Source organism: Xanthobacter autotrophicus, assembly GCF_005871085.1.
GTDB classification, from domain to species: domain Bacteria; phylum Pseudomonadota; class Alphaproteobacteria; order Rhizobiales; family Xanthobacteraceae; genus Xanthobacter; species Xanthobacter autotrophicus.
This window is the reverse complement of the sequence record NZ_VAUP01000031.1, coordinates 338,862-395,233: the sequence shown is the minus strand read 5'-3', so window position 1 is coordinate 395,233 and position 56,372 is coordinate 338,862. Positions and strand designations below refer to the sequence as shown.

49 protein-coding genes and 1 tRNA gene (2 of these 50 cut by a window edge) are annotated in these 56,372 nt (G+C 68.4%); 32 read left to right on the top strand and 18 right to left on the bottom strand.

Annotation, left to right across the window (positions count from 1 at the left end; genetic code table 11):
- Positions 1 to 472, bottom strand: partial view of a CDP-diacylglycerol--glycerol-3-phosphate 3-phosphatidyltransferase gene (gene pgsA, locus FBQ73_RS15760; protein WP_246089726.1) — the 5' portion only. 170 nt of this gene lie to the left of the window's left edge; 472 of the gene's 642 nt are visible here — the first part of the coding sequence; its start codon is at positions 470 to 472; its stop codon lies beyond the left edge, outside the window.
- Positions 473 to 701: 229 nt separating this feature from the next.
- On the bottom strand, positions 702 to 2,927 hold the full coding sequence (gene uvrC / locus FBQ73_RS15755; RefSeq protein WP_138400427.1) for an excinuclease ABC subunit UvrC: 2,226 nt from the start codon (positions 2,925 to 2,927) through the stop codon (positions 702 to 704).
- A gap of 277 nt (positions 2,928 to 3,204) precedes the next feature.
- On the opposite strand from uvrC, the gene FBQ73_RS15750 reads away from it, so the two are divergent.
- The 3 genes from FBQ73_RS15750 (at position 3,205) to FBQ73_RS15740 (ending at position 5,738) form a co-directional block, all read left to right on the top strand.
- The gene (locus tag FBQ73_RS15750) at positions 3,205 to 3,816 is read left to right on the top strand and encodes an outer membrane protein (protein WP_138400426.1); all 612 of its coding nucleotides are present in this window, start codon (positions 3,205 to 3,207) and stop codon (positions 3,814 to 3,816) included.
- A 243-nt stretch (positions 3,817 to 4,059) separates the two neighbouring features.
- On the top strand, positions 4,060 to 4,758 hold the full coding sequence (locus tag FBQ73_RS15745) for an outer membrane protein (RefSeq protein WP_138400425.1): 699 nt from the start codon (positions 4,060 to 4,062) through the stop codon (positions 4,756 to 4,758).
- Positions 4,759 to 5,039: 281 nt separating this feature from the next.
- Positions 5,040 to 5,738 carry an outer membrane protein gene (locus FBQ73_RS15740; protein WP_138400424.1) on the top strand — a complete coding sequence of 233 codons (699 nt, stop codon included), beginning with the start codon at positions 5,040 to 5,042 and terminating at the stop codon, positions 5,736 to 5,738.
- Between the two features lie 29 nt (positions 5,739 to 5,767).
- Here the strand turns inward: FBQ73_RS15740 and panD are convergent, their stop codons facing one another.
- A complete protein-coding gene (panD, locus tag FBQ73_RS15735; protein WP_138400423.1) occupies positions 5,768 to 6,220 on the bottom strand; it encodes an aspartate 1-decarboxylase in 453 nt (150 codons plus the stop codon).
- A gap of 306 nt (positions 6,221 to 6,526) precedes the next feature.
- Between panD and FBQ73_RS15730 the strand changes: the two genes are divergently transcribed.
- Positions 6,527 to 7,576, top strand: coding sequence for a Gfo/Idh/MocA family protein (locus FBQ73_RS15730; protein WP_138400422.1), 1,050 nt, complete (start codon positions 6,527 to 6,529; stop codon positions 7,574 to 7,576).
- Positions 7,577 to 7,770: 194 nt separating this feature from the next.
- The gene (locus FBQ73_RS15725; RefSeq protein ID WP_138400421.1) at positions 7,771 to 8,943 is read left to right on the top strand and encodes a DegT/DnrJ/EryC1/StrS family aminotransferase; all 1,173 of its coding nucleotides are present in this window, start codon (positions 7,771 to 7,773) and stop codon (positions 8,941 to 8,943) included.
- A gap of 100 nt (positions 8,944 to 9,043) precedes the next feature.
- Here the strand turns inward: FBQ73_RS15725 and FBQ73_RS15720 are convergent, their stop codons facing one another.
- Together FBQ73_RS15720 and FBQ73_RS15715 are read right to left on the bottom strand one after the other, a co-directional pair.
- Positions 9,044 to 10,150 carry a polyamine ABC transporter substrate-binding protein gene (locus tag FBQ73_RS15720; RefSeq protein ID WP_138400420.1) on the bottom strand — a complete coding sequence of 369 codons (1,107 nt, stop codon included), beginning with the start codon at positions 10,148 to 10,150 and terminating at the stop codon, positions 9,044 to 9,046.
- 113 nt (positions 10,151 to 10,263) lie between these two features.
- The gene (locus FBQ73_RS15715) at positions 10,264 to 11,664 is read right to left on the bottom strand and encodes a glutamine synthetase family protein (protein WP_138400419.1); all 1,401 of its coding nucleotides are present in this window, start codon (positions 11,662 to 11,664) and stop codon (positions 10,264 to 10,266) included.
- A gap of 249 nt (positions 11,665 to 11,913) precedes the next feature.
- On the opposite strand from FBQ73_RS15715, the gene FBQ73_RS15710 reads away from it, so the two are divergent.
- The 3 genes from FBQ73_RS15710 to FBQ73_RS15700 are packed head-to-tail and all read left to right on the top strand — an operon-like array spanning position 11,914 to position 15,052.
- Positions 11,914 to 13,488, top strand: a complete 1,575-nt coding sequence (locus FBQ73_RS15710; RefSeq protein WP_246089725.1) for a sensor histidine kinase — start codon at positions 11,914 to 11,916, stop codon at positions 13,486 to 13,488.
- Complete coding sequence (locus FBQ73_RS15705) at positions 13,485 to 13,922, top strand: response regulator (RefSeq protein WP_138400417.1); 438 nt, start codon at positions 13,485 to 13,487, stop codon at positions 13,920 to 13,922. Before FBQ73_RS15710 ends, FBQ73_RS15705 begins: the two co-directional genes overlap by 4 nt.
- Positions 13,922 to 15,052: a response regulator gene (locus FBQ73_RS15700; RefSeq protein ID WP_138400416.1), complete on the top strand. Its 1,131-nt coding sequence runs from the start codon at positions 13,922 to 13,924 to the stop codon at positions 15,050 to 15,052. The genes FBQ73_RS15705 and FBQ73_RS15700 overlap by 1 nt, the downstream gene beginning before the upstream one ends.
- 94 nt (positions 15,053 to 15,146) lie before the next feature.
- Here FBQ73_RS15700 and FBQ73_RS15695 read toward each other — a convergent pair whose 3' ends face one another.
- The 3 genes from FBQ73_RS15695 to FBQ73_RS15685 form a co-directional block, all read right to left on the bottom strand.
- The gene (locus FBQ73_RS15695; protein ID WP_138400415.1) at positions 15,147 to 15,500 is read right to left on the bottom strand and encodes a (2Fe-2S) ferredoxin domain-containing protein; all 354 of its coding nucleotides are present in this window, start codon (positions 15,498 to 15,500) and stop codon (positions 15,147 to 15,149) included.
- A gap of 454 nt (positions 15,501 to 15,954) precedes the next feature.
- The gene (locus tag FBQ73_RS15690; protein ID WP_138400414.1) at positions 15,955 to 16,992 is read right to left on the bottom strand and encodes a sulfate ABC transporter substrate-binding protein; all 1,038 of its coding nucleotides are present in this window, start codon (positions 16,990 to 16,992) and stop codon (positions 15,955 to 15,957) included.
- A 159-nt stretch (positions 16,993 to 17,151) separates the two neighbouring features.
- Positions 17,152 to 18,138 (bottom strand): aldo/keto reductase, encoded by a 987-nt coding sequence (locus FBQ73_RS15685; protein ID WP_138400413.1) that lies wholly within the window; start codon positions 18,136 to 18,138, stop codon positions 17,152 to 17,154.
- Between the two features lie 159 nt (positions 18,139 to 18,297).
- On the opposite strand from FBQ73_RS15685, the gene FBQ73_RS15680 reads away from it, so the two are divergent.
- The 4 genes from FBQ73_RS15680 (at position 18,298) to FBQ73_RS15665 (ending at position 22,932) form a co-directional block, all read left to right on the top strand.
- Positions 18,298 to 18,957 carry a TetR/AcrR family transcriptional regulator gene (locus FBQ73_RS15680; protein WP_170218921.1) on the top strand — a complete coding sequence of 220 codons (660 nt, stop codon included), beginning with the start codon at positions 18,298 to 18,300 and terminating at the stop codon, positions 18,955 to 18,957.
- A 121-nt stretch (positions 18,958 to 19,078) separates the two neighbouring features.
- Positions 19,079 to 19,501 carry a nucleoside-diphosphate kinase gene (ndk, locus tag FBQ73_RS15675; RefSeq protein WP_138400411.1) on the top strand — a complete coding sequence of 141 codons (423 nt, stop codon included), beginning with the start codon at positions 19,079 to 19,081 and terminating at the stop codon, positions 19,499 to 19,501.
- Between the two features lie 503 nt (positions 19,502 to 20,004).
- The gene (locus tag FBQ73_RS15670) at positions 20,005 to 20,745 is read left to right on the top strand and encodes a TerC family protein (RefSeq protein ID WP_138400482.1); all 741 of its coding nucleotides are present in this window, start codon (positions 20,005 to 20,007) and stop codon (positions 20,743 to 20,745) included.
- 66 nt (positions 20,746 to 20,811) lie between these two features.
- A complete protein-coding gene (locus FBQ73_RS15665; protein ID WP_138400410.1) occupies positions 20,812 to 22,932 on the top strand; it encodes a molybdopterin-containing oxidoreductase family protein in 2,121 nt (706 codons plus the stop codon).
- Between the two features lie 39 nt (positions 22,933 to 22,971).
- Here the strand turns inward: FBQ73_RS15665 and purN are convergent, their stop codons facing one another.
- The 3 genes from purN to FBQ73_RS15650 all read right to left on the bottom strand — a co-directional run bounded on the left by purN (position 22,972) and on the right by FBQ73_RS15650 (position 25,717).
- Complete coding sequence (gene purN / locus FBQ73_RS15660) at positions 22,972 to 23,640, bottom strand: phosphoribosylglycinamide formyltransferase (RefSeq protein WP_138400409.1); 669 nt, start codon at positions 23,638 to 23,640, stop codon at positions 22,972 to 22,974.
- The gene (gene purM, locus FBQ73_RS15655; protein WP_138400408.1) at positions 23,637 to 24,710 is read right to left on the bottom strand and encodes a phosphoribosylformylglycinamidine cyclo-ligase; all 1,074 of its coding nucleotides are present in this window, start codon (positions 24,708 to 24,710) and stop codon (positions 23,637 to 23,639) included. Before purM ends, purN begins: the two co-directional genes overlap by 4 nt.
- 110 nt (positions 24,711 to 24,820) lie before the next feature.
- Complete coding sequence (locus FBQ73_RS15650) at positions 24,821 to 25,717, bottom strand: hydrogen peroxide-inducible genes activator (protein WP_138400407.1); 897 nt, start codon at positions 25,715 to 25,717, stop codon at positions 24,821 to 24,823.
- A gap of 114 nt (positions 25,718 to 25,831) precedes the next feature.
- On the opposite strand from FBQ73_RS15650, the gene FBQ73_RS15645 reads away from it, so the two are divergent.
- On the top strand, positions 25,832 to 27,337 hold the full coding sequence (locus FBQ73_RS15645; protein WP_138400406.1) for a catalase: 1,506 nt from the start codon (positions 25,832 to 25,834) through the stop codon (positions 27,335 to 27,337).
- Between the two features lie 288 nt (positions 27,338 to 27,625).
- Here FBQ73_RS15645 and aqpZ read toward each other — a convergent pair whose 3' ends face one another.
- Entirely contained in the window at positions 27,626 to 28,315 is a 690-nt protein-coding gene (aqpZ, locus tag FBQ73_RS15640) for an aquaporin Z (protein WP_138400405.1), read from the bottom strand.
- A 537-nt stretch (positions 28,316 to 28,852) separates the two neighbouring features.
- Here aqpZ and FBQ73_RS15635 point away from each other — a divergent pair.
- The 3 genes from FBQ73_RS15635 (at position 28,853) to FBQ73_RS15630 (ending at position 32,452) form a co-directional block, all read left to right on the top strand.
- Positions 28,853 to 29,122: a hypothetical protein gene (locus FBQ73_RS15635; protein WP_138400404.1), complete on the top strand. Its 270-nt coding sequence runs from the start codon at positions 28,853 to 28,855 to the stop codon at positions 29,120 to 29,122.
- A gap of 144 nt (positions 29,123 to 29,266) precedes the next feature.
- Positions 29,267 to 31,780 (top strand): carbohydrate-binding family V/XII, encoded by a 2,514-nt coding sequence (locus tag FBQ73_RS22820; protein WP_170218902.1) that lies wholly within the window; start codon positions 29,267 to 29,269, stop codon positions 31,778 to 31,780.
- Between the two features lie 162 nt (positions 31,781 to 31,942).
- A complete protein-coding gene (locus FBQ73_RS15630) occupies positions 31,943 to 32,452 on the top strand; it encodes a DinB family protein (protein ID WP_138400403.1) in 510 nt (169 codons plus the stop codon).
- Positions 32,453 to 32,470: 18 nt separating this feature from the next.
- Here the strand turns inward: FBQ73_RS15630 and mdoH are convergent, their stop codons facing one another.
- The gene (gene mdoH / locus FBQ73_RS15625; RefSeq protein ID WP_281278816.1) at positions 32,471 to 34,342 is read right to left on the bottom strand and encodes a glucans biosynthesis glucosyltransferase MdoH; all 1,872 of its coding nucleotides are present in this window, start codon (positions 34,340 to 34,342) and stop codon (positions 32,471 to 32,473) included.
- A gap of 54 nt (positions 34,343 to 34,396) precedes the next feature.
- Between mdoH and FBQ73_RS15620 the strand changes: the two genes are divergently transcribed.
- Genes FBQ73_RS15620 through FBQ73_RS15605 form a run of 4 tightly spaced genes read left to right on the top strand, consistent with a single transcriptional unit; the run spans position 34,397 to position 37,789 of the window.
- A complete protein-coding gene (locus FBQ73_RS15620; protein ID WP_210236794.1) occupies positions 34,397 to 35,401 on the top strand; it encodes a zinc-dependent alcohol dehydrogenase in 1,005 nt (334 codons plus the stop codon).
- A gap of 55 nt (positions 35,402 to 35,456) precedes the next feature.
- A complete protein-coding gene (locus FBQ73_RS15615; protein ID WP_138400401.1) occupies positions 35,457 to 35,888 on the top strand; it encodes a 6-pyruvoyl trahydropterin synthase family protein in 432 nt (143 codons plus the stop codon).
- A gap of 6 nt (positions 35,889 to 35,894) precedes the next feature.
- Positions 35,895 to 36,938: a glycosyltransferase family 4 protein gene (locus FBQ73_RS15610; protein WP_138400400.1), complete on the top strand. Its 1,044-nt coding sequence runs from the start codon at positions 35,895 to 35,897 to the stop codon at positions 36,936 to 36,938.
- Complete coding sequence (locus FBQ73_RS15605; RefSeq protein WP_138400399.1) at positions 36,935 to 37,789, top strand: class I SAM-dependent methyltransferase; 855 nt, start codon at positions 36,935 to 36,937, stop codon at positions 37,787 to 37,789. Before FBQ73_RS15610 ends, FBQ73_RS15605 begins: the two co-directional genes overlap by 4 nt.
- A 31-nt stretch (positions 37,790 to 37,820) precedes the next feature.
- Here FBQ73_RS15605 and ftsY read toward each other — a convergent pair whose 3' ends face one another.
- From ftsY to dapF, 3 genes are read right to left on the bottom strand one after another with little or no spacing between them, the layout of a single operon-like run.
- Positions 37,821 to 39,218, bottom strand: coding sequence for a signal recognition particle-docking protein FtsY (ftsY, locus tag FBQ73_RS15600; RefSeq protein WP_138400398.1), 1,398 nt, complete (start codon positions 39,216 to 39,218; stop codon positions 37,821 to 37,823).
- 28 nt (positions 39,219 to 39,246) lie between these two features.
- Positions 39,247 to 40,545: a tRNA (N(6)-L-threonylcarbamoyladenosine(37)-C(2))-methylthiotransferase MtaB gene (gene mtaB / locus FBQ73_RS15595; protein ID WP_138400397.1), complete on the bottom strand. Its 1,299-nt coding sequence runs from the start codon at positions 40,543 to 40,545 to the stop codon at positions 39,247 to 39,249.
- The gene (gene dapF / locus FBQ73_RS15590) at positions 40,545 to 41,402 is read right to left on the bottom strand and encodes a diaminopimelate epimerase (RefSeq protein WP_138400396.1); all 858 of its coding nucleotides are present in this window, start codon (positions 41,400 to 41,402) and stop codon (positions 40,545 to 40,547) included. The genes mtaB and dapF overlap by 1 nt, the downstream gene beginning before the upstream one ends.
- Positions 41,403 to 41,793: 391 nt before the next feature.
- Here dapF and FBQ73_RS15585 point away from each other — a divergent pair, with 391 nt between their 5' ends.
- From FBQ73_RS15585 to FBQ73_RS15570, 4 genes are all read left to right on the top strand, one after another.
- On the top strand, positions 41,794 to 42,402 hold the full coding sequence (locus FBQ73_RS15585; protein WP_170218920.1) for a GyrI-like domain-containing protein: 609 nt from the start codon (positions 41,794 to 41,796) through the stop codon (positions 42,400 to 42,402).
- Between the two features lie 224 nt (positions 42,403 to 42,626).
- Positions 42,627 to 44,111, top strand: coding sequence for a DUF3300 domain-containing protein (locus tag FBQ73_RS23420; protein WP_170218919.1), 1,485 nt, complete (start codon positions 42,627 to 42,629; stop codon positions 44,109 to 44,111).
- Positions 44,112 to 44,318: 207 nt separating this feature from the next.
- Positions 44,319 to 44,849, top strand: a complete 531-nt coding sequence (thpR, locus tag FBQ73_RS15575; RefSeq protein ID WP_138400393.1) for an RNA 2',3'-cyclic phosphodiesterase — start codon at positions 44,319 to 44,321, stop codon at positions 44,847 to 44,849.
- A 45-nt stretch (positions 44,850 to 44,894) separates the two neighbouring features.
- Positions 44,895 to 45,305 (top strand): YkvA family protein, encoded by a 411-nt coding sequence (locus tag FBQ73_RS15570; RefSeq protein ID WP_138400392.1) that lies wholly within the window; start codon positions 44,895 to 44,897, stop codon positions 45,303 to 45,305.
- Positions 45,306 to 45,358: 53 nt separating this feature from the next.
- Here the strand turns inward: FBQ73_RS15570 and FBQ73_RS15565 are convergent, their stop codons facing one another.
- Positions 45,359 to 46,339, bottom strand: coding sequence for an NADPH:quinone oxidoreductase family protein (locus FBQ73_RS15565; protein ID WP_138400391.1), 981 nt, complete (start codon positions 46,337 to 46,339; stop codon positions 45,359 to 45,361).
- A gap of 406 nt (positions 46,340 to 46,745) precedes the next feature.
- On the opposite strand from FBQ73_RS15565, the gene FBQ73_RS15560 reads away from it, so the two are divergent.
- The 4 genes from FBQ73_RS15560 (at position 46,746) to FBQ73_RS15545 (ending at position 49,504) form a co-directional block, all read left to right on the top strand.
- Entirely contained in the window at positions 46,746 to 47,267 is a 522-nt protein-coding gene (locus FBQ73_RS15560; protein WP_138400390.1) for an invasion associated locus B family protein, read from the top strand.
- Positions 47,268 to 47,454: 187 nt separating this feature from the next.
- Entirely contained in the window at positions 47,455 to 48,624 is a 1,170-nt protein-coding gene (gene mnmA / locus FBQ73_RS15555; protein ID WP_138400389.1) for a tRNA 2-thiouridine(34) synthase MnmA, read from the top strand.
- A 43-nt stretch (positions 48,625 to 48,667) separates the two neighbouring features.
- A complete protein-coding gene (locus tag FBQ73_RS15550; protein ID WP_138400388.1) occupies positions 48,668 to 49,312 on the top strand; it encodes a class I SAM-dependent methyltransferase in 645 nt (214 codons plus the stop codon).
- A gap of 115 nt (positions 49,313 to 49,427) precedes the next feature.
- A tRNA-Met gene (locus tag FBQ73_RS15545) sits at positions 49,428 to 49,504 on the top strand.
- A 235-nt stretch (positions 49,505 to 49,739) separates the two neighbouring features.
- On the opposite strand, the gene FBQ73_RS15540 is transcribed toward FBQ73_RS15545, so the two are convergent.
- Entirely contained in the window at positions 49,740 to 52,343 is a 2,604-nt protein-coding gene (locus FBQ73_RS15540) for a sensor domain-containing diguanylate cyclase (RefSeq protein WP_138400387.1), read from the bottom strand.
- A 260-nt stretch (positions 52,344 to 52,603) separates the two neighbouring features.
- Here FBQ73_RS15540 and FBQ73_RS15535 point away from each other — a divergent pair, with 260 nt between their 5' ends.
- From FBQ73_RS15535 to rlmN, 4 genes are all read left to right on the top strand, one after another.
- Positions 52,604 to 53,791 (top strand): pyridoxal phosphate-dependent aminotransferase, encoded by a 1,188-nt coding sequence (locus FBQ73_RS15535; RefSeq protein WP_138400386.1) that lies wholly within the window; start codon positions 52,604 to 52,606, stop codon positions 53,789 to 53,791.
- 3 nt (positions 53,792 to 53,794) lie between these two features.
- Positions 53,795 to 54,514, top strand: a complete 720-nt coding sequence (locus tag FBQ73_RS15530) for a lysozyme inhibitor LprI family protein (RefSeq protein ID WP_246089724.1) — start codon at positions 53,795 to 53,797, stop codon at positions 54,512 to 54,514.
- 209 nt (positions 54,515 to 54,723) lie between these two features.
- A complete protein-coding gene (locus FBQ73_RS15525; protein ID WP_138400385.1) occupies positions 54,724 to 55,656 on the top strand; it encodes a sugar kinase in 933 nt (310 codons plus the stop codon).
- A 169-nt stretch (positions 55,657 to 55,825) separates the two neighbouring features.
- A protein-coding gene (gene rlmN / locus FBQ73_RS15520; RefSeq protein WP_246089737.1) for a 23S rRNA (adenine(2503)-C(2))-methyltransferase RlmN crosses the window boundary here: on the top strand, positions 55,826 to 56,372 show its start. 638 nt of this gene lie beyond the right edge of the window; 547 of the gene's 1,185 nt are visible here — the first part of the coding sequence; its start codon is at positions 55,826 to 55,828; its stop codon lies beyond the right edge, outside the window.

Sequence of the window (56,372 nt, the reverse complement as noted above, 5' to 3'; positions counted from 1 at the left end):
GGAGCGTCGTCTTCCACTTGGCAAGGCGCGACACCGGCACCGAAACCCGAAGCTCGGCCAGAAACTCGCGCAGGCCGGACACCAGGATCTCCCGGCACAGGATGACGATGGCCGCCCACAGGGACCAGCCGCGGATGGTGCCGTCGGAGGCCAGCATGAGCAGGCAGGTGGAAACCAGCAGCTTGTCGGCGATCGGGTCCAGCATCCGCCCAATGGCGGACTGCTGCGACCACGCGCGGGCGAGGTAGCCATCGAAAAAATCGGTGATGGCGGCGGCGATGTAGAGCGCCAGCGCCACCCAACGCAGCACCGCGCCGCCTTCCAGGATATCCGACCAGAACAGGCAGGCCGCCACCAGCGGCACCGCCACGCAGCGCGAATAGGTGAGGATGTTGGGCAGCGAGAGCGCATGGCCCCGCCCGCCCCGTTCGGGCGCGGAGGAGGTGGGGGAACGGGTCGCTGCCTCTGCCATCGGGTCTCTTCGTCGGTCGGATGCCGCCTGTGCGTCCACGCCCCAAGGGAGGCGGACGACTTCTATTTAGGCTGCGCGGGCCGCCGGCGGAAGCCTCCGCGCAGAACGAGCGGGTTCTCAAGACCAACGGCCCCGGTCTTTGACCGGTGCCGAGAGGATATCGATCAACGCCGCGCGGGCTTGTACCCACAGCCGATGGGTCAAGCTCATCGCCTGTGGGTATAAGCCCTCAACCGGGCGACCGCTCGTGAAAATAATCATACACCGCCTTGGCGGTTGCGGCGTTGATACCCGCCACCTGCTCAAGGTCGGCGAGCGATGCCCGCTCAATGGCCTTGAGCGTTCCGAAATGACGCAGCAGCGCGCGCTTGCGCGTGGGCCCCACGCCGGCGATGGCCTGAAGGCCGGCCTCCGTAATGTCCTTCTTGCGCCGGGCGCGATGGGAGCCGATGGCGAAGCGGTGGGCCTCGTCGCGCAGGCGCTGGATGAAATAGAGCACCGGGTCGCGCGGCTCCATGCGGAACGGCGTGCGGCCGGGCAGGAAGAACTGCTCACGCCCCGCCTCGCGGTCGAGGCCCTTGGCGATGCCCACCAGCGGCACGTCGGTGATGCCCAGTTCGTCCAGCACCGTGCGCGCCGCATTGAGCTGGCCGAGGCCGCCGTCGATGAGCACGAGGTCCGGCCAGGGCGAGGCTTCGGTGGCGTCCGGCAGGGCGTCCGCCTCTTCCGGATCGGAATCAGGAGGCGCGTCCGGTTCAGCGCTCGACGGCGACGCTTCCACAGGCGTCGGCACGGCCGGCTCGGCGGGGATGTCCTCCACAAGGCCGGGCATAACGTGCGGCGCAGCGGGTTCGACGCCCTGCACCACGCCACCGGCAGCCTCGCCGACCCCGTCAGCCGACCCCTCCCTTGCCCCCTCGCGCGGCGCTTCCTTCAGCAGCCTAGAGAAGCGGCGGCGCAGCACTTCGCGCATCATGCCGAAATCGTCGCCGGGCACGATGTCGGCCGACTTGATGTTGAACTTGCGATACTGGGATTTGCGGAAGCCTTCCGGCCCCGCCACGATCATCCCGCCCACCGCATTGGTGCCCATGATGTGGGAATTGTCGTAGACCTCGATGCGCTGGGGCGGGGCCTTGAGGCCGAAGGTGGCGGCAACGCCCTCCAGCAGCTTGGTCTGGGTGGCGCTTTCGGCCAGCGTGCGGGCGAGGGCCTCGCGGGCGTTCTGCAGCGCGTGGTCCACGAGGTCGCGCTTCTCGCCACGTTGGGGGGCCGCGATCTCGATGCGATGGCCGGTCTTTTCAGAGAGGGCCTCGGCCAGGAGCGCCTGCTCCTCCACCTTGTGGGACAACAGGATGAGGCGCGGGCAGGGCTTGTCCTCGTAGAATTGGGCGAGGAAGGCCCCCAGCACCTCGGCTTCCGACAAGGAGCGGTCGGCACGGGGATAATAGGCCCGGTTGCCCCAATTCTGGCCGGTGCGGAAGAAGAACACCTCGACGCAGGTGGCCCCGCCCTGCTGGTGGCAGGCGAACACGTCCGCCTCCTCCACCCCGCGGGGGTTGATGCCCTGCGAGCCCTGCACGGCCGAGAGCGCGGCCAGGCGATCACGCAGGCGCGCGGCCCGCTCGAACTCCAGCTCCTGGGACGCCGCCTCCATCTCCAGCGCCAGCTCTTCCTTGATGGCGCGGGAGCGGCCGGAGAGGAAGGCGCGGGCCTCGCGCACCAGCTCCGCATAATCGGTGTGGCTCACCTCGCCGGTACAGGGACCGGCGCAGCGCTTGATCTGGTGCAGCAGGCAGGGCCGCGTGCGATTTTCATAATAGCTGTCGGAGCACGAGCGCAGCAGGAAGGCCCGCTCCAGCGCGTTGATGGTGCGGTCCACCGCCCAGACGCTGGCGAACGGCCCGTAATAATCCCCCGGCCGGTTGCGCGCGCCGCGATGCTTGGTGATCTGCGGCGCCACGTGATCGGCGGTAATGAGGATGTAGGGGAACGACTTGTCGTCCCGCAGCAGCACGTTGAAGCGCGGCTTCAGCTGCTTGACGAGGTTGGCCTCCAGCAGCAGCGCTTCCGATTCGGTGCGGGTGGAGACGAACTCCATGGAGGCGGTGGCCGCGATCATCCGCGCGATGCGGTTGGTGTGGCCCACGGGGCGCGTGTAGCTCAGCACCCGCTTCCTGATGCTCTTGGCCTTGCCCACATAGAGCACGGAACTGTCCGCCGCGATCATGCGATAGACGCCCGGCCCCGCCGGGGCATGCTTGACCGCGCGGATGATAGCATCGCGCCCGCTGGCAAGGCTTTCCGCGCCGGGCGGCGGCGCGTCGATGGCGTCGACAATGAGGAGGCCGGCCTCGTCCGCCGCCTCCATCTCGTCCGATTGGGGCGCAGGGGTGGCCTGATCGTCGCGGGCGAAGGCGATCTCGGGCGGGTCGATGGGGCTTCTGCCGGTCATGGGGCCTATGTAGTGCGCCCGGCCGCCAGAGGAAATCTCCGCCGACGCCATGGGCGTTAATACACGCTCAACCACGTCGCCAATGCGCGACCTACCCTGGTGGTGGACAACCCGCGGCGTCCCGATTTTTATTATTTAAAATCATATCGTTAATAAATTAACGACGCATTAGCCATGCGGGCGTCCGGGGGCTTGGGGACAGGATTGGGCAAGGTTCGTCTGCAAGGGTGCGTGCACTGCCGAAGCGAAAAGGACGGCAGGACCTGGAGGACAGTTCATGCGTTCCCGTCTGCTTGCTTCCGCCGCGCTCCTGGCGGGCGTCGTGCTCGCCGCTCCGGCGGTTGCAGCCGACCTTTCCGGTCGCTATCCCGCGCCCTACGTGCAGCCCGTCGCGGCCTTCACCTGGACCGGCTTCTACATTGGCGCCAATGCCGGCTACGGCTGGGGCTCCACCGTGAACAGCGATCCGGGCGGATTCATCGGCGGCTTCCAGGCCGGCTACAATTACCAGTTCGCCAGCCCGTTCGTGCTGGGCGTCGAGACCGACTTCAACTTCTCCGGCCTGTCCGCCGGGGGCTACAGCCTCGACTATCTGGGCACCATACGCGCCCGCCTTGGCTGGTCGTTCGACCGCGTACTGGTCTACGGCACCGGCGGCTTCGCTTATGGCCAGGGCAGCCTGGATGTTCTCCGCCTCTCCTCCAGTTCCACCCAGACCGGATGGACCATCGGCGCCGGCGCGGAAGTCGCCTTCGACCGAAACTGGAGCGCGCGGGCCGAGTATCTTTACGTAGACCTTGGCAGTGCAACCTATCCGACAATCATCGGGCCCATCGAAAGCGGCATCAATGCCAATATTCTGAGGGCTGGCGTGAATTATCGGTTCTGAACCTGAACATGACCCAAGGGAAAAGATTGAGGCAAAACCTTGAGCTCGCCTCCGGTTTGCCGCTTTTACCAAAGGTCACGCCACAAACCTGAACAAGTGCTAGGACTTTGCCACATCTCCGCCGGTTTTGAATTTGGGGGTGTTGCCCGTTCGCTACAGACGAGCGCATCCCCGAACTGTATGACGTAACCACTCGTCGGCGAGGCCCCAGGCTGGACCGATTGACCAACAAAGGTATGGAACATGTTGAAGCGTGCACTTCTGGGCGCCACCGCCCTCGCCCTCCTCGCCGGCTCTGCGTCCGCGGCGGATCTCGCCACCCGCTATCCCGTGAAGGCGGCGCCCATCCCGGTGCAGACCTTCTCCTGGACCGGCTTCTACATCGGCGGCAACGTCGGCTGGGGCTGGGCTGACAACACCTATGACGTGACCCCGTTCGGCTCGGTCGTCAGCTATTCCTACAGCCCCGGCACCAGCAACGGCTTCACCGGCGGCTTCCAGGTCGGCTACAATTACCAGTTCGCCAACAACGTCGTGGTCGGCGTCGAGGCCGACATGGACTGGTCCGACATCGGCAGCTCGACCCTCGTGGCCGGTGGCCCGCTGACCGGCGGCGAAATCTCGCAGAACGTGGACTACTTCGGCACGATCCGCGCCCGCCTCGGCTACGGTATCGACCGCTTCCTGCCGTACATCACCGGCGGCGCGGCCTGGGCGAAGAGCAACTTCTCCGACTTCTACGGCTACAGCTACAACAACACCAAGTGGGGCTGGACCGCCGGTGCCGGCGTCGAATACGCCATCACCAATAACTGGACGGTCAAGGCCGAGTATCTCTATCTCGGCTTCGAGAAGAGCAGCGCCAACGACTTCTTCGGCGACACGTACTCCGTGGGCTCGAACATCAGCACCGCCAAGCTGGGCGTGAACTACAAGTTCTGATCCCGCGCCTGCGCGAGACATGTCTTGACGTGAAGGGGCTCCCGGCCAGGCCGGGAGCCCCTTTCGTTTGGCCCGACCCCAGGCCTATCCTTTGGGCAGGTCGCACGCATTCGTGAATGCGAATCGGCACCCGCCATCGCTTTGCCGCCAAGCCGCCCTTGCCTCGCCTGCGCGACGGGCCAAGTTGAAGACGGACAGAGGCGGGGAGACGCGGGAGCGCGGCCATGGGACGCAAGGTATTTGGCAGATCGAGCGACGCCCTGCGAGGTGGTCGCCGCGCCATGCCCGCATTTACCCTGCCCTCGGTGACGCTGCCTGGACTTGCGCTGCCTGGACTCGCGCTCGCGGCGCTGCTGTCGGCCGGGCCTGTGGCGGCGGCGGATCTCGGACGGCCGGTGCAGCCGGCGATCCCGACGGTGGCTCCCGCCCCTGTTTTCTCCTGGACCGGCTTTTATATCGGCGGCAATGCCGGCTATGGCTGGGGCTCGGGCCAGGATGCGCTCGGCGTGGCCGGCATCGACCCAAAGGGGTGGCTCGGCGGCGGCCAGGCCGGCTACAATTACCAGTTCGCCAACAATATCGTGGCGGGCATCGAAGCGGACATCCAGGGCGGCGACGTCAGCGCCGGCGCGGCCGGGCCTCTCGGTGGGCAGCTTGGTGTGCTGGGTCTTTCCAGCACACTCGATTCCTTCGGAACGGTGCGCGGCCGGCTCGGCTACGCCTTCGGCCCGATCTTGCCCTATGTCACGGGCGGTTTTGCCTGGGGCAACAATTCCATCGATTATCTGGGCGCCAGCCAGTCGCAGACTCATACCGGCTGGACCACAGGCGCAGGCATCGAATATGCGCTCACAGACCACTGGACCGCGAAGACCGAGTATCTCTACACGGACCTCGGCTCCAAGTTCTACGACACGCTCGGCGCCAGCGCGGGCGTGACCGCGCAGACCGCCAGGATCGGGATCAACTACAAGTTCTGATCCCGCGCCGGCCTCTCAAGGCGTTCGGATCAGGACGCCCCGACCCGGAGCGGGATGGGCTTTTCCACGCCGCTCTCGTCACGCACGGCGAAGTGGTAGGCGCCGTGGCTATCGCGCGTCACCTCATAGGTGAGGCGGCTGACGACGCGATTGTCCTTGTCGAAGGTCAGCACGCGCGGACGCAGCGCCACGATCTCGCCTTCCGGCACATAGACCGAATTGCAGATGATGACCTCGTCGCCCGGCTGGCAGGTGCGGGCCGCGGCACCGTTGAGCACGCAGCAGCGCGAGCCGCGCTCACCCAGGATGACATAAGTGGAGATGCGCGCGCCGGAATTGCGGTTCCAGATCTCGACGAATTCGAGCGGCAGGATCCCCGCCTCCTCGCAATGCTCGGGATCGAGCGTGATGGAGCCGTGATAGTTCAGGTCGGCCCCCGTCACGGTCAGCCCGTGCAACTTGCCGGCGACGATCTTGCGCATGTTCTGCCGTCCTCCCCTCCCGATCGGTCGCGCTGCATCGCGCGAATGATCCGGCCGCGTGTGGTGCTGCGTTGTCTTGACGCGACCCGGGGTCCATCTGGCTCGAAGACGCGTGCGAAAAGCGCGCTGTGATAGGCCCTGCCGCCCGCCGTGGGAAGAGGCACGGCCTGCGCCGGCGCGACATGCCGGTAACACGGCGATGCAATTCTTGAACGTGGCGGGACCGTGGATTTGACGCCGCTCCTCGCCTTTTAAACGATGATCGTGCTAGAGCCCGCACTCGTTGAATGATTGATGAGGGCTGAAATGGCTCATACGGCAGCGCCCGGCACGGAGCGCGCCCGGGTTCGTCCGAAGGACGACCAGCCGGTGCGGATCGGCGTCACGGGCATCGGCATCATGGGCTCCAACCACGCCCGCGTGCTGTCCCAGCTTCCCGGTGCGGAACTCGTCGCCGTCGCCGATCCGGACCAGGAGCAGGCGCAGCGCGTCGCCAACTTCCTCGGCTGCCAGGCGGTGGGCGACCATCGCGCGCTGCTCGACCTTGGCCTCGATGCCGTGGTGGTGGCGGCGCCCACGCACCTTCACCACCCCATCGCCCTCGACGTCATCGCCGCCGGTTGCTCGGTTCTGGTGGAAAAGCCCGTCGCCTCCACGGTGGCGGAAGGCCGCGAGATCGTCGCAGCCGCCCGCGAGAAGGGCGTGACCCTGATGGTCGGCCATGTGGAACGCTTCAATCCCGCCGTCCGGGCGGTGAAGGAAGCCATCCGCGATGAGAACCTGCTCTCCATCGCCATCACCCGGGTGGGGCCGTTCCCGCCGCGCATGTCCAACGTGGGCGTGGTGATCGACCTCGCGGTGCACGACATCGACCTCATCCGCTGGTTCACCGGCTCGGATATCCTTGAGGTGCAGCCGCAGACCTCGGCCGCCATTGCCGAGCGCGAGGACATCGCCCTCCTCCAGTTCCGCACCACCTCGGGGGTGCTCGCCCACATCAACACCAACTGGCTGACGCCCTTCAAGGCGCGCACGGTGCATGTGGCGACCCGCAAGAAATACGTGATCGGCGACCTGCTCACCCGCCAGGTGACCGAGCATTTCGACTACCGGCCGGACGGCTCCTATTCCACCCGCCACCTGCCGGTAGCCTATGCCGAGCCGCTGCGCGCCGAGCTGGAGAATTTCCTCTCCGCGGTGCGCACCGGCCGCGCGCCGGAAGTGACCGGCGAGGAGGGCGTATCGAGCCTGGAGATCGCCATCTCCTGCCTGCCCGGCTCGGCTACCGCCAAGACTGCGCCTTCCGAGACTGCACCCGCCGAGACGGCGGCCGAGAAACGTCGCGCCCTGGGCTGAAATACGTGGCGGCGACGGCCGCCTGCGGTCCTTGCGCGCACCGCACCCGGCGTGCGTCACACCAGAGGCTGTGAGCCTGGCTCACCGGCCCTTGGTCCAGTCCGCGCAGCGCCTGTCGAAGGGCGGGCCATCGTAATGCCTCGCCGCATCCGCGCCATTCCGCCCGTCCGATGGGCACCTGACAGGGATCATCCATGACGTCTCCCGCGACGGCCAAGGCCAGTACAGCGAACAACGCCCCCATCCCCTTCATCGACCTTGCCGCCCAACGCGCGCGCATCGGCGCCCGCATCGACGAGAAGGTGCTGGACGTGCTTGCTTCCTGCCGCTTCGTGAACGGGCCGGAAGTAAGCGCCTTCGAGGAACAGCTCGCCGCCTTCGCCGGCGCCAAGCATGCCGTCTCGTGCTCCAGCGGCACCGACGCGCTGGCGCTGCTGCTGATGGCCTGGGGCGTGAAGGCGGGGGACGCGGTGTTCTGCCCGGCCTTCACCTTCTGCGCCACCGCCGAGGTGGTGCCCTATGTGGGCGCGACCCCGGTGTTCGTGGACGTGAAGGCGGACACCTTCAACATGGACCCCGACAGCCTGGAGCAGGCCATCGCGGTGGCCGTCGAGCAGGGGCTGACCCCGCGCGTGGTGATCCCGGTGGATCTGTTCGGCCAGCCGGCGGACTATGACGCGATCCTGCCCATCGCCGAGAAGCATGGCCTGAAGGTGCTGTGCGACACCGCGCAGGGCTTCGGCGGCACCTGGAACAACAAGCGCACCGGCTCCATCGGCGATGCCACCGCCACCTCCTTCTTCCCGGCCAAGCCGCTTGGCTGCTACGGCGACGGCGGCGCCATCCTCACCGACGACGCCGAGCTGGTCACCGTGCTCAAGAGCCTGCGCGAGCACGGCCAGGGCGTGGACAAGTACCAGAACGTGCGCATCGGCATGACCGCCCGCCTCGACACCATCCAGGCGGCGGTGCTGATCGAGAAGCTCGCCATCTTCGAGGAGGAGATCGCGGCACGCGACCGGGTGGCGCGGCGCTACAACGAGCTTTTGAAGGATGTCGCCACCGTGCCGGTGGTGGACCAGCGCGCCACCTCGGTGTGGGCGCAATACACCATCCGCCTCGCCCCCGGCGTGCGCGACGGCCTCGCCGACAAGCTGAAGGCGCAGGGCGTGCCCACGGCGGTCTACTACCGCCTGCCCATGCACCTGCAGCCGGCCTACAAGCACTATCCCTCCGCCGGCGCCATCCTGCCGGTGTGCGAAACCCTGGCGGAGGAGGTCATCTCCCTGCCCATGCACGCCTATCTTGACGAGACCACGCAGGACCGCATCGTCGCGGCGGTGAAGCAGGCCCTCGCCGAGGGCTGAGGCAACCCACTCATGCAAAGACCGCCGGAAGCAGCTGCTTCCGGCGGTCTTTTTGTTCGTGGCTGACTGTCCGGCTCAGCCGTTCACATCAGCCCGCGCCTCACTTGCCGCGCTTGAAGCTGTTCCAGGTCTTGGTGATGACCCGCTGCACCGGCGGCTCGTTGGTGGTGACGATGAACAGCCGGTCGAACGTCTCCTTGTCCGGATAGATGGACGGATTGTTCAGGATGTCCTTGTCGATGAACTTCTGCGATTCCAGGTTGCCGTTGGCATAGGAAATGAAGTTGGAGTTCTTCGCCGCCACTTCCGGCCGCATCATGTAGTTGATGAAGACGAGGGCGTTGTCGATATTCTTCGCATCCTTGGGGATGGCGAAATTGTCGAACCACATGAGCGCGCCCTGCTTCGGGATCACGTAGGCCACGTTCACCGGCGGCTTCTTGGTCTTCTTCGCAGCCTCGGCGGCGCGGGTCTTGGCCTGGAAAATGTCACCCGACCAGCCCAGGGCCAGACAGATGTCGCCGCGCGCCAGGGCATTGATATAGCCCGAGGAATCGAACTTCTTGATATAGGGGCGAACCAACATGAGCAGTTCGCCGGCCTTGGCGATGTCGTCCGGGTTCTTCGAATTGGGATCAAGCCCCAGATACTTCATGGCGGAGGGGATCACCTCCTCCGGGCCATCGAGGAAATAGACGCCGCAATCCTTGAGCTTGGAGAGGATTTCCGGCTTGAACACGATGTCCCACGTATTCATGGGAATGTCGCCGAGCCGTTCCTTCACCTTGTCCACGTTGTAGCCGATGCCCGTGGTGCCCCACATGTAGTTGACGGCGTGGGCGTTGTCCGGGTCGTAGACGGCGAGGCGCTTGGTCACCTCGGGCCAAGCGTATTGCAGGTTCGGGATCTTCGACTTGTCGAGGGTCAGGAAGATGCCGGCCTTGATCTGGCGCTGCAGGAAGGAGCCGGACGGCACCACCACGTCGTAGCCGGTCTTGCCCGCGAGCAGCTTCGTCTCCAGCACCTCGTTGCTGTCGAAGACGTCGTAGCGAACCTTGATGCCGGTTTCCTTGGTGAAGTCCTCCAGCACCGTCGGGTCGATATAATCCGACCAGTTGAAGACGTTGAGCACCTTGTCCTGGGCCGAAGCCGCGCCAGCCCAACCCAGCGTGGCACACATGATTGCCGCTACGAAATGACGACGCATCCGCCGTTCTCCTCTGGAAAGGGGGTCATGTTTTGCAAGGTTGCCCTGAAGGTGCCCCCCTGCACCCAAGGCTATGTGGTTGGGCAGCACCCCTCAACAGGAAACGCGGTGCTTCACAGATACGTTTCGTACTCCAATGGAAGGATGACCTTGCGGAAAGCCGCAAGCTCGTCCCGCTTCATGGCTGCATAGATGCGCCGGTAGTCCACGCCGAAGGTTCGGGCGATGAAATCGGAGGCAGCAAAGCGCTCCACTGCTACCTCCATGTCTGGAGACAGGGGCTCGCCGATCTGCTCGTAGGCGTTGCCCTCCAGCGGCGGCGGTGGCTCGATGCCCCGCTCCAGCCCGTCCAACATGCCGGCGAGGATGGCCGCGAGCACGAGATGGGGATGGGCCTCCGCACCGGCGATGCGATGCTCCAGCCGGCGGGCGTGGCGCGGCCCGTTGGGCACGCGCACCGCCACCAGCCTGTTGTCGAAGCCCCAGCTCGCCGAGGTCGGCGCGTAGCTGCCCGGCACCAGCCGACGGTAGCCGTTGAAGCTCGGCACGAAGATCAGCGTCGCGTCGGCCATGCTGGCGAGCATGCCGCCGGCGGCGTGGCGCAGGGCTGTGTCCCCCACCCCATCCTCCCGGGCGAACAGGTTGCCGCCGCCCTGCTCCATCAGGCTCGCATGGACGTGCATGCCGTTGCCGGCGAAATCCGCCAGCGGCTTGGCCATGAAGGTGGCCTTCAGCCCATGGCGGCGCGCCACGCCGTCGATGAGCCGGCGCAGCAGCACCGCATCGTCGGCGGCGCCCAGCGCATCCACCTTGTGATAGAGATTGACCTCGAACTGGCCGGGAGCTGCCTCCGAGATCACGGTATCGGCCGGCAGGCCCTGCGTCACGCAGGCGGCGCGCATGTCGTGCAGGACCTCGGCGAAGGCGTCGAGGTCGGACATGGCATACATATTCTGCCGCGCCTGCCCGGTGGCCTGGAACACCGGCTCAGGCGGCGCGCCCGGCACGTCGGACGGCTTCAGCAGGTAGAATTCCAGCTCGAAGGCCACGCACGGCGAGAGCCCCCGCGCGGCGAAGCGGTCCACCACGGCGGCCAGTTGCTGGCGCGGATCAAGCTTCCACGGCCGGCCGCGGGGCGAGCCGTCGGGCTCATGCATGGTGATGAGCACCTGCGCGGTGTGGCGCGGGGCCCAGGGCACCGGCTTCAGGGTGCCCGGCACCGGCCAGCACAGGCCGTCCTTGTCGCCGGTCTCCATGTGGATTTCAGAGGCCTCCACCTCGCAGCCCCAGACATCAAGGCCGAAGATGGAGAGGGGGATCGCGACGCCGTCCTTCCAGATCTTGCCCATGGAATGGCCGGGAATCCACTTGCCCCGCAGCACCGCCGAGGTGTCGGGCAGGAGAACCTCCACGACCTCCGGCATGCCGAAAGCTGTCACATATTCCGCCGCCTCGTCCGTGACCCCGGGGGCCGCGGCATCGTCGGGTCGGCGGCCTGGAACCTGGACCTGCATGGCACTCCATTCAAAAAAACGACGATTTCCTGTTCATCCAAGCGCGAAGCTCGGGAACCTTCAAGCGCAACGATGATTATGCACCTGAAGCGGTACTGCGCGCAGGGGCCCTGGCAGCGGGGCACCTGTCAACGGAACGGAACGTGACCACCCGATGAGGACCATGACGAGACACTCGCCGGAGCCATTCTCACCGTCGCCCCCTGAAGACGCGATGGGCAGCGCCGCGCCATCCGGTGAGAATGCGCCATGGCGCTGGTGATGCCTGGTACGTCCGGGCATGAAAATCCCGCCCGCGACATCCCCAGCCGTGAGAAGGCTCCCGCAGGCGACGTGTCCCGCGCTCCAGCCGGCCGGCTGCGCCTGCCCGGCCCCACGCTGCTGCTCGTCCTCGGATTTGCGGTGCTCGCGTCCATCAGCGCCATGTCGATCACGCTGGTGTACCGCGCGCAGGATGATGCGGACAGCGTGACCCATACCTTGCGCGTGATGAATGCCATCTCGCAATTGCAGGTCATGGTCCGGCGGGCGGAAAGCGCCGAGCGGGGCTTTCTCATCACCGGCGGTGACGGCTTCCTGCGCTTCTACGAGGAGTCCAAGGCCCGCGCCCTGCCGAGCCTCGACGAGATCGGCGCCCTGACGCAGGACAACCCCGCCCAGCAGGCCCGCGTCGCCGAGGCGCGGCCGCTTCTCGATAGCCGGTTTGCGTCTTTCGAGCGCGCCATCGCCTTGCGCCAGAGCGGTGACGTGGAGGCCGCGCAGGCGGATCTGAAAGCCGACCGCAGCGAAGGCGCCATGAGCCGCCTCGGCACGCTTCTCATCGACATGAAGGCGGCCGAGACCCAATTGCTGGACAGCCGTGCCATAGCCTCACGACACAGCGCCGGCTGGCTGACCGCCGTGAGCGCCGGCGGTTTTGCCGTGGTGCTCGCCCTCGGCGGCCTCGCGCTCTATCTCAACCGGCGCACCATCGCTGCGCTGGAGGAGGCCCAGCAGGAGCTGGAGACCGTCAACGCCGGCCTTGAGCAAAGGGTGGCCGCGCGCACCGCCGACCTGAAGGAAGCCAACGACGAGATTCAGCGCTTCGCCTACATTGTCAGCCATGACCTGCGCTCGCCGCTCGTGAACATCATGGGCTTCACGAGCGAGATCGAGACCATGCGAACGGAGCTGTTCCAGCGCCTTGGCCGGCTCCGCGAGACGGCGGGCGAAGCGCGGGAAGCGGATGCCGAGATGGCGGCCGATTTCGAGGAGGCGCTGGGCTTCATCAAGACCTCCATCACGCGCATGGATCGCCTGATCAACGCCATCCTCGCCTTGTCGCGGGAGGGGCGGAAGGAATTCATGCCCGTGGACGTGGACGTGGGGGAGTTGATCGCCAACATCGCCGGCTCCATGGCCCACCAGACGAACGAGGTGGGCGCAGTGATCCGCGCGGGGCAGCTTCCGGTAATCCATTCCGACCGCCTCGCACTGGAGCAGATTTTCACCAACCTCCTCGACAACGCCCTGAAATACCTGCGCGACGGCGTGCCCGGGGTGATCGAGGTGAGCGCCGTGAACACCCCCGGCTTCATCACCTTCGTGGTCAAGGACAACGGGCGCGGCATCGATCCCAAGGATCGCGGCCGGGTGTTCGAGCTGTTCCGCCGCTCCGGCCGCCAGGATCGACCGGGCGAAGGCATCGGCCTTGCCCATGTGCGGGCGCTGGTGCGACGCATGGGCGGGCTGATCTCCCTCGATTCCACCCTCGGCGAGGGCTCGACCCTCAAGGTCACGCTGCCGCGCCGCCTGCCCATAGACAACGGACACAAGGACACATGACTGAACACGTCACCATTGTGATGGTCGAGGACGACGAGGGCCACGCGCGCCTCATCGAGAAGAACATCCGCCGCGCCGGGGTGCGCAACGACATCCTCCCCTTCACCGATGGTACCAGCGCGGTGCAGTTCCTGTTCGGCGCCGACGGCACCGGGCGCGACCATATCGGCCGGGCGCTGCTGGTGCTGCTCGACCTGAACCTGCCGGACATGACCGGTGTGGAGATCCTCGCCCGCATCAAGCAGAACGAGCATCTCAAGCGCTCGCCCGTGGTGGTGCTGACCACCACCGACGACAAGGTGGAAATCCAGCGCTGCTATGATCTCGGCGCCAATGTGTATGTGACCAAGCCGGTGAATTACGAGAATTTCGCCAACGCCATCCGCCAGCTCGGGTTGTTCTTCTCCGTCATCCAGGTTCCGGAGACAGACTGATGGATGGCTCGGTTCCCGAACCCTCCGCCCCGCTCCAGGACGGCACATCCGCCTCGCCGCTGCCGCTGCGCGTCCTCTATGTGGATGACGATCCGGCGCTCGGGCGCCTGGTGCAGCGCCAGCTGGGGCGGCTCGGGTTCGAGGTGGTGCTGGCGGGCTCGGGGGAAGAGGGGCTGGCCCTGGTGGCGGCCGAACGCTTCGACGTGGTGGCCCTCGACCACTACATGCCGGGCCAGGACGGCATCGCCACCTTGCGCGCCATCCGGGCGCTCGATCACACCCCGCCCGTGGTCTACGTCACCGGCGCCCAGGACGGCCGCCTTGCGGTGGCGGCGCTGAAGGCCGGGGCGGCCGACTATGTGGTGAAGGAGGTGCAGGCTGATTTCATCGAGCTGTTGCGCGCCGCCTTCGTGGCGGCGGTGGAGCAGGTGCGCATGCGCCGCGCCCACGAGGCGGCGGAAGCGGAGATCCGCGCCGCCCGCGACCGCTTCGAGGCGCTGGCCGCCGAGCGCGCTCTGCTCTTGCGCGAGATGAACCACCGGGTGGGCAATTCGTTGCAGATCATCGTGTCGCTGCTGAACGTCCAAGCCAGCGCCACCGAGGACGGGCGGGTGAAGGAGGCGCTGAACTCCGCCCGCAACCGCGTCTCGGCCGTGGCCCAGGTGCATCGCCGGCTCTACACCTCCGACCAGATCGCCACCGTCGCCCTCGACCAATATATCGGTTCGCTGCTGGATGACCTGCAGGTGTCGGCCCATCGGGACCACGGCGGCATCACCATCACCCTGGATGCGGACCCCATCCATATCGATCCCGACCGCGCCGTGGCGGTGGGCATCATCGCCACGGAACTGGTGATCAATGCCCTGAAATACGCCTATCCCGGCGGTGAAGGCGCGGTGCGGGTGGCGCTGAAGCGGCAGGGCGAGCGCATCGACTTCACGGTGGAGGACGACGGGGCGGGCATGGCGGCCCCGAAAGCCGTGGAGACTGGCGCGGTTCCGTCCACCGGGCTCGGCACCCGCATCGTGCGGGCCATGTCCACCAAGCTCGGCTGCGAGCCCACTTTGGATGCGCGGGCGACGGGTACCTGCGTGCGGCTCACCTTCCGCCTCGCCGAGCGTACCTGACGGGACCGCCGGGCGGATTTCAGACCATCGGCACCGGTCTTCGACCGATGCCGATTGGGTGCGCTCAAGTACCGCGCGAGCTTGATCAATGGCCTCAGATGCGCGGAACGATGATGAGCCGCTCCACCGGCTTCCCGCCGAGGAGGTGGGAGGTGACGATCTCGTCGATGTCTTCCGGGGACTTGGGCGTGTACCAGATGCCCTGCGGGTAAACGACCATGATGGGGCCGGCCTGGCAGAAGCTGAGGCAGCCCGAGGAGGTCATGGCGATGTCGCGACGGCCCGACGCCTCGAGCTTCTTGGCGAGACGGTCCCACAGGGGGGCCGCGCCATTGGCCCCGCACGAGCCGCGCGGATGCTGCGGCGGCCGCTGGGTGAAGCAGCAGAACACGTGGTGCGTATAAACCTGCGGGATATCGAGGACTTCGCTTTCGGCAGCTTCAGACATGACGGCTCACGGCTCGGTGGGGCTGGTCTGGAGCCATTCAAAATGTGTGCCGGAGCTGCAAAAACCTGAAAAGTCTAGCCTTGCCAATATATTGGCACAACGTGCCCTTGCCCTCGCGCGGGTGCGCGCGCCGGCCAAAGCCGACAAGGGCGGGAAAGCGACACAGGAGAGCGCCGCCCTCCCCCCAAGCGGGAGTGGCGTAGGGCTGGCGCCTCCCCATTCGTCACCCTCCGGCTTGACCGGAGGGTCTGTCTCGCCGCTTTGCAAGCGCCCGCCGCGGTGTCCCGGCCGGGCCATGGGCCGTCCGGTCTAGCCGGACGGCGACGGTGCGCTATTGTCTTAAGGCGCCGGCCCCTCATGCGGGACGCTCACCGGGGCTGGGCCCGCCGCACCTCGCGACAGGGCGTCCACCCGGCACCACGTGGCTTTAAGCCCGCTCGCTCACTCTCCCCGCTCACTTGCCGGTAAAGAGCGAATCCAGCTTGCCGCCGGAGGCGAAGTGCTCGGCCTGGAGCTTCTGCCAGCCGCCGAACACGTCCTCCACCTTCACGAGACGCACCGGCGGGAACTGGCCCTTGAACTCATCGGCCACCTTGGGATCCACCACCCGGTGGAAGGCCTTGGCGGCGATGGTCTGGCCGGCGGGGGAATACAGGAATTCGAGATAGGCCGTGGCCGAGGCGCGGGAGCCGCGCTTGTCCACCACCTTGTCCACCACCGCCACCGGGAACTCGGCGAGCAGGCTCACCGAGGGCACCACCGTCTCCAGCTTGCGATCGGGATAGAGGCCCTCGATGGTGCGGGTCTCGGCCTCGAAGGTCACCAGCACGTCGCCGGTATCGCGCTCCACGAAGGTGGTGGTGGCGGCGCGGCCGCCGGTGTCGAACACGGGCACGTTGGCGAGCAGCTTCTTCACGAAGGCGTCGGCCTTGGCGGCGTCGCCCTTGAACTGCTCCAGCGCGAAGGCATAGGCGGCCAGATAGGTATAGCGCGCATTGCCCGAGGTCTTCGGGTTGGGGAAGATGACCTTCACGTCGTCCCGAACCAGGTCCGACCAATCCTTGATGCCCTTCGGGTTGCCAGCGCGCACCAGGAAGGCGGGGAAGGAATAATAGGGCGAGGCGGCGTTGGGGAACTTCGCCTGCCAGTCCTTGGCCACGAAGCCGGCCTTGGCCAGCGTATCCACGTCGATCACCTGGTTGAAGGTGACCACGTCCGCCTCCAGGCCCTCCAGGATGGCGCGGGCCTGGCGCGAGGAGCCGGCATGGCTCTGGTTCACGGTCAGCTCCTGCCCGGTCTTGCTCTTCCAGAAGGGGATGAAATCGTTGTTCACCGCGGTGAACAGCTCGCGGGAGATGTCGTAGGAGACGTTGAGCAGCGTGTTCGGCCCCTGCTGGGCCGGACCCTGCTGGGCAAAGGCCGGCAGGGTGCCGAGGGGCGCCACGGCGGCGCCGGCAAGCGCGAAAGCAAGAACGGCGCGGCGGCTGATCATGAGGCTTCTCCCATCCACATTTCACATTAGATGAAATGTATAATTCACATGAACCATGCATAGCATGTGAATTACGGGATGTGAACCGCCCCTGGGGCAGGCCCATGCCACTGTGGAGGATGGGGAGGGCAGCGCCCTCTCGGGGCGCGCCCTTCCCCGTCACAGACCGAGTTGCGCCATGCCGGCCTCGGGATAGCGCGTGCCGGCCACCGCCTCGGGCGCGAACAGGGCGTCGAGGCTGGCGATCTCATCCGCCGCCAGGCGAATCGTGGTCGCCGCCGCGTTCTCCTCCAGATACTTGAGGCGCCGGGTGCCGGGGATGGGGACCACGTGCTCCTGCTTGCCGAGGATCCAGGCCAAGGCGATCTGGGCGCTAGTGGCGCCCTTGGCCGCCGCGAAATCCTTGAGCGCCTCGGTGAGCTTGAGGTTCTGCGCCAGCGCCGCCCCGGTGAAGCGGGGATTGGCGCGACGGAAATCATCCGGCGCGAGGCTGTCGGGGCTGGTCACCGTCCCCGTGAGGAAAGAGCGCCCGAGCGGGCTGTAGGCGACGAAGGCGACGCCCAGCTCGCGGCAGGCGTCCAGCATCCCGGCCTCCGGATCCCGGCTCCAGAGCGAATATTCGATCTGCACCGCGCTGATGGGATGCACCGCATGAGCGCGCCGCAGCGTCTCCACCGAGCATTCCGACAGCCCGAGGAAACGCACCTTGCCGGCCTCGACCAGCCCCTTCATGGCGCCCACCGTCTCCTCGATGGGGGTCCTAGGGTCCACGCGGTGCTGGTAATAGAGGTCGATGGTGTCGATGCCGAGCCGCTGAAGGCTGGCATCGCAGGCGGACCGCACATAGTCCGGCGTGCCGGAAACGCCGAGGCGCTCGCCGTTGGGTCCGCGCACATTGCCGAACTTGGTGGCGAGGATCACCTTCTCGCGCCGGCCCTTGAGGAAGCGCCCGAGCAGGCGCTCATTGTGGCCGACGCCGTACATGTCTGCGGTATCGAAGAAATTTATGCCCAGATCGAGGGCGGCTGCTAGGGTTGCCAGCGACTGTTCGTCGTCGCTGGGGCCGTAGAATTCGGACATGCCCATGCAGCCGAGGCCGATGGCGGACACGGACAAACCCGAGCGACCGAGAGGACGGTGGTCCATGGGGGACCTCATGAAGATGAGAGGGATCGCAAACGGCGCGACGTGCGCTGGCCGTGAATGTAAACTACACTGTACCGTTTACACTTGTCAATGAGCCGCAACCCTGCGTCGCTCAAGCCTGCCCTGTTGAAACCTGTCCCGTCCAAGCCGGTTCCGCCCATGTCTTCATCAGCGTCGCCGCCCCCTGCCCCCGAGGCTCCCCCGCCTGCCGCCGACACCGCGACCAGGCCGCGCCGCGATACGCGCGGCACCACCGCTCGCATCCGCGCGGCGGCGCGCCGCCTGTTTCTGGAAAAGGGCTACGAGGGGACCTCCATGGACGCTGTGGCCGCCGCCGCGCCGGTGTCCAAGCGCACGCTCTACCAGCACTTTCCCGGCAAGGCCGACCTGTTCGGCGCGGTGATCGACGAGGCCTGGTCCCACTTCACCCGTGCGCCGCTCATCCCCAGCGAAGCCACGGGCGACCCGCGCGCCGTGCTGCGGGCCTATGTGGCCCGGCTGACCGAGCACTGGGCGCGGCCCGACGTGATCCCGCTGCTTCGCCTCGTCATCGCCGAGGCGCCACGCTTTCCCGAGCTGTCCAAGGCCTATTTCGCGGCCGGCAAGGAGCCGGCGGTGAAGGGGCTCGCCGCCTATCTCGCCGCCCTCGTCGCCGAGGGCCGGCTGCCGACGGGGCGCGATCCGCAGCTCATGGCGGCGCAGTTTCTCGGCGCCATCAAGGAGCCCCTGTTCTGGCCGCGCGTGCTCGGCGTGCCGGTGGCGTTCGATGCGACTGAAGCGGTGGAGCGGGCCATCGACGGGGTGCTGGGACAGGCTTAGGCATCCTAATACCACTTCGACAGGCCTTCCCTTGCTCCTTCAGGCGCCGGCTGCTAAGAGCCGCGCCATCCGCGGACGCCGCGGCATCCCATTCCACCAGCAACAGACAGGACGGTCCCCCATGGCGATCGAGCGCACCTTCTCGATCATCAAGCCCGACGCCACGCGTCGGAACCTCACCGGCGCCGTGAATGCCGTCATCGAGACCGCTGGCCTGCGCATCGTCGCCCAGAAGCGCATCCTGATGACCAAGGCCCAGGCCGAGACCTTCTACGCCGTGCATAGCGCGCGTCCCTTCTTCGGCGACCTCGTGTCCTTCATGACCTCGGGCCCGGTGGTGGTGCAGGTCCTCGAAGCCGAGAACGCCGTCGCCAAGTATCGCGAAGTGATGGGCGCCACCAACCCGGCCAATGCGGCCGAGGGCACCATCCGCAAGCTGTTCGCCGAGTCCATCGAGGCGAACTCCGCCCACGGCTCCGACAGCGTCGAGAACGCGGCGGTGGAAATCGCCCAGTTCTTCGCCGGCAACGAAATCGTCGGCTGAACGTTCAGGCTCCGGCGATGCCTCGGCATCTCCGGCCCCCTGAAGCGGTAACAGGCGGGAATGACGCAGCGCGCCATCGAATGATGCGCTGCGTCATCCGGTTTTACTTGAGACCGGACCTAAGGACAGGTTAGCGTAACGTCAAAATCCATAATACGGCGCACAAGACGCAGAATACCACCCGCAGAACGCGGGGGAACCAAAAGGCCCGGGGTGGGTAAAATGTCGCTCGATTCACCAATGCCGTGGCTCGTGCTGCTTCAGATCCTATGGAACACCGTGCGCCTGTCGGGCTCGGGAATGGTCGCGCTGGCGTCGCGCTCGGCTGCCGGTGTGGCGGCCTTGGGCCGGCAGCGGCAATCCGGGGGCCTTCGCGGCCCCTTTTTCTTGACCCCACAATGACGTAACGTCATTTTAAAAGTTTGCCTCGACTTCCGCTCAGGAATGGGACACGCACCCGTGTTGCGGCGCGTGGGGGCCTGCCGCGCAGCATGGAGCAGATGATGGATTTTACCGCGCCCACCTTCTGGGTCTCGCTTCTGCAGATCATCTGGATTGATCTGCTGCTGTCCGGCGACAATGCGGTCGTCATTGCGCTGGCCTGCCGGTCGCTGCCGCCTGCGCAACGCAAATGGGGCATCCTTTTGGGCGCAGGCGCGGCCGTGGCGCTGCGCATCCTGTTCGCCCTCGCCGTCACCGTGCTGCTCGGCGTGCCCTTCCTGAAGGTGGTGGGCGGCCTGCTGCTGTTCTGGATCGCCATCAAGCTGGTCACCGACAATGACGGCGACAGCCACGAGGTGGCCGCCTCCGACAGCCTGTGGAAGGCGGTGCGCACCATCGCCATCGCCGACGCGGTCATGAGCCTCGACAATGTGGTGGCCATCGCCGCCGCCGCGCGCGGCCACTGGGAATTGTTCGTGTTCGGGCTGCTGCTGACCATCCCGCTCATCGTGTTCGGCTCGCAGCTGCTGCTGCGGCTGCTCACCCGCTTCCCCATCCTGATCTGGGCCGGTGCGGCGCTGCTGGGCTGGATCGCCGGCGAGATGCTGGTGGGCGACGTGATGTCCCTCAACGCCCTCCAGCAGATCGACCCCTCGCTGGTGAAAGTGGATGACCACGGCATGCATCCGGCGGCACTGCCCCATTATGTGGCGAGCGTCATCGGCGCGGTGGTGGTGGTGGCCACGGGCTACATCCTGCGCAACCGGGCACGTGCCACGGCGGAAGCCGGGCACGGCGCCTGACGCCGACACAGAAGCCGACTTGAAAAGGGGGGCGACGGCGACCGTCCCCCCCTTTATTCTGCGCCCATGAACGTGCATGCCCCGAACACGGCGCGCGCCACCGACCGTCCCGTCGCGACGCGCGCCTCCGTCTGCCCCCACGATTGCCCTTCCACCTGCTCCCTGGAGGTGGATGTGATGCCCGACGGCCGCATCGGCCGCGTGCGCGGGGCCAAGGCGCAGAGCTACACCGCAGGCGTCATCTGCGCGAAGGTGGCCCGCTATGCGGAGCGGGCGAACCATGCGGATCGCCTCACCCATCCGCTGATGCGCACCGGGCCCAAGGGCTCGGGCCAGTTCTCCCGCATCTCCTGGGACGAGGCCCTCGACCGCATCGCCGATCGCCTGCTGGAGGCGGAGCGTACGCACGGCGCCCAATCGGTCTGGCCCTATTATTATGCTGGCACCATGGGTCTGGTGATGCGCGACGGCATCAACCGGCTCACCCATGCCAAGGGCTATTCGCGCTTCTTCGCCACCATCTGCGTGAACCCGGCCTGGAGCGGCTACATGGCGGGCGCCGGGCGCATCGCCGGCGTGGACCCGCGCGAGATGGCGGCCTCCGACCTCATCACCCTGTGGGGCACCAATGCGGTGTCCACCCAGGTCAATGTGATGACCCACGCCATGCGCGCCCGCAAGGACCGCGGGGCGAAGGTGGCGGTGGTGGATGTCTATCGCACCCCCACCATGGAGCAGGCGGACATTCCGCTCCTCATCCGGCCCGGCACCGATGGGGCGCTGGCCTGCGCGGTCATGCACGTGCTGTTCCGCGACGGCCACGCCGACCGCGCCTATCTCGACCGCTACGCCCGCGACAGCGCCGCGCTGGAAGAGCACCTGAAAACCCGCGCGCCGGAGTGGGCCGCCCCCATCTGCGGGCTCGCGGTGGAGGAGATCGAGGCCTATGCGCGTCTCGTGGGCACCACGCCTCGCGCCTTCTTCCGCATCGGCTACGGCTTCTCCCGCTCCCGCAACGGGGCGCTGAACATGCATGCGGTGGCCTCCATACCCGTGGTGGCGGGCTCATGGCAGCATGAGGGCGGCGGGGCGCTGCATTCCCTGTCGGGCACCTATGGCTGGCGCAAGAAGATGATCGAAGGGCTGGACAAGCTCGATCCCAGAACCCGCCAGCTCGACCAGTCCCGCATCGGCCCCATCCTGATGGGGGAGGAGGATGCGCTGGCCGGCGGCGGCCCGGTCAAGGCCCTGTTCATCCAGAACACAAATCCGGTGGCCATCGCCCCGGAACAGGACAAGGTGCGGGCGGGCTTCCTGCGCGAAGATCTGTTCGTAGCCGTGCACGAGCAGTTCATGACCGACACGGCGCAGATGGCGGACATCGTGCTGCCCGCCACCATGTTCACCGAGCATGAAGACCTCTACCAGGCGGGCGGGCACCCCCACATCCAGCTCGGGCCGAAGCTGGTGGAGCCGCCGGGCGAGTGCCGCTCCAACCATGAGGTGATCGCCGCCCTGGCGCAGCGACTGGGCGCGGAGCACCCCGGCTTCGCCATGAGCCCGCGCGACCTCATCGACTGGACCCTGCGCGAGAGCGGCCGCGCGCCCGTCGACGAACTGGAGAAGGCGCGCTTCATCGAGGTGGCGCAGAGCTTCGAGGATGCGCACTTCCTCAATGGCTTCGGCCACCGCGACAAGCGCTTCCACTTCGCCGTGGACTGGGCCAACCTCGGCTTTCCGGCCCCAGCCAAGTTCGGCCCGGTGGCGGACATGCCGTCCCTGCCCGACCACTGGGCGGTGATCGAGGAGGCGACGCCCGAGCACCCGTTTCGCCTGGTGACCGCGCCGGCGCGCAATTTCCTCAATTCCTCCTTCACCGAGACCCCCACCTCCGTGGCGCGGGAGGGAGAGCCTTCCCTGCTGATCCATCCGGAGGACGCGGCGGCGCTGGGCATCGTCACCGGCGACTTCGTGGCGGTGGAAAACCCGCGCGGGCGCGTGGTGCTGAAGGCGCGCCTGTTCGACGGCGTACTGCGGGGGGTGGTGGTGTCGGAGCAGATCCAGCCGGCACGGGCCCACCGCGAGGGCCGCGGCATCAACACGCTGACGGGCGCCGATCCGGTGGCCCCGGTGGGCGGCGCGGCATTCCACGACAACCGGGTGCGGGTGGAGAAGCTGGAGGACTGACTTCGAACAGCCCCTCTCCGCTCTCGGAGAGGGGGCGCCTCACACCGCCGGCACCACCAGCGGAGCAAGACCGCCCTTGGCGCCTTCGATGGCGACCCGCTCGTCCACGACCGTCAGCCGGCCGGCGGCCAGGAGTTCCAGGCCCTTGGGGTAGATGATGTGTTCCTGCTCCAGCACCCGGTCTGCGAGCACATCCGGCGTGTCGCCGGGCTCGATGGGGACCACGGCTTGCAGGATGATCGGCCCCTCATCCATCTCCGCGCGCACGAAATGCACGGTGCAGCCGTGCACCCGCACCCCCGCCTCAAGCGCCCGCTCATGGGTGTGCAGGCCCTTGAAGCTCGGCAGGAGCGAGGGGTGCACGTTGATCATGCGGTTGCGCCAGCGCTCCACCAGCCACGGGGTGAGCAGGCGCATGAAGCCGGCGAGGCAGACGATCTCGATGCCCTCCGCCTTCAGGTGCGCATCCAGCGCCGCATCGAAGGCGAGGCGGTCGGAATAGCCCTTGTGGGAGAGCACCAGGGTCGGGACACCATGCGCCTTGGCAAACTCCAGCCCGGCCGCATCGGCGCGGTTGGAGAGCACCAAAGCGATCTCGGCGGGAAAATCCTCCTGCTCGGCCGCGCTCACCAGGGCCGCCATGTTCGAGCCCCGGCCGGAAATGAGGACCGCGGTGCGGCGCGGCGCCTCGCTCGACCCTGCGCTCACGACGCGAATCCGAAATGGGTGGAGCCCTCGTATGCGACGTGGGGAGCGCCCTCGCCGGGCTCGATGACGCCGAGGCGGATGACGCATTCGCCGGCATCGGCGAAGGCATCGGCCACGGTCTCCTCGTCCTCGGCCGGCACCACCACGGCCATGCCGACGCCGCAGTTGAAGGCGCGCAGCATCTCCTCCGGCGCCACGGCGCCCACGGTGGCGAGCCAGCGGAACACCGGCGGCACCATGAGGTTGGTGAGGTCGATGCGGGCCAGCGTGCCCTTGGGCAGCACCCGCGGCAAATTCTCGGTGATGCCGCCGCCGGTGATGTGGGCCAGCGCCTTCACGGAGCCGGTGGAACGGATCACCGACAGCACGCTCTTCACATAGAGCCGGGTGGGGGTGAGCAGGGCCGCGCCCAGCGTCTGGCCCGCCTCGAACGGCGCGGGGTCGGACCAGGCGAGGCCCGAGCGCTCGACCACGCGGCGCACCAGCGAATAGCCGTTGGAATGCACCCCGGCGGAGGCGAGGCCCAGGATCACGTCGCCCGGCCCCACGTCCTTGCGGGGCAGCAGGTCGCCACGTTCCACCGCGCCAAGGGAGAAGCCGGCGAGGTCGTAATCGCCATCCTTGTACATGCCCGGCATCTCGGCGGTCTCGCCGCCGATGAGGGCGCAGCCGGCGTCCTTGCAGGCCCGGGCGATGCCGGCGACGATATGGGCACCCACTTCCGGCGCCAGCCGGCCGGTGGCGAAATAGTCAAGGAACAGCAGCGGCTCGGCGCCCTGCACCACCAGGTCGTTCACGCACATGGCGACAAGGTCGATGCCGATGGTGTCGTGCACGCCGGTGTCGATGGCGATCTTGAGCTTGGTGCCCACGCCATCCGTGGTGGCGATGAGGAGGGGATCGGCAAAGCCGGCCGCCTTCAGGTCGAACACCCCGCCGAATCCGCCGATGTCCGCGTCGGCGCCGGGGCGCGCCGTGGCCTTCACCAACGGCTTGATGAGATCGACCAGGCGGTTGCCCGCATCGATGTCCACGCCCGCGTCGCGGTAGGAAAGTCCGTCCTGAGCCATGAGGTCCTCGTATCTGGCGCGGGGCTTAGCTTTGAATGCGGGGCAAAGCAAGGCAGGGCGCGCAACGGGACCATGCGCGCCGGGTCATGCCCCCGGTTTTCACCCCCTGATCACACCCCCGGCCGGCAGGCCTTCACCATATCCGCCACCGCCTCCACGTCCTCCCGGTACGGCAGGGTGCGGCGCCAGACCAGGCCGATGGTGCGCGCGGGCACGGGATCGGGAAACGGCAGCAGGCGGATCCCCTCCATCCGGCCGCCCTCCGCACGCACGAACAGGTCCGGCAGCAGGGTGATGCCCTGCCCGTTCGCCACCAGCTGCGCCAGGGTGGCGAGGCTGGAGGCGCCGAAGCGGCGCAATTGCCGCGCATCCGCCTTGTGGCAGACGTTCAGCGCCTGGTCGCGCAGGCAATGGCCGTCCTCCAGCAGCAGCAGGTCGGCGGCGAGGATGCTGTCGGCGGAGGCCTGCGGCCCCGGGAAGTCGGCCGACGCCTCCGGCACCGCAAGAACGAAGCGATCCTCGAACAGGGCCATGGCGTCGAGCGCAGGATGCTCCACCGGCAGGCTCAAGATGACGAGGTCGAGGTCGCCCTGGACGAGTTCCGCCACCAGATGCTCGGTCTGGCTCTCCCGCAGCGCGATTTCGAGGCCCGGATAGCGCCGCGCCATCTCCGGCAGCAGGCGCGGTAGCAGGTAGGGGGCGATAGAGGCGATGACCCCGAGCCGCAGCCGGCCCTCCAGCAGGCGGCCGCTGTCGCGGATGGTGCGTTCCATGTCGGCCAGCGCTGCGAGCACGCCCCGGGCGCGGGCGGCGGCCTCTTCCCCCACCGGGGTAAGGCGTACCCCGCCGCGCCCCCGCTCCAAAAGGCGCACGCCGAGCATCTCCTCCATCTCGCGGATCTGCATGGACAAGGCCGGCTGGGTCACCGCGCAGTCTTCCGCCGCCCGGCCAAAATGGCGATGCCGGGCAATGGCATCGAAATAGCGCAGTTGACGGGTGGAGAGCATATGATCAGATTATCTGATCGATTTTTGAACGCAATCTGATTTGTAGTCAGTCCAGGAGGCGCCCATTCTGCGCTCGTGATTTTCGCCCTCCGGGCCTTTTCAGGGAGCCCATTCATGACGCGACCCACACTCACCACCACGGCCGGCAACCCCATCGCCGACAACCAGAATTCGCTGACCGCCGGCGAGCGCGGCCCGGTGCTGATGCAGGACTACCAGCTGCTTGAGAAGCTGGCGCACCAGAACCGCGAGCGCATCCCAGAGCGCGTGGTGCATGCCAAGGGCTGGGGCGCCCACGGCACCCTCACCATCACCGGCGACATCTCGAAATACACCAAGGCGGCGGCGCTCCAGCCCGGCGCGCAGACCCCCATGATCGCCCGCTTCTCCACCGTGGCCGGCGAGCTGGGCGCGGCGGATGCCGAGCGCGACGTGCGCGGCTTCGCCCTCAAATTCTATACGCCGGAGGGCAACTGGGACCTGGTGGGCAACAACACTCCGGTGTTCTTCGTCCGCGACCCCTACAAGTTCCCGGACTTCATCCACACCCAGAAGCGGCACCCCAAGACCAACCTGCGCTCGCCCACCGCCATGTGGGACTTCTGGTCCCTGTCGCCGGAGAGCCTGCATCAGGTCACCATCCTGTTCTCCGACCGCGGCCTGCCCGTGGGCGTGCGGAACATGAACGGCTATGGCTCGCACACCTATTCCTTCATCAACGCGGCCGGCGAGCGGTTCTGGGTGAAGTTCCACTTCAAGACACTGCAGGGCCACAAGCACTGGACCAACCACGAGGCCACCGAAGTGGTGGGCCGCACCCGCGAATCCACGCAGGAGGACCTGTTCGGCGCCATCGAGGCCGGCGACTTTCCCAAATGGAAGGTGCAGGTCCAGATCATGCCGGAGCTGGATGCGGAGAAGACCTCCTACAATCCGTTCGACCTCACCAAGGTGTGGCCCCACGGCGAGTATCCCCCCATCGACATCGGCGTGATGGAGCTGAACCGCAATCCGGAGAATTATTTCGCGGAGATCGAGCAGGCGGCCTTCTCGCCGTCCAACATCGTGCCCGGCATCTCGTTCTCGCCGGACAAGATGCTGCAGGCCCGCATCTTCTCTTACGCGGATGCGCACCGCCACCGCATCGGCACCCATTACGAGCACCTGCCGGTGAACGCCCCCAAGTGCCCCGTCCACCATTATCACAAGGACGGCGCCATGCGGTTCTTCCCGCAGCTGACGGGCAGCACCGACGCCTATTACGAGCCCAACTCGTTCAGCGGCGCGAAGGAGGATGCCAAATACGCCGAGCCGCCGCTCAAGATCTCCGGCGATGCCGAGCGCTACAACCACCGCATCGGCAATGACGACTTTTCCCAGCCGCGAGCGTTGTTCGAGCTGTTCGACGCCGGCCAGCGGGCGCGCCTGTTCTCCAACCTTGCGGCGGGCATGTATGGCATCCCGCAGGAGATCGCGGACCGGCAGATCGCGCTGTTTGCGCAGGTCCACCCGGAATACGGGGCGGGGGTGCGCGCGGCGCTCGAGCACGAAACCCGCCAGAAGGCGGCCGAGACCGCCCAGCAGCAGAAGAATCCGTCGGGTCCCGTCGCCGCCGAGTGAGCGGCCGGAAAGGTGCGGGGGAGGTCGGGTGGTTCGCGCCGCCCGGCGTCCGGAAGGGGATGGGCTCCGGCCCATCCCCTTTTTACTTTGTGGATGCCCCGCGCGGATTGAGTGGCACTACGCTCAGGCGCCGCGCGGGCTGGTTGAGCGTTGCTTTCGCTCCGGCGCTGCCCGGGCTGAACGTCGCTTTCGCTCAAGCGCCGCGCGGGCTCCTCGCGTTTACGCTCAAACGCCGCGCGGGCTCCTCGCGTTTACGCTCAAACGCCGCGCGGGCTTGGGCGGGGAGGCTCAGTCCTCCAGCACCTTCAGCTTGAACAGCAGGCCGGCCAGATAGGCGCCCACCAGCGGCACCACGATGAACAGCCAGAGCTGGCCGATGGCCTTGCCGCCGGCGAACAGGGCCGGACCGATAGAGCGGGCCGGGTTCACCGACACGCCGGTGACCGGGATGAACACGATGTGGATCATCACCAGCGACAGGCCGATGGCGAGGCCCGCCGCCTGGGTGATGCCGGCCTTGGAGGTGGAGCCGAGGATCACCACCAGGAACACGAAGGTGCCCACCAGCTCCGCCACGATGGCCGCGCCGAGCCCGTAGCCGCCGATATAGCCCTCGCCCCAGCCGTTCTGGCCAAGGCCGGAGGTGGCGACATCGAAGCCCGCAAGCTTGCCCGAAGCGATGACGAAGAGGATGGCGGCGCCGGCGATGCCGCCCAGAACCTGGGCGATGATGTACATGGGCACCTCGGAGGTGGGCAGGCGCCCCGCAGCCCAGACGCCGATGGTGACCGCGGGATTGATGTGGCACCCCGACACGTGGCCGATGCCATAGGCCATGGAAGTGACCGCAAGGCCGAAGGCAAAGGCAATGGCAAGCATGCCGATGGGTGCCGAGCCATAGCCCGTCAGCACCGCCGAACCACACCCGAACAGCACCAGAACGGCGGTGCCGATGAACTCGGCCACATATTTGTTCATCCCAAGCCCTCCAAACGGCGCACCGGATGCCGGCCAAGGCCCTCGTGCGCGCTTTCCCACATTTGGAGCTGTTTCACCCCGCAAGGCCAAGGCCTACATCGGATCCAGCTCCGGTGCGCAATTTCTCACCACGCATGCGCCTCACCCAGCGAAATCCTCATCGTGGTTAAGATCAAGTCCGCAACCGGAAAACACCCCAACTCTCCACCGCATCTTTCGGCGTGCATGGTGCCCGGCACGGATCCGCCGCCCGCTCGCGGAAAGATGAACAAATCCTGACCAACCGGATGCACCCGGTTCAGGTCGCTAGGCGTAAGACACAAGAACGCATCCTCTGTTGGGGGGACGACCGGGAGCCCGGACCGTCCTAAGCCCGGCGCAACGACACGCTGGGATCTGGAAAATCCAGAGCGGTGCCATGCGAAACGGGTAGCGATTCGGGTCGGCAAACGCGGCAATACGACGGACGGGATCGGCCGGGCCAGGGGGCCAGGACCGGTCGATCCGCCCTCTGACAAGACTATTCGAGAGACAGCCATGAAACGGTCTTCCATCATCGCCATGGTCGGCGCCACGCTCATCGCAGGGAGCGTGTTCGGCGGCGACCTCGTCCGGGCGTTCCCGGCCAGCGAGCCGGACGCCGCGGTTGCCAGCAGCAATTCGCCTTACCGGTGGCAGGGCTACTGGAGCACAACAACCGCCGAGCCGTCCGGCACCAACGGCCCCTGCCCCTTCCGCAAGACCCTGTCGGTGTCGTGGGACGGTCCCCGGCTCAAGTGGCAGCGCGCCTGCTCGGCCCCGACCTGACCGGACAATGCTCCGGCCGCCCGGGCCGGGCCCCACCGACATGTGAAGGACTCCCGGCCGGCCCCACCGCAAGGTACCGCTGACGCTTGCCCGCGAACATGCTAGTCCTCCCGCCGCCCCGACGGATCGGAAGGAAGTGACTTCATGAAGCGACTTTGGACCGGCGTCTCGGCTGCCGTCCTCTCCGCCGCCCTGCTCTGGAGCGCGAGCGCCCAGGCCCAGCAGGCCCTGCCCGCAGCAGCCGCGCCGGGGCAGGATGCAACGGGCCAACAAGCACCGCTGCCGTGGCCGCGGGATTTTGCCCTCGCAGGCGACCAGTTGCTCCAGCTCTACCAGCCCCAGGTCGACAGCTGGACCGGTGACGTGATGTCCGGCCGCGCGGCGGTGGCCATCGGGCCCAAGTCCGGCACGCCCACCTACGGCATGGTGCTATTCTCGACCCGTGTCGCCGTCGACAAGCCGGCTGGCCTCGTCCACCTCGCCACCATCTCCATCGATGGGGTGGAGGTGCCCACCGAGCCGGCCAAGGCCTCCCTCATCCGCTCGACCCTCCAGTCGCGCCTGCCGGCCAGCGGCATGACCGTCCCGCTTGACCAGTTGCAGGCGAGCTACGCGGTGAACCAGGAGCTGGCCAAGCTCAAGTCCCAGCCGGTAGACAACACGCCGCCGCAGATCCTCTTCGCCACCACCACCACCGTGCTGGTCCCCGTGGCCGGAACGCCGGTGCTGCGACCCATCGCGGGTGCCCCCACCTTCCAGCGCGTGGTCAACACCCGCCCGCTGATGCTGCTCGACGAGGCCGGCACCTATCATCTGGAGGCCGGCGGCCACTGGTATGAAAGCCCCAGCCTCACCGGCACCTGGATCCTGACGCCGCAGATTTCGGATGCGCTCTCCGCCGCCGCCAAGGCCGCCCTCCAGGACCAGGCCGCCGATCCCCTGCTCGACGCCAAGGGCAAGCCCATCAACCCGGCGCCTGCCATCCTCGTCGCCACCCAGCCGGCCGAGCTGATCCAGTCCAATGGCCCGCCGCAGATGCTGCCGGTGGCCGGCACCAACCTGCTGTCCATGAACAACGCGGACCACGCGGTGTTCATGGAGACCACCTCCAACAGCTATTACATCCTGCTCTCCGGCCGCTGGTTCCGGGCCCCCGACCTCAAGGGGCCCTGGACCTTTGTGGCCAGCAATGCGCTGCCGAAGGATTTCGCGAAGATCTCGCCCAATGATCCCAAGGCCAACGTGCTGGTCTCGGTGGCCGGCACGCCGCAGGCCAAGGAGGCGGTGATCGCCGCCACCATCCCGCAAACGGCGACGGTGAAGCGGGACGTGCCCCTGAAAGTCGCCTTCGACGGCACGCCGCGCTTCGAGCCCATCCCCGGCACCGGGCTGAACTACGCCATCAACACCGCAACGCCGGTGATCCAGCTCGACACCGAGCGCTATTATGCGGTGAACAACGGCATCTGGTTCGTCGCCGAAACCGCCACAGGCCCGTGGCGCGTGGCCGACGTGGTGCCGGACGCGATCTACACGATCCCGGTGTCCTCGCCGCTCCACTACGTCACCTACGTGCGGATCTATGCCACCACGCCTGAAGCGGTGGTGGTGGGCTACACGCCGGGCTACATGGGCGTAGTCGTCGCGCCAGGTGGCACGGTGGTCTACGGCACAGGCTATACCTGCCCGGGCTATGTGGGCGCCTATTGGTACTCCTGCCCGGTCACCTATGGCCTCGGCGCCGGCTTCGCCCTGGGCGTGGCCGACGGTTTTGCCTTCGGCTTCGCCGCGGGCTGGCCCTGGGGCGCGGCGGTGACGCCCTATTGGGGTCCGTACTGGGGTGTCGGCTATGGTCCCTACGCTGGACCATGGGGCGGCCACTGGGGCTACACCAACATCAACCAGGCCAACCTCTATGGCCGCTGGGGCGGCGGCGCCACGGTGAACCACGCCTGGGGCACCACCTGGAACGGCACCGAATGGTCCGGCCGCGACTGGCACGGCACCACGGCGGGCGGCACCGGCTTCACCGGTCGCTCCGCCGCCGGCTTCAATCCCTACACGGGCAATTACGCCGCCGGGGCCGAGAATGCCCGCTACAATCCCACTACCGGCGCCCGGGGCGAATCCCGCGCCGGGGTGGAAGGCAACGCCTATACGGGCAATGCCGCCGCCGGCCGGGAATCGGCGGGCTTCAACCCCACTACCGGCACCGGCCACGCCTCCCAGACCGCCGTCACCGATACCAACGGCAAGGTGAGCGTGGACAGCCGCGGCGTCGCCGGCAACGTCAAGACCGGCAATGCGGTGGCCTGGAACAACGGCCATGTGGCCGTGGACCATGACGGCAACGTCTACCAGCACACCGATACCGGCTGGGCCAAGAATACCGGCTCGGGCTGGCAGAACGTAGACCGTGCCGCCGACACCAGCCGCCTGGACGCCGAGGAGAACGCCCGCTCGGTGAGCCAGCAGCGGGTGTCGAGCTATGGTGGCGGCGGTGGCGAGCACTTCGGTGGTGGCTACGGCGGCGGCTATGGCGGCGACCATTACGGCTCGGGCGGCTTCGACCGGAGCTTCGGTGGCTTCGGCGGTGGTGACCGGTTCGGCGGGGGCGGCTTCCGGGGCGGCGGTTTCGGCGGCGGCTTCCGACGCTGAGGTTACGGACGGGTGGGCCGGGGACGCGCCCGTCCATCGACTCCAGGACAGACAACGCGTGCGCCGATCAGACTGCGACGCAGCCTGATCGGCGCACGCGATCTGCGACCCCGCTCTTTTGCGCCGGGGCTCGCCCTCTTCCGGTCCGATCAGGGAACCACCATGCCACTGCGCAGCTACGCCACCTTCGCGGCCTATAACGCGTGGGCCAACGCGCACCTCTATGCCGCCGCCCGCGCCCAGGGCGAAGAGGCCTGCTCGCGCTCCGCCGGCGCGTTCTTCGGCTCGGTGACGGCGACCCTCAACCACCTCCTGGTGGGCGACCGCATCTGGCTCTCCCGCTTCGAGGGCAGCGCGCCGCCGGCCCTGAAGCTCGATACCATCCTCGCGCCCCGGCTGGCGGACCTCGAGCCGCTGCGGGTGGCGGAAGATGCACGCATCATCGCCTTCATCGCCGCGCAGGACGCACAGAGCCTGTCAGCCGAGATCAGCTACGCCAACACGTCGGGCCAAACCTTCCAGCAGAGCCTTGCGAGCGCGCTGGACCACTTCTTCAACCACCAGACCCACCATCGCGGACAGGTTCACGCCCTTCTCACCAGCATCGGCGGCCGGAATGCTGCCCCCTCGCTGGATCTCATCATCTTCCAGCGGGAACAGGCGGCGGCCTGAGGAAGACGCGCCTCCGCGTCAGGCGGCGGCGCGCTCGCGCTGGGTTTCGCCGGACAGGATGCGCTGCACCTCGCTCGGCGCGAACTCCTCCGGCACGGCGCACAGGCGGGCTTTGACCGCGAAGCGGGCGAACCGGGGATCGGCGGTGACGACAGTGAACGGAACGGCGAGCACATAGCCCGCCAGCACCGGCGCCGCCCAAGCGATCAGGCCTGGAGACACCACGGCGAGCCCCGCCGTCACCGCAAGACCGAACACCGTTTGCGGCCAGAAGGCCCGCGTGGCCGCAGTCCAGCTCACCCCATGCCCGTCCCGGGCCTGCGCCATCCAGCCGGAGCGCGCGCGGCCCAACACCAGGCGGCCGATTTCCACCGTCACCGCCAGCGCGGTGATGGCCGAGAGCAGGAACGAGAACACCAGTTCCACCGCCACCGACGCCGCAAAGCGCCCTGCCCCGCCATAGCGCGCCACGCCCCCCGGCGTCAGCGCCACGTCGGCGACGCCGGCAAGCTTCGGCGCCAGCGCCATCAGCAGCATGCCGCCATAAAGAGCCATGGCGAGGCTGGCGGGATAATCCTGCAGTCCCGCCGCCTGCACCGCCGCGAACGGCAGAAGCGCGATCAGCAGCGGATGGGCCGGCACTGTCACGAACATGAGGATGGCCCACACCAACTGGAACCGGCTCATGGGCTGGAGGCTGGCGGCAAAGCCGGGCTGGGCGAGCAGCCGCAGATATTGCAGGTTGCCAAGGCACCAGCGCAGGTCGCGTGACACGAAGTCGGTGACGGCCGGCGGGTTCTCCTCGTAGCTCTCGCTTTCCACCGGCAGCACCCGCACCTCATAGCCGGCGCGGCGCATCAGGGCGGCTTCCACCTGGTCGTGGGAGAGGATCGGCCCGCCCAAGGGCGGGGCGCCGGGCAGGTGCGGAAGATGGCAGAAGGCACGGAACGGGGCGATGCGGATCAGCGCGTTATGGCCCCAGAACGGCCCGCACTCCCCGGCCCACCAGGAGGCGCCGAGCGTGTAGCAGCGCATGCCGTGACGCATCCCGAACTGGAACATGCGGGCGAAGGCACTCTGCGCCGGCAGCCCCACCACCAGGCTCTGGAGGATGCCAAGGCGCGGGTGGGCCGCCATCAAGCGCGCCATGCGCAGGATGGTTGCGGCGCCCATGAGGCTGTCGGCATCCAGCGGCAGCATGAAATCGTAGCGCGTGCCGGCGGCAAGGCAGAAATCGCGGATGTTGCCGGCCTTGAAATCGGTGTTCTCCGCCCGGCGGCGATAGAAGATGCGGGACGCCCCCTCCTCGCTCCGCCACGCCGCCACCGCCGCCTCTTCCGCCGCCGCGATCTCGGGGCGCGAGGTGTCGCTCAGCACATGGAAATCGAACAGGCCGCCCTGGCCGCTGGCATCAAGGTCAGCCTTCACCGCCCTGAGGCGCGCCAGCGCCCGCGCCGGATCCTCGTTGCGCACGGTGAGGAGGATGGCGGTGCGCACGGTGAGCGGCCCCTGCGGCTCCGGGGCGAGGAACGGCGCTGCCGCCTCCACCCCGCGCCGGCGGGCGTGCAGCAGCACGAGCCCGGTGATCGCGTTCCAGAACCCGATGGCGTTCCACGGCGTTATTGCGAGGGCGCACAGGAGGATGAGGCCATCCACCACGGTAAATCCGCCATGGGCGCCCAGCGCGGCGACGCCGGCGAGAACCAACAGCAGCGTCACCGCGTTCACCGCCAACATGAACAGGCGGCGCCGGGCCAGCGCCGCCATCGGCTGGAGCAGGGCCGGGGTGAAATCGGCGGCGGGGTTCACTTCAGGCGGTGGACCGGACCTCGAAGACATGCATAGCTCCAACTGCCGGACCCGGCTCAAGGCTGAAAACGCATCCCGCACCCGCCGCCGGCAGCGCCGCGGCAGAACCCTGAAGCGCTATACGAAAGCGACGGCATGACCGCCCTTGATGCGTCAAAATGTCTCAAATCCAGCGAGAGCCGGGCGCTTTGGACCGTCGGCCCCGGCACCGCGACCCTGCGCGCGGAACAGCTTGCGCCCCCCGCCCCCGACGAGGCGCGGGTCGCCACCTTGTGGAGCGCCATCAGCCGCGGCACGGAACGCCTCGTGTTTCAGGGCCTCACCGATCCCGTCCACCGCGAGCGCATGCGCGCGCCGTTGCAGCAGGGCGACTTCCCCTTCCCGGTCAAATACGGTTATTGCGCGGTCGGCCGGGTTGAGGCGGGCCACGAAACTCTGGACGGCCGGCTCGTCTTCGCCCTCGCCCCGCACCAGACCCGCTTCAACGCCCCCGTATCCATACTGACGCCTTTGCCTGAAGGCCTGCCGCCCCGTCGCGCGACGCTGGCCGCCAACATGGAAACCGCCCTCAACGCCCTGTGGGATGGGGGCGCCGGCCCCGGCGACCGCATCGTCGTGGTGGGGGCGGGCCTCGTGGGCCTGCTCATCACCTATCTCGCCGCCCGCCTGCCGGGGGCGGAGGTCACCGTCATCGATCCGGATGAGAGCCGAGCCGGTCTGGCGCGCTCCTTCGGCGCCGCCTTCGCGACCACGGGCGAAGGGGTTGCCGATGCCGACCTTGTCTTCCACACCAGCGGCAGCGGCGCTGGGCTGGCAACCGCGCTGGCCTGCTGCGGCGAGGAAGCCCGCGTGGTGGAGATGAGCTGGTATGGCGACAAGGGGGTGAATACGCAGCTCGGCGGCGCCTTCCACCACCGGCGCCTGCAGATCCTCTCCTCGCAGGTGGGCATGGTCAGCCCCGGCCGCCGCCCGCGCTGGAGCCACCGGCGCCGGCTGGAGAAGGCGCTGGCGCTTCTCACCGACCCCGCCTTCGACGCGCTGATCACCGAAGAGGTGGCCTTCGACGATCTGCCGCAGGCTCTGCCGCGTATCCTTGCGGACGGAGCGGCAGGCATCGCCACGGTGGTGCGCTACAAGTGACGCCGACGGCAGGCGCCACGCGGCCCGGCCCTGAAACCCACCAAGGGAGTTACGCATGTATGCGGTAGAGGTGCGGGACCACATCATGATCGCTCACAGCTTCAAGGGCGACCTGTTCGGCCCGGCCCAGGCGCTGCATGGCGCAACCTTCGTGGTGGACGTGGCCTTCTATCGCCGGGAGCTGACGGTGGAGGGCGTGGTGGTGGACATCGCCCGCGCCCATGATGCGCTCAAGGCCGTGCTCGGCCCGCTCAACTACAAGAATCTCGACGAGGTGCCGGACTTCGCAGGCCGCAACACCACCACGGAAGTGCTGTGCCGGCACGTCTTCGACAAGATGGCGCAGGCGGCGCGCGCCGGCGAGCTGGGCGCGGGTAGCGAGGCGCTCGCCCGCATCCGCGTGACCCTGCACGAATCCCACGTGGCCCGCGCCTGGTACGAGGCGGACCTTGCCGCCGACGACGCCTCCCTCCAGCTCCTGTCCTGAAATCTTATGCCCGTCGCCTTCGTCCACCCCGGCCCGCTGGACACGCCCACCGGAGGCTATGCCTACGACCGCCGCGTCATCGCCGAGCTTCAGGCCTCAGGCCTCGACATCGCGCCCCTGAGCCTCGACGGCGCCTTCCCCACTCCGACCGGGGCCGAGGTGGACGCGGCCCTGGCCCGGCTCGCGGCGACACCGCCGGACACCATCCTGCTGGGCGACGGCCTCGCCTTCGGCGCCCTTCCGGCGGACCGGCTGCAGGGGCTGGGCCGGCGCCTCGTCGCCCTGGTGCATCATCCGCTCGCGCTGGAGACGGGGCTGTCTGCGGATCTGGCCGAACACCTGTTCCAGAGCGAGAAGGCGGTTCTGAACGCCGCCGATGCGGTCATCACCGTGAGCCCCGAGACCGGCCGCACCCTGGTGGCGCGCTATGGCGTTGACCCCGAGCGCCTGACCCTCGCGGTGCCCGGCACCGAGCCCATGGCCCGCGTACCCGCCGATGGCGAGCCGCCGCGCCTCATCGCCGTGGGCTCGCTGACCCCGCGCAAGGGCTACGACATCCTGTTCGATGCCCTCGACCTTATCGCCGACCTCGACTTCTCCCTCGCCATCGCCGGCGCCACCCATCTCGATCCCCCCACGGCGGAGATGGTCGCAGCACGGGCGGCGGCGGCTCCGCGCGGAAATGTCCGCTTGCTGGGCCAGCTCGATCGCGCCGATCTCGATGCCGCCTATGGGGAGGCGGACATCTTCGTGCATCCCTCGCTTTATGAGGGCTATGGCATGGTGCTGGCCGAAGCCATGCGGCGCGGCCTGCCCGTGGTGTGCACCACCGGCGGAGCGGCAGGCGAGACGGTGCCGGATGGCGCCGGCCAGAAGGTGCCCCCCGGCGATGCCGTAGCCTTCGCGGAGGCGCTGCGCAGCCTCATCGCCGACCCGGCCCGCCGCCGGGCCTTTGCCGACGCGGCCTTCGCCGCTGGGCAGCAACTGCCGTCCTGGGCCGACACCGCCGCCACCATCGGCCGGGTGCTGGCGAAAACGAGCCACACGTGACCCCCTCCCCCGCCACCTTCTCCGACGACTGGCTCTCCCTGCGCGAGCCGGCCGACCACCGCTCCCGCAACATGGCGCTGGAGGCGGAGCTGGCGCGCCAGCTGGAAGACGTGGAGGAGCAGCGCATCGTCGATCTCGGCGCCGGCTCCGGATCGAACCTCCGGGCGCTGGCGCCGCGCCTTGGGCCGCGCCAGCACTGGGTGCTGATGGATCACGACGGCGCCCTCGCCGAGGCCGCCCGCACCCGCCTGAAGACCTTCGCGGACAATTGGTGGGAGGCGGGCGAAACGCTGCTCCTCACCCTGGGCGCGCGGGAGATCCGGGTGGAATTCGCCATCGCGGACCTTGCCCGCGATCCCGCCGCCCCGCGCGCCTTCGCGCCGCATCTGGTCACCGCCTCGGCGTTCCATGACCTGGTCTCGGCGGACTGGTGCGAAGGTTTTGCGCAAGGGATGGCTGGCTCGGGCATCCTCGTCCACGCCGCCCTCACCTGCGACGGGCGGGATGCCTGGGCGCCCCCCCACGCAGCCGATGCCGCCATCGCGACCGGCTTTCGTGCCCATCAGGGCATCGACAAGGGCTTCGGCCCCGCGCTCGGCCCCGACGCCACTCAGGTGCTTGGCGCCGCGCTGGCGCGGGCGGGCTACGAGGTGGGGCAGGCGCAGAGCCCGTGGCACCTCGTCCCCGGTGACCGGGCGCTGATCCGCAAGCTCGCCGCCGGCACCGCGGCAGCGGCGACAGAAAGCGGCCACGTCGATGCGGCGACGGCACAGGATTGGTCCCGCCACCGCGCCGAGGCCGAAGCCTGCGCCATCGGCCATCTGGACCTTCTGGCGACACCGCGCGAGTGAACGCAGCGGCGAGCGGCTGCTCCCGCCGTTCTCAGTTCAATCCGGCGATGGCGCGGGCGAAGTCGCGGGCGGCGAAGGGCTGGAGGTCCTCGGCCGCCTCGCCCACGCCGATCAGATGCACCGGCAGCTTATGCTTGGCGGCGATGGCCACCAGGATGCCGCCCCGCGCCGTGCCGTCGAGCTTGGTCATGACCAGCCCGGTCACCCCGGCGATGCGGGTGAAGGCTTCCACCTGCGACAGGGCGTTCTGGCCCACCGTGGCGTCGAGCACCAGCAGCACCGCGTGGGGCGCCGAGGGCTCGAGCTTCTTGATGACGCGCACCACCTTTTCCAGCTCCGCCATCAGTTCGGTGCGGTTCTGGAGCCGGCCGGCGGTGTCCACCATGAGGATGTCGGCCCCGGCCGCACGCGCCTCCACCACCGCCTCATGGGCGACGCCAGCGGCATCCGAGCCCTGCTCCCGGGCGATGACGGTGGCGCCGGTCCGGGCGCCCCATACCTTCAGTTGCTCGATGGCGGCGGCGCGGAAGGTGTCGCCGGCGGCGAGCACCACCTTCTTGCCCTCGGTGCGCCACTGGGCGGCAAGCTTGCCGATGGTGGTGGTCTTGCCCGAGCCGTTCACCCCCACCATCAACACCACGAAGGGCTTGTGCGCCGTGTCCACCACCAGCGGCTTGGCCACGGGAATGAGGATGCGCTCGACCTCCTCCGCGATGAGGTTCTTCACCTCCTCGGGGGAGATCATCTTGTCATGCCGGCCCTTGCCCACGGTTTCCACGATGCGCATGGAGGTCTCCACGCCCAGGTCGGCGCGGATGAGCACATCCTCCAGTTCCTCCAGCGTATCGGCATCGAGCTTGCGCTTGGAGACGAGGTCGGTGATGCCCTGCCCGAGGCTGGACGCCGTGCGCGCCAGACCCGAAGCGAGCCGGCTCCAGAAGCCCTTCTTCGCCTGTTCGTCCTTCCCGAGTGGCGTCACGGGAACGGACGGTTCGGGAACAACCTCGACAAGGGCGAGCGGCTCCGGCGCAGGCTCCGGCTCCACCGGCGCTGCGGGTTCGGGGTCGGTGGGTTCCGGCTCCGAGGACGGCGCTTCCGGAGCGGCAGGGATTTCAGGCGCCTCGGGCGGGGACGGCTCGACCTCAATCGGCACGGGCTCCACCAGCGCCTCGGGCGGCGTCGGGGTGTTGGCAGCAGCGGCCCCCTCCATGGGGACCAGCCCCTCCGGCACGTCCACAACCGGCTCAGGCAACGAAAGCTCTGCCTCGACCGGCAGCGGCTCGGGGGCCTCGACGAGCTCCGGCTCCGCCGGTGCGGCGGAAGGCGCCGCCTCATCCGAAGAGCCGCCGGTCAGCCAGCCCCACAGGCCACGCTTCTTCTTGGGAGCCTCGTTCTTGGGAGCCTGGTTCTTGGGGTCCTCTTGGCTCATGGCTGCCTGCCGTTCCTTGAAAAAGAGATCACGCCGCGATCAGGCGCGCGCCGTCATGTCCGGCGATGCGCAGCGCCGTGAGGCTGCCGCGCTCGGCCGGCCATGTCAGCCGCACCGGGGTGAAATGTTCCGTATGGCCGCGCCCGCCGGCCTCCACCAGCACCTGCCGGCTCCGGCCCACCTCGCTCGCGAGATGGCGGCGCAACAACTCGACGGCGGTCTCCCGCAACCGGCGCGCGCGCTCCGCCACCACGCCGGCGTTAAGCTGCGGCATGCGGGCGGCGGCGGTGCCGGGCCGCGCCGAGAATGGGAAGACGTGGACGAAGGCAAGGCCCGCCTCGTCCAGGAAGGCGCGGCTGGCGCGGGCCTGCTCCTCGGTCTCGGTGGGAAAGCCGGCGATGATGTCGGCGCCCAGCACCACGTCCGGCCGCGCCCGGCGCAGGGCGGCGATGAAGTCCAGCGCCTGCGCGCGGGAATGCCGGCGCTTCATGCGCTTCAGGATGAGGTCATCGCCGGCCTGGAGCGAGAGGTGGAGGTGCGGCATCAGCCGCTCTTCCTCAGCCAGCGCCCGCATCAGCTCGTCGTCGGCCTCCACCGCGTCGATGGAGGAGAGGCGCAGTCGGGCAAGGTCCGGCACGCCGTTGAGCACCGCGCGCACCAGCCGGCCAAGGGTGGGTGCGCCGGGCAGGTCGGCGCCGTAGGCGGTGAGGTCGACGCCGGTGAGCACCACCTCGCGGTGGCCGTTCGCCACCAGATGCCGCACCTGATCCACCACCGCGCCCATGGGCACGGAACGCGACGGGCCACGACCGAACGGGATGATGCAGAAGGTGCAGCGGTGGTCGCAGCCGTTCTGCACCTCCACGAAGGCGCGGGTGTGCCCCTCGAACCGGTCGGCAAGATGGGGGGTGGCCGCGCGCACCGCCGAGATGTCCTGCACCCGCACCTTCTGCTCGGAGCCGATGCCGAAATCGAGGGCGGCGCGGGTCGTGGCCCAGGTGGCGGGACGGGTCTTTTCCCCATTGCCCAGCACGAGATCCACCTCACCCATGCGGGCGAAGGCCTGGGGGTCGGTCTGGGCAGCGCAGCCGGTGACGATGACGCGCAGGTCCGGGTCCTCCCGCCGCGCCCGGCGGATAGCCTGCCGCGCCTGCCGCACCGCCTCGCCGGTGACGGCGCAGGTGTTGACCACGAGGGTGCGCTCCAGCCCCTCGGCGGTGGCGGCGCGGGCGATGCCGTCGCCTTCCAGCGCATTGAGCCGGCAGCCGAAGGAGAGGACACGCACGGCCGTGCCCGGCGCTGCGGGCGCCGCCGATGAAGCCGCCATCAGGCGGCCTCCTCCAGCATGGCGGTGGAGAGGGTGCCGGAAAATTCGCGCTCCACCGGGCCGATCATCAGCACGTGACCGTCGGCCTCGCGCCAGGAAATCTGAAGGTCGCCGCCCGGCAGCGTCACAGTCACGGTGCGCCCGGTCCGCCCGGTGCGGACGGCGGAAACGCCGGTGGCGCAGGCGGCGGTGCCGCAGGCGCGGGTGCGCCCGGCGCCGCGCTCCCACACATGCAGCAGGATCCGGTCGGGCGCGGTGAGGCTGGCGAAGGAAATGTTGGCGCGCTCGGGAAACAGTGGGTGGTGCTCCAGCGCGGCGCCCAACTGTTCCACATCCAATGCATTCGCGTCGGGAACGAAGAATACGGCGTGGGGATTGCCCATGCTGAGAAGACTGGCCGGCCCCAGCGCCTCGAAGCCCGGAATGATCACCTGGCCGGTATCGCCCACATCGCGGGCGAGCGGGATCTCACGCCAGTCGAAGCGCGGCGCGCCCATGTCCACTTGCACCTGCCCATCCGGGCGCACGTGGCAATCCAGAAGGCCGGCCTCGCTCTCGAACAGGGTGTGGGCAGCGCCGGTGCGCTCGGCCTCCAGCGCGGCGATGCAGCGGGTGCCGTTGCCGCAGGCAGCTGAGATGGAGCCGTCGGAATTCAGGATGCGCACGAAGGCCGCCGTGCCCTCCCGCCGGGGCGGATAGAGCACCATCGCCTGGTCGAACGGCAGCACGGAGGGACGCGCCAGCGCACGCGCGGCGGCGGCGGGCACCTCCACGGGATCGGCGCGCAGGTCGAGCACGAGGATCTCGTTGCCAAGGCCATTCATCTTGACGAAGGGGCGGTTTGCGAGCGGGTTCACGACAGGCCGGGTCTTCCTGATGGCTCGACCGCGACAGGTGGGATCCAGCTGTCGCGGTCGAGCCACAAAGCATTGATCGAGCGGATCAATGATCCGAAACAGACAGGCCGTCCGGACCGGGTGATCCACGCGCGTTGAAACTGCCGTCTATATGGCCCCGATCCGCCGTCGACACCACCCCTCGCGCGGCAAGGTTGCCGCAGGGGTGCGCGAGGGGGCGTGGGGATCGCCGCAAAGCCGCCGAAGTGCGGCCTCGCCGCCGCCCGAGAACATGCTAGAAACGGTGCTCCACTGCTTCGGCGGGGCGGGAGAAAGATCAATGGCCGGATTGCGTTGGGTCAGCCTCGACAGGATGAGGAGGGCCGCGTCAGGCGCCCTCCTGAGCGCCGTTTTGAGCGCCCTCCCGGCGCTGGCGACCCTGCCCGCCGCGGCACAGGGCCAGCCCCCCGCCGCCCAGGGTGGCGGCGGGGCTTTGACTCCGCCGCCGGTGGTGGACCCCAAGAAGGTGGAGACAACCCCCGTCGCCCCCGCCGCGCGCACCTTCGCGCCACAGGAGGTCACGCTTTCCCCGGTGCCGGTGCTGACGCTCGCGGGCTCGGCCACCTGGGAAGAGGCGTTCGAGAAGCTGGTGGCAAGCGTGAAGCAGGCGGACGCCGAGCTGAAGCGCCTCGGGCTGGCGCGCGCAGGCGACACCTTCATCGTCTACACCTCGAGCGACGACCTGAGCTTCGAATATGAGATCCAGGTCCCCTTCTCCGGCACCACCATCCAGAAGCCCGGCGACGGCATGAAGCTCGGCGGCTCCCACGCGGGCAAGGTGCTGAAATTCACCCATACCGGCTCCTTCTCCGACATGGACAACACCTACGAGCAGATCGCCAATTATCTCGACGAGAAGAACGTCGAGCAGAACGACATGTATATCGAGCAGTACCGGACCGACATCGTCACCGGCTCTCCCGAAGCACTGACCATCGATATCCTGGTACCGGTTCCGTAACGGTTCTTTGATTGGGGTGCATCACAGTTTCGCACTGGAAGTAGGTTACTACCCAAACGTCAGTGTGCGCGCGGCGACACCCCCGCATGCCAATCGGAACGCATCAAGGGCAATAATGGCAGGGGCCTGAACCCCTGCGTCAGGAGCATTGAATGCCAGGAGTATCCGTCAGAACGTGCGTTAAAGGCCGTGCCGGGAACTGGTCCCGTGTTGCCGTGGCGGCAGTGTTCGGGTGGTCCACGGCGGTCTATCCGGTGTTGGCGCAGAGCCCGCCGGCCGACCCTCAGGTCCAGCCCGTTCCCCAGGCCCAGCCAACACCGCCGGTACAGCCGGCCCCCGAGGTGCAGCCGGCCCCGGCGATCGCCCCTCAGCCCGTGGCCCCGCCCCCCGGCACGGTCCAGGCGCCGCTTCCTGCCGCGCCGACCCAGCCGGCGAACACCGCGCCCATCTATTCCATCTCGGACCTCGAATATCTCCTCGGCCCGCTGGCGCTATATCCCGATCCGCTGCTGGCGATCCTGTTCCCGGCCACCCTGTTCCCCGAGCAGATCGTGGACGCCTATAACTGGATCGAGGCCAATCCGCGCCGGGTGCAGGCCCGCAACTTCGCGGCCATCGATGCCAAGGACTGGGACAGCTCGGTCAAGGCCCTGATCCGCTTCCCCGATGTGATCCGCCAGCTCCATGATCACATGGAATGGACGGAATCCCTCGGCCTTGCCTTCTCGACCCAGCCGCAGGACGTGTCCAACACCATCCAGATGCTGCGGGCCAAGGCGCAGAGCGTCGGCAACCTGAAGACCACGCCCCAGCAGGTGGTCACCACCCGCGAGGACGGCGGCCAGCGCACCATCTACATCCAGCCGGCCAACCCCGAGCGGGTCTATGTACCGGTCTATGACAGCTCCGACGTGTTCACCACCTTCGCCACCGGCGCCCTGCTGTTCGGCACCGGCGTGCTGGTGGGGTCGTCGTGGAACAACCGCTGGGGCTGGAACAACCGCGGCTGGAACACTGTGTGGGTGACCCCGCCCGGCTGGCACCAGCCGCCGCACTGGGGTCCGGGATGGGGTGGCGGCGGTCGTCCGCCGGCCTGGGGTCCGGGTCCGTGGCGTCCCGGCCGCCCGCCGGGCTGGCAGCCCGGCCAGCCTGACCGACCCATCGTGGATCGGCCCGGCGGCCCGAATCGTCCCGGTTTCCCCGATCGCCCCGGCGGTCCGAACCGGCCCGGCTTCCCCGATCGCCCCGGCGCGGGGCCCAGCCGGCCCGGCGTGCCGGATCGGCCCGGCGGTCCGAATCGTCCCGGTCTCCCCGACCGCCCCGGCGCGGGCCCCAATCGGCCGGATCGTCCCGACCGTCCCGGCGCGGGTTCCAACCGACCGGATCGGCCCGGTGCAGGTGCGGATCGTCCGAACCGGCCCGGTGCAGGGCAGAGCCGCCCGAGCCAGCGACCGAATGCGCAACGGCCCAGTCAGCGGCCGAATGCGGGGCAGAAGCGTCCGCAGCAGAGCCGGCCTCAGCAGAATGCCCGGCCCCGTCCGCAGCAGAATGCAAGGCCGCCGCAGCAGCGAGCCCGGCCCCAGCAGAATGCGCGGCCCCAGCAGCGGGCTCGTCCGCAGCAGAACGTGAGGCCGCAGCACAATGCCCGGCCCCAGCAGCAGAACCGGGCCCGCCCGCAGGGTGGTGGCGGCGGTGATCGCCGCCGCTGAGACCCGCGCCTTCGGCACGGCGGAAAAAGCGGTGCCTCGCGCACCGGCCAACACAACGGAGGCGGCCTCATGGGGCCGCCTCTCTTTTCTTCCCGGTGCGAATCTTCTTCACTTGGGGCATCGTCGCTCCACCGGGCGGTTCCGCCCCGGCGCCGGCGCTGCCAGAGCCGACCCGTCGCAGCGGGTCCGCCGATCGCGGAGGGTTTCATGCCGCGACTGTTCACCGCCATCGAGATCCCCCCCGATGTCGGGCTGGGCCTGTCGCTGCTGCGCGGCGGGCTCTCCGGTGCCCGCTGGATCGATCCCGAGAATTACCATGTCACCCTGCGCTTCGTGGGCGACGTGGACGACGCTACCGCCCGCGACATCATGCTGATGCTGGGCCAGGTGCGCCGGCCCGCCTTCGACCTGACCCTGGACGGCATCGACCAGTTCGGCGGCCACAAGCCCCGCGCGGTGTTCGCGGCGGTGAAGGCCAGCGCGGCCCTCATGGAGCTGCAGGCCGAGCAGGAGCGCATCATGCAGCGCCTCGGCCTGGGCGCGGAACGCAACTTCAAGCCCCATGTCACCCTGGCCCGCCTGCGGGACGCCTCCTCGCGTCAGGTGGCCGATTATCTCGCCATGCGCGGACCCTACCGCAGCCCGACCTTTCACGTGCCGCGGTTCGTCCTGTTCTCGTCACGCGATTCGGTCGGCGGCGGCCCCTATTTGGTGGAAGCGGCCTATCCGCTGCTGTGAGTACGAATCCTGCGGAGGCCTTGCGGGAGCGTGAAGCCTTCCCAAATGTTGACCATGACCAGCACCACCCTGCGTGACGATGCGTCGGGGCCTGACGGCCTGTCCCCTGACGAGCGGGAGAAGGCGGCGCGCAACGAACAGAGCGTGCGCCGTGGCTTCTGGACCAAGATCAAGGCCACCGCTGCTCGCATCCCCTTCGCGGAAGATGCCGTCGCGAGCTATTACGCCGCGTTCGACCGCAAGACGCCGCTGAGGGTGCGCGCGACGTTGATGGTTGCGCTCGCCTATTTCGTGCTGCCGCTCGACGTGATGCCGGACATCTTCCCCATCATCGGCTTCACCGACGACGCGGCGGTGCTGATGGCCGCGCTGAAGCTGCTGTCCGGCCATGTGACGCCCGACCACTACACCACCGCCCGCGACGCCCTGACCCGTCTCAAGGACGAGACGGACTGAGCTTGGCGGGCACGACGCCGGTCCACCCGTGTCAACGCTTTGGCGCCGCCCCGTCACCGGCCGGTGGTGAGCACCACCTTGCCCCTGACGCGCCGCCCGGCGATTTCCCCCAGCGCATCGACGCAGCGCTCCAGCGGGAAGGTCTTGTCCACATGTGCGGAGATGCGACCTGTGCGCGCATGCTCCATCAGTTCGGCCACCACGCCGGCAAGCCAGGCTGGATCGCTGCGCGCCACCGTGCCGAAGGCCACGCCCCGTGCGTCGCAATTTTTCAGCAGCAGCAGGTTGAGCGGGATTTTCGGAATCTCGCCGGCAGCGAACCCCACCACCAGAAAGCGGCCGAGGGAGCCGAGCGCCCGCAACGCCTGCTCGGCCATGTCACCACCCACCGGGTCATAGACCACGTCGAGGCCCTTGGACCCGCCAAACGCCTTGAGCGCGAGCTTGAGGTCGCCCTGGGCATAGTCGAAGCCTTCGTCCGCGCCGTGGGCCCTGGCGAAGGCCACCTTCTCGGCGGACGAGGCGCAGGCGAGGATCCGCGCGCCCATGATGCGCCCGATCTCCACCGCCGCGAGCCCGACCCCGCCCGAGGCCCCAAGCACGGCCAGGCTCTCGCCAGCCTTGAGGTTGCCCCGCTCGCGCAAGGCATAGAGCGACGTGCCATAAGTGACGATGAGGCCGGCGGCCTTCACGAGATCGAGGTCGTCGGGCACGCGCGCCAGGAACTGGGCCTCCACCACCACCTTTTCCCGCGCGGCGCCGTGGGTGACATAGCCGCACACCCGCTCGCCCACGGCGAAGCTGGTGACGCCCGCCCCCAGCGCCGCCACATGGCCGGCGAACTCGGCACCGGGCGAGAACGGCAGGCCGGGCTTCACCTGGTAGAGATCGCGGATGATCAGCGTGTCGAAGAAGTTGAGGCCGATGGCAGAAACAGCAACCACGACCTCGCCAGGCCCCGGTACGGGATCAGGCAGATCCTGAATTTCGAGGGCGTCGGGGGGACCATGGCGCACGCAGACGACCGCTTTCATGGGCTCACCTTCTGTCACGGTGGATCGGGCGACGGGTTACCAAAATTTAACCCCGAGACGCAAAAGCTCTGGATACACATCCATTCCCCAGCGGCAGGTTCATGACTTCGAGCATGACCCCCGCCGCGGGATCGCCGGGCGGCCTTCCCGCGCAAAGCCCCATGCCGCTTCGAATCATTGCGCGGCAGGACAGTCGCCTTAGGCGGAGCGGAGCCTCTGGTTTATGAAAACGCAAGACGTAGCTGCCATTTTTCGACCGCCACGTTTTTGACTGTCTGGGCCGCTACCCGATGGCGGCCACGCTTGTGAGCCGGATGCGTCTGGAAAGAATCGGAACCATTTCCGCTTAGACCAACCGCGCTCTCGTCCGGCTCGCCTGAAGGGCCTTGGTGAAATAGGAGAAGCCATGACGCTTCCTCGTGTCCATCCGACGCTCCTGGGCGTGTTTCTCACCTGCGCGCTCGCGGCCCCCGCCGCTGCGCAGGGACAGCCCCAGTCCAAGTCCGTGGCGCAGTTCGGGGATTGGAGCGTCTACGTCTCCACCGTCAGCCCGAAGGTGTGCTACGCCATCTCCCAGCCCAAGACCCGCGCGCCGGAAGGCCTCAAGCGCGATCCGGCGTTCTTCTTCGTCTCCACCCGCCCCAGCGAGAACGTGAAGAACGAGGTGACCGTCACCATGGGCTTCCCGCTGAAGGAGGGCTCCGACGCGACACTCACCGTCGGTAGCATGACGCTGCAGCTCTACACCAAGAACGAAGGCGCCTGGGTGCGCAACGTGGCGGACGAGGCCAAGCTGGTGGATGCCATGCGGCGCGGCAAGGACCTCCAGGTCGTCTCCACCTCGCTGCGCGGCAATCCCACCACTGACAAATATTCCCTGACCGGCCTCGGTCAGGCCCTCGACCGGGCGGCGCAGGAGTGCAAGTGACGCCGGGTTGAGAGCAACGCCGGTGCAAGGGTGACACGGCAGCACATATGACGGGGCCGGGCGCGTTCGAACCGCACCGGCCCCGATTTCGCCTTGCTCCCGTGGCCTGAAGGATGCGAGCCATTTGCACCTTCATCCCGCGCAGCCTAACCTGCGTCAGCCGCAGCCGGGCGAGCATCACACGACCATGACCGACCTTCCCCTTCTCGACACCGACGGCGACCCCGCCTCCACCCGCGTGGTGGTGGCCATGTCGGGCGGGGTGGATTCGTCCGTGGTCGCCGGCCTCTATGCCCGCGCCGGATATGACGTGGTGGGCGTCACCCTCCAGCTCTACGACCATGGCGAGGCCGCCCACCGGCGCGGCGCCTGCTGCGCGGGGCAGGACATCTACGACGCCAGTGAGGTCGCCCGCACCCTGGGTATTCCCCACTACGTGCTGGATTATGAAAGCCGCTTCAAGGAAGAGGTGATCGACCGCTTCGCCGCCAGCTATGCCTCGGGCGTCACCCCCATTCCCTGCGTGGACTGCAACCGCACGGTGAAGTTCCGCGACCTGCTCGCCACCGCCGAGGAATTGGGCGCGCGCTACCTCGCCACCGGCCATTATGTGGCGAGCCGCGCGCTGCCGGACGGGCGGCGCGGCCTCTACCGCGCAGCGGAAGAGGCGCGCGACCAGTCCTATTTTCTCTATGCCACCACCGCCGCCCAGCTGGAGCGCCTGCGCTTCCCCCTCGGCGAGATGCGCAAGGCGGACGTTCGGGCGCTGGCGGTCGAATTCGGCCTGCCGGTGGCGGACAAGCCCGACAGCCAGGACATCTGCTTCGTGCCCGGCGGCGATTACGCCCAGGTGGTGCAGCGCCTGCGACCCGAGGCCGCCGAGCCCGGCGACATCGTGCATCTGGACGGCCGCGTACTCGGCCGCCATCGCGGCGTCATGCATTACACGATCGGCCAGCGGAAGGGCCTCGGCATCGCCACGCCGGAGCCGCTCTATGTGATCGCCATCGATGCGGGGCGGCAGGAAGTTCGGGTCGGCCCGCGCGCGGCGCTCACGGTCAGCGCCATCGCCATCGACGACGTGAACTGGCTGGGCGACATGCCCTTCGCCGAGGCGCTGGCGCGAGAGGCCGACGTTTATGTGAAGGTCCGGTCAACCCGCCCCCCGGTGCCGGCGCATCTTGCACGCGCGGCGGATGGGTCCCCGGAGGTGCATCTGGCGGTAGGCGAAGAGGGCGTTGCGCCGGGACAGGCCTGCGTGCTCTACGATGACGCCGGAGCGGCTGCGCGCCTTCTGGGCGGCGGCACCATCGTGCGGGCGGAACGGGTGGCGAAGAGCGTCGCCGAAGTGGCCTGAGGCAAACGCCGCAAGGCGGGCCTTGAGCCGGGAGAGACTGAGAATGGCGGTCCAGTACGATCTTGAGGGACAGAAGCGCGCCTACGCCAAGTGGGCGCCCATCTATGACAAGGTCTATGTGAAGCTGCTGGCGGACGCCCAGCGCAAGGCCGCCGCCGCCGCCGCCGCCTGCGGCCCGCGCATCCTGGAAGTGGGCGTGGGCACCGGGCTGGTCCTGCCCTATTATCCCAAGGGCACGCAGGTGACCGGCATCGACCTGTCGTTCCACATGCTGCAGAAGGCGGTGGACAAGAAGGTGGAGCGCGGCCTGTCCCAGGTCGGCCTGCTCGCCGCCATGGACGCCTGCAATCTCGGCTTTGCCGACGAAAGCTTCAACGCCGTCACCGTGCCCTTCGTCATCACCCTGGTGCCGGACCCGGAAGGCGCGCTCGACGAGATGTACCGGGTGCTGAAGCCCGGCGGAGAGATCGTGATCGCTTCCAAGCTCGGGGCGGACGAGGGCGCCACCATGCATATCGAGGCGGCGCTCGCCCCGCTGGTGAAGAAGGTGGGCTGGAGCATCGCCTTCAAGGCCAGCCGCCTGCGCAACTGGGCGGCGCGCTATCCCGACATGGAAGTGATCGAGATTTCGCCGGTATTCCCGGTGGGCTTCTTCAAGCTGGTGCGCATCAAGAAACGGGCGCGCTGATCCGGCCTCAGCGGGAGCGGTGCAGCGGTGGAAATCGGGTGCGGGGCATCGTTCCGCGCCCTCCGCTTTCTTGACACCCGCGCCACACCGCCCCTATATGCGCGTCTCTCCGCGTGGCAGCGTAGCTCAGTTGGTGAGAGCGCCGGATTCATAACCCGGAGGTCGGCGGTTCAAATCCGCCCGCTGCTACCACATACCTCTGATTTCCCATACACCATCCGCGCAATCCTCCTCCCATCCCACGCATGGGCCGCCACGCATGGACGGGGGCCGCGCAGTTGCAGGCGCAGCGGGAGCGGTGGTGAGTGGGACCCCGCCGCGACATCACACAACGGACGGTGACTATGGGGACGGCGGCTCCGGCAGACCGCTTGCCAGGTACGCCGGAGCGCCTTTGTGGGCCGGCCTTAGCCCATAACGAAAGCCGTCACTCCACGGCGTGCAGGGTCGACATGTCCGGCTGCTGTCCGGCCAAATCGGGCGCGGCGGCGCTCACCACCACCTGGTCGCGTCCCACCGCCTTGGCGCGGTAGAGCGCCGCGTCGGCGGCGACGATCAGGTCGTCCGGCCGGCTGACGTGGTCGGGAAAGGCTGCGATGCCGATGGAGGCGGTGATGCCGTCCAGCACTCCGCCCGACCAGAGCACGCGCAGGCTGCGCACCGCCTGGAGCAGGTGGTTCGCCACCGCGAGCGCCCCGTCCGGCCCGGTATTGGGCAGCAGCAGCAGGAATTCCTCGCCGCCGTAGCGGGCGATGATGTCGCTCTGACGGGTGTTGGCGCGCAGCACGTCGCCGATGGCGCGCAGCACCGCGTCCCCGGCCTCGTGGCTGTGGGTGTCGTTGATCTGCTTGAAATGGTCGAGGTCGATGAGCGCCACCGACAGCGGCCGCCCGTCCCCCGCGATGCCGGCAATCTGCAACGCCAACGCGTCCTCCACGAAGCGGCGGTTTCCGAGGCCGGTGAGCGGATCACGCAGGGCCTGGCCGCGCAATTGCTCGCGCAGATCGATATTGGCGAGGGCGAGGGACACCTGCTCGGCCAGCATGGTGGCAAGCTGCAAGGCCGAGGCGCTGGCCCCCTCCGCCGCCGGTTCGCGATAGAGCAGACCCAGAAGACGATTGCGCGCGATCAGCGGCTGGCACACATGATTCGGGACGCCGCCCTCGCCGACGGCCCCCGCCACATGGTCGCAGACGAGGCCTCGGCTCGCCTCGGAGACGGGGAAGGCCTGTCCCCGGCGCAGCGCCCAGCATGCGTCAGGGGCAAAGGAGGCCAGATCGGCGCGGGGAACGCCCCAGCGGCCGCCGCGCACCACCTGGGCCCGCTTGCGGTTGAGCACATAGACGGCGCCGGCCTCGTCCGGGAACAGCCGCGCCGCATAGGCCTGGACCGAGGCGAAGACCTCGTCCATGGACTGGCAGGATTGCAGGATGGAGCTCAGCTCGGCGAGGAGGGTGATCTCCATGGTGCGCGCCTCGGCGGCATCGACGAGACGGATGAGATGGGCATTGGCCTCGTGCAGCGCCTGCTCATGGCCGCGCCGCTCGGCCTCCACGGCGAGCGCGTCGGTCTTGTCCTGCATCACCCACAACACCTCCCCGTCGCCCCGGCGCCCCTGGAGGAACAAGGGACGCCCGAACGCATCCACCACCACGGGCGGGCGATCGGGACATTTGAGGTGCAGTTCCAGCGCGGCAGTGCCGCCCGCGGCGATGGCGGCGAGGGCCGCCTCGAAGGCAGCGGCATCCTCCGGTCGCGCCGCGAGATCTGCGAGGTCGAGACCGGCCAGGGCTTCAGGCGGGCGACCGCACAGGTCTCCCATGCGGTGATTGCCGCGCACCACCGTCCGCCCGCGGGTGAACAGGATGCCCGCGAGCGGATTTTCCACCAGCGCCCGCTGCTCGGCATCGAGCGCGCCGAGGCTGCGGGACAGCCGGCCCGCGCGCATGAGCGACAGCGCCATGCCGGCCAAAAGCAGGCTGATGACCGAGCCGCTCGCCAGCACCACGGTTGGAATGGTCGGGTCGGCCGCGTAGCTCGATCCCGCCCGCGCCGCGAAATGCAGCAGCCACAGCCGGTCGCCCACCACCAGGGACCGTTCGGCGGCGATGCCGATCGGCACCTCCGCCACAGGGGTCACCACCTGCAGGTTCGGCTCACGGCTGTCGAACAGCAGCACGGCGGTGGCGGACGGGTCCGCCGGCTCGGCAGTGACAGCGCCTTCCGAGGTCACGCGGGCATAGCCGCGATCGAGTACCCGCACATTCATCTGCTGGAGGGTGCGGGCATCGAGCACGCCGCGCATGAGATCGTTGGCGCGATAGACGGCGGCGGCAAAGCCCAGCAGGGCGTTGCGGCGCTGGTCCACGGTGGCGGTCAGCTCCCCCGCCTTGTAGAGCGGCGCGCGCAGGATGAAGCCGAGCCCGCCGCTCTCGTCCTGCAACAGCTTGACCGGGGGCGTGGCGACGATGCGCCCGGTGTCCCCGCCGCGCACCAGGCTGTCGAGCTGCGCCGGGTTGGAGCCCACGTCGAAGCCCAGCACCCGCTCATTGCCCCGCATGGGCTCCACGAACTGGATGACATTGTAGACTGGGCGCGGCCCGGCCGGATGGACGGTGTAACTCGGCTGGCCGCGCGGATCGACGCTGGTGTCTGTGCGCGTCTCGGCGATGAAGGCGTCGAGGCCTTCCGGCGTCACGTGGCGCAGCACCTGGAGCGCCTCGAAGCCCGGATAGCGCCGCACCAGGTCGAGCACGTCCACATAGCGCTGGAACTGGGCGCGGTCGATGCGTCCCACCGAGGCATAGAGCCCCTGCATGCTCACCAGCACTTCGGCGTGGGCCCGCACCCGCTCGCCAACGGCCGAGGCCATCTCGGCGGTATCGGCCGAAAACCGGCCCTGGGTATTGGAGTGGATGATGTGCCGTGCCAGCGACCCGGCCGCCCACGTCGCCGCAAGGCCCGCGGCGAAGATCGCCGCCGCCACCGCGCCCGCGCGCCAGTTCAGCAGCTTCCGGTCCTGAGGTCCCATGGCGCGCGCTTTATCCCCCGGAGTGGTGCGGCTGACGCGCAGACAGATGGGTGCATATAAACCAGAAGGTGGCACCGTGCACAATTACCGCCATCGCATCGCATCATCGGGCCGGAAATCCCACCGGCCCTGAGCGGGCGTGCCGGGGACGGCCCTTCATGCCTCTCCCCTCCCCCTGACATCTTTGCTATCCAGTGCCTCCCCCGCCGAGCGGCGCGCCAGACGCCGGGCGTGGGGCCGTTATCCCGAGGAGCCACGCCATGCTGACCACCACCGCCCCCTTCGACCGCATCGGCGAGGAGAACGCCTTCGCCGTGCTGGCGCGCGCCACGGCGCTGGCCGGGCAAGGGCGGTCCATCCTCAACCTGGGCATCGGCCAGCCGGACTTCCGCACCCCGGACCACGTCGTCGAGGCCGCCGTGAAGGCGCTGCGCGACGGCCAGCACGGCTATACGCCCTCGGTGGGCATCCTGCCCCTGCGCGAGGCGGTGGCCGCCGACCTCAACCGCCGCTACGGCGTGGAGGTTGACCCGGACCTGGTCATGATCATGCCAGGCGGCAAGGTCACCATGTATGCGGCCATCCGCCTGTTCGGCGAGCCGGGGGCGGAGATCCTCTATCCGGACCCCGGCTTCCCCATCTACCGCTCCATGATCGAGCATACCGGCGCCACCCCCGTCCCGGTGCCGATCCGCGAGGCCAACGGCTTCGCCTTCTCGGCGGAGGAGACGCTGGCGCTGATCACCCCGCGCACGCGCCTGCTCATCATCAACTCGCCGGCCAATCCCACCGGCGGCGTCACCCCGGCAGCCGAGATCGACAAGCTGGTGAAGGGCCTTGCCGCCCACCCCCATGTGGCGGTGATGTCAGATGAGATCTACGACCGCTTCCTGTTCGACTGCGAGGAACACCGCACCCTTCTGGCCTATCCGCAGATCCGCGACCGGCTGATCCTGCTCAACGGCTGGTCCAAGACGTATGCCATGACCGGCTGGCGCCTCGGCTATTCCATCTGGCCGAAGGACCTCTACGACAAGGTGCGCAAGCTGGCGGTCAATTGCTGGAGCTGCGTGAACGCCGCCACCCAATATGCCGGCATCGCCGCCCTTGAAGGCCCGCAGGATGCTGTGGAGGCCATGACGGCCGAGTTCGACGCCCGCCGCCGCATCGTCGTGGAAGGGCTGAACGCCCTGCCGGGCGTGCGCTGCGCGACGCCCAAGGGCGCCTTCTACGCCTTCCCCAACGTGTCCGGCGCCGGCTGGAGCGAAGCCAAGAAGCTTGCCTCCGCCCTGCTGGAGGAGGCCGGCGTGGCGGTCATCGGCGGGCCGGATTTCGGCGTTTATGGCGAAGGCTATCTCCGGCTGTCCTATGCCACCTCGCGGGAGAATATCACGGCGGCGCTGGCGCGCATGGGCGACTTCCTCGCCGCCAACCGCAAGGTGGCCTGAGGCGTGGCGGCGCGCACCGCGCGGGGGCGCTGGCTTGGCCTGGCCGTCCTCGCGCTCGCGCTGAGCCCGTTGATCATGCTCGCCATCGCCCCACCGCCGGATCCGCCTGTCGCGCCAGGACTGACCGAGCCCGCACCGGCGGACAGCGCGGTCGACACCATGTCCGCTCCCGCCTTGTCAGAGGATCCGGCATCGATCGTTCAGGCAGCCCCCGAGGCGGCTGAAGCGGTGCACGCCCCCGCCCCGTCCGCCGGCCGCGGCGCCGCTGCGCCCGCCCCTGAACGCTGGTCCGGCTCGCCGGCCTGTCCGAAGGAGAAGATTTCGGGCGGGCAGTACAACCGCTGCCTGTTCGAGGCCACCCGCACCTCCGAGCAGGCACTGGAGGCCGAGCTTGCCAACGCCTTCACCGTGATCGAGGCGCGGAACGACCTCCAGGGCGTCCAGCGCGCGCGGTGGAAGACCATGCTGGATGAGGCCCAGTCGCGCTTCCTGCTCTACCGCAATTTCGACTGCCAGAGCGTCGCCCCGTTCGAGGGGCCGCGCGGCATCGGCAATTTCGAGCAGCGCGCCCTGTGCCTCATGGAGGCCAACACTCGCCGTGCCGGCGAGCTGCGCGCCCGCTACGGCCGTCCGCCGGCACCCGGCGGCGCGGCGGCTCTTGCGCAGGGCCCCCAGGACCGCCCGGGAACCTGGACCCACACCGTACCCCCGCTGGCGGAATAGCCGCCCACGCGGGCCATTGACCTAACGGAAGTGCGTTTCCCTTGGTGCCACACGGATTTACCAGCAACACGCCGACACGTCGCGGGCGGGGAAAGACCGGCGCTCTCGCCCCTCGCGGATGTATTAAAATACAATAAAAACGATTTGATCGCCGCTCAGGTGTTGCTAGGGTCGCCCCGTCAGGTGGGGAAAAATCGGCGGAGGCGCTCGTGTCCAAGGTGGTTTGCGTGGGTGAGGTCATGGTGGAGCTGGCCCGCGGGTCCGACGGGCGCTTCGGCCTTGCTTATGGCGGCGACACCTTCAACACGGCGGTCTATCTCGCCCGCGCCGGTGTGGACGTGGCCTATGCCACCGCGCTCGGGGACGACCCCTTCTCCTCCGAAATTCTTGCCCTCGGCGCCGCGGAAGCGGTGGACATGAGTCTCGTGCCCCGCCTCAGGGGCCGGGTGCCGGGGCTCTATCTCATCACCACCGACGATGCCGGCGAGCGTAGCTTCAATTACTGGCGCGACACCGCCCCCGCCCGAACCCTGTTCGAGGCCGAGGGCTGGCAGCAGGTGGCGGCGGCGCTGGTGGATGCGCGCGCCGTCTATTTCTCCGGCATCACCCTGTCGCTTTATTCAAACCAGGGCCTCGGCCGCTTCCTCGCGGCGCTGGAAATGGCTGGCAGCACCACCCAGGGTCGGCGACTGCAGGTCTTCGACGGCAATTTCCGCCCGCGCAACTGGGGCGGCGACCTCAACCGCGCGCGCACCGTGTTCGCCGAGGCGCTGAAGCGCTCGTCCATGGCCCTGCCCACCTTCGAGGACGAGGTAGCCCTGTGGGGCGATGCCTCCCCCGCCGCCACCATCGAGCGCATGACCACGTATGGCCTGACCGAAGTGGTGGTGAAGAACGGAGCAGCCGGCGCCCTTGTCCATGCGGATGGGCGCACGGTGGAGGTGCCGGTGGAGCGCGCGGTCGCCCCTCTCGACACCACCGGCGCCGGCGACAGCTTCAATGCAGGCTATCTCTCCGCCCGCCTGCAGGGCGCCCGCCCCGAGGAGGCCGCCCGCGCCGGCCATCGCCTCGCCGCGGAGGTGATCATGCACCGGGGCGCCATCATTCCCCGCGCCATCCACGAGGGCATGCGGCCGCACTGAAGCCCCAGCCAGCGACGGACCTTGGGGCACCCCGCGTGAATCCGGGAGCAGCCCTGCATCTTCAAGGTGGAACTCCAAGTGGAAAGCGCGAGCCGAAGGCATTATGTGTGACGCCATGATGTCCACTTCCGAGACCGCGCCCGACGCCACCACGCCCGAAGCTGCGCCCATGCCGGTGATCGGCGCGCCTGCGCCCCTGCCCTCCCTCATCGGCCTCGACCGGGACAAGCTGGGCGCGGCGCTCGACGCTATTGGCGTGCGCGGCTCCGACCGGCGCATGCGGGTGAACCAGCTCTGGCACTGGATCTACCTGCGCGGCGCCACCGACTTTGCGGAGATGACCAACGTCTCCAAGCACCTGCGCGCCGATCTCGCCGCCGCCTACTCGCTGGCGCGGCCGGAGATCGTGATGGAGCAGGTGTCCCAGGACGGCACCCGCAAGTGGCTGCTGCGCTTTCCGGCCGACCATCCGGGCGAGCGGCCCCATGACATCGAGACCGTCTACATCCCCGAAAGTGATCGCGGCACGCTCTGCGTCTCCAGCCAGGTGGGCTGCACGCTCAACTGCTCGTTCTGCCACACCGGCACCCAGCGGCTGGTGCGCAACCTCACCGCGGCCGAGATCGTGGCGCAGGTGATGGTGGCCCGCGACCGCCTCGGCGACTATCCCGGCCGCGACCGCGCGGTGGGTCCCGGCCTGCCCACCGAGGGCGATC

What these genes read in the sequence shown, in the direction of transcription:
- uvrC (WP_138400427.1), bottom strand. Translation starts at nt 2,927, where the DNA reads ATGACCGGCAGAAGCCCCATCGACCCGCCCGAGATCGCCTTCGCCCGC.
- FBQ73_RS15750 (WP_138400426.1), top strand. Translation starts at nt 3,205, where the DNA reads ATGCGTTCCCGTCTGCTTGCTTCCGCCGCGCTCCTGGCGGGCGTCGTG.
- FBQ73_RS15745 (WP_138400425.1), top strand. Translation starts at nt 4,060, where the DNA reads ATGTTGAAGCGTGCACTTCTGGGCGCCACCGCCCTCGCCCTCCTCGCC.
- FBQ73_RS15740 (WP_138400424.1), top strand. Translation starts at nt 5,040, where the DNA reads ATGCCCGCATTTACCCTGCCCTCGGTGACGCTGCCTGGACTTGCGCTG.
- panD (WP_138400423.1), bottom strand. Translation starts at nt 6,220, where the DNA reads ATGCGCAAGATCGTCGCCGGCAAGTTGCACGGGCTGACCGTGACGGGG.
- FBQ73_RS15730 (WP_138400422.1), top strand. Translation starts at nt 6,527, where the DNA reads ATGGCTCATACGGCAGCGCCCGGCACGGAGCGCGCCCGGGTTCGTCCG.
- FBQ73_RS15725 (WP_138400421.1), top strand. Translation starts at nt 7,771, where the DNA reads ATGACGTCTCCCGCGACGGCCAAGGCCAGTACAGCGAACAACGCCCCC.
- FBQ73_RS15720 (WP_138400420.1), bottom strand. Translation starts at nt 10,150, where the DNA reads ATGCGTCGTCATTTCGTAGCGGCAATCATGTGTGCCACGCTGGGTTGG.
- FBQ73_RS15715 (WP_138400419.1), bottom strand. Translation starts at nt 11,664, where the DNA reads ATGCAGGTCCAGGTTCCAGGCCGCCGACCCGACGATGCCGCGGCCCCC.
- FBQ73_RS15710 (WP_246089725.1), top strand. Translation starts at nt 11,914, where the DNA reads ATGGCGCTGGTGATGCCTGGTACGTCCGGGCATGAAAATCCCGCCCGC.
- FBQ73_RS15705 (WP_138400417.1), top strand. Translation starts at nt 13,485, where the DNA reads ATGACTGAACACGTCACCATTGTGATGGTCGAGGACGACGAGGGCCAC.
- FBQ73_RS15700 (WP_138400416.1), top strand. Translation starts at nt 13,922, where the DNA reads ATGGATGGCTCGGTTCCCGAACCCTCCGCCCCGCTCCAGGACGGCACA.
- FBQ73_RS15695 (WP_138400415.1), bottom strand. Translation starts at nt 15,500, where the DNA reads ATGTCTGAAGCTGCCGAAAGCGAAGTCCTCGATATCCCGCAGGTTTAT.
- FBQ73_RS15690 (WP_138400414.1), bottom strand. Translation starts at nt 16,992, where the DNA reads ATGATCAGCCGCCGCGCCGTTCTTGCTTTCGCGCTTGCCGGCGCCGCC.
- FBQ73_RS15685 (WP_138400413.1), bottom strand. Translation starts at nt 18,138, where the DNA reads ATGGACCACCGTCCTCTCGGTCGCTCGGGTTTGTCCGTGTCCGCCATC.
- FBQ73_RS15680 (WP_170218921.1), top strand. Translation starts at nt 18,298, where the DNA reads ATGTCTTCATCAGCGTCGCCGCCCCCTGCCCCCGAGGCTCCCCCGCCT.
- ndk (WP_138400411.1), top strand. Translation starts at nt 19,079, where the DNA reads ATGGCGATCGAGCGCACCTTCTCGATCATCAAGCCCGACGCCACGCGT.
- FBQ73_RS15670 (WP_138400482.1), top strand. Translation starts at nt 20,005, where the DNA reads ATGGATTTTACCGCGCCCACCTTCTGGGTCTCGCTTCTGCAGATCATC.
- FBQ73_RS15665 (WP_138400410.1), top strand. Translation starts at nt 20,812, where the DNA reads ATGAACGTGCATGCCCCGAACACGGCGCGCGCCACCGACCGTCCCGTC.
- purM (WP_138400408.1), bottom strand. Translation starts at nt 24,710, where the DNA reads ATGGCTCAGGACGGACTTTCCTACCGCGACGCGGGCGTGGACATCGAT.
- FBQ73_RS15650 (WP_138400407.1), bottom strand. Translation starts at nt 25,717, where the DNA reads ATGCTCTCCACCCGTCAACTGCGCTATTTCGATGCCATTGCCCGGCAT.
- FBQ73_RS15645 (WP_138400406.1), top strand. Translation starts at nt 25,832, where the DNA reads ATGACGCGACCCACACTCACCACCACGGCCGGCAACCCCATCGCCGAC.
- aqpZ (WP_138400405.1), bottom strand. Translation starts at nt 28,315, where the DNA reads ATGAACAAATATGTGGCCGAGTTCATCGGCACCGCCGTTCTGGTGCTG.
- FBQ73_RS15635 (WP_138400404.1), top strand. Translation starts at nt 28,853, where the DNA reads ATGAAACGGTCTTCCATCATCGCCATGGTCGGCGCCACGCTCATCGCA.
- FBQ73_RS22820 (WP_170218902.1), top strand. Translation starts at nt 29,267, where the DNA reads ATGAAGCGACTTTGGACCGGCGTCTCGGCTGCCGTCCTCTCCGCCGCC.
- FBQ73_RS15630 (WP_138400403.1), top strand. Translation starts at nt 31,943, where the DNA reads ATGCCACTGCGCAGCTACGCCACCTTCGCGGCCTATAACGCGTGGGCC.
- FBQ73_RS15620 (WP_210236794.1), top strand. Translation starts at nt 34,397, where the DNA reads ATGACCGCCCTTGATGCGTCAAAATGTCTCAAATCCAGCGAGAGCCGG.
- FBQ73_RS15615 (WP_138400401.1), top strand. Translation starts at nt 35,457, where the DNA reads ATGTATGCGGTAGAGGTGCGGGACCACATCATGATCGCTCACAGCTTC.
- FBQ73_RS15610 (WP_138400400.1), top strand. Translation starts at nt 35,895, where the DNA reads ATGCCCGTCGCCTTCGTCCACCCCGGCCCGCTGGACACGCCCACCGGA.
- ftsY (WP_138400398.1), bottom strand. Translation starts at nt 39,218, where the DNA reads ATGAGCCAAGAGGACCCCAAGAACCAGGCTCCCAAGAACGAGGCTCCC.
- mtaB (WP_138400397.1), bottom strand. Translation starts at nt 40,545, where the DNA reads ATGGCGGCTTCATCGGCGGCGCCCGCAGCGCCGGGCACGGCCGTGCGT.
- thpR (WP_138400393.1), top strand. Translation starts at nt 44,319, where the DNA reads ATGCCGCGACTGTTCACCGCCATCGAGATCCCCCCCGATGTCGGGCTG.
- FBQ73_RS15570 (WP_138400392.1), top strand. Translation starts at nt 44,895, where the DNA reads ATGTTGACCATGACCAGCACCACCCTGCGTGACGATGCGTCGGGGCCT.
- FBQ73_RS15565 (WP_138400391.1), bottom strand. Translation starts at nt 46,339, where the DNA reads ATGAAAGCGGTCGTCTGCGTGCGCCATGGTCCCCCCGACGCCCTCGAA.
- FBQ73_RS15560 (WP_138400390.1), top strand. Translation starts at nt 46,746, where the DNA reads ATGACGCTTCCTCGTGTCCATCCGACGCTCCTGGGCGTGTTTCTCACC.
- mnmA (WP_138400389.1), top strand. Translation starts at nt 47,455, where the DNA reads ATGACCGACCTTCCCCTTCTCGACACCGACGGCGACCCCGCCTCCACC.
- FBQ73_RS15550 (WP_138400388.1), top strand. Translation starts at nt 48,668, where the DNA reads ATGGCGGTCCAGTACGATCTTGAGGGACAGAAGCGCGCCTACGCCAAG.
- FBQ73_RS15540 (WP_138400387.1), bottom strand. Translation starts at nt 52,343, where the DNA reads ATGGGACCTCAGGACCGGAAGCTGCTGAACTGGCGCGCGGGCGCGGTG.
- FBQ73_RS15535 (WP_138400386.1), top strand. Translation starts at nt 52,604, where the DNA reads ATGCTGACCACCACCGCCCCCTTCGACCGCATCGGCGAGGAGAACGCC.